This is a genomic window from Streptomyces sp. bgisy159, assembly GCF_965341775.1.
Taxonomy (GTDB): domain Bacteria; phylum Actinomycetota; class Actinomycetes; order Streptomycetales; family Streptomycetaceae; genus Streptomyces.
This window is the reverse complement of the sequence record NZ_CBDQZH010000009.1, coordinates 1-56,875: the sequence shown is the minus strand read 5'-3', so window position 1 is coordinate 56,875 and position 56,875 is coordinate 1. Positions and strand designations below refer to the sequence as shown.

Genomic DNA, 56,875 nt, shown 5'->3' with positions numbered 1-56,875 from the left:
CGGTGAGCTCGTGTTCGGCCCGGATGGTGTCGAAGACGTGCTTGAGCTCGTCGGGGACGAGGGTGTCGACGTAGTGCTGGGCGATGCGCAGGTCGGTCTTGGCGAGGGTCATCTCGACGTTGGAGACGAAGTTGCGGAAGAAGTGCCACTGCTCGTGCATCTCTTCCAGCACGGCGTCGAGACCGGCCTCGCGCAGCGCCTTCAGGCCGGAGCCGACGCCGAACCAGCCGGGGACGATCTGCCGGGACTGGGTCCAGCCGAACACCCACGGGATGGCGCGCAGGCCGTCGAGCGAGACGCCGGAGCCGGGGCGGCGGGAGGGTCGGGAGCCGAGGTGCAGGTCGGCGAGCTGGTCGACGGGGGTGGAGGCGAGGAAGTAGGTCGGCAGGTCGGGGTCCTCGACCAGGCGGCGGTAGGCGGCGTGGGCGGCGTCGGAGACGACGTCCATGGCCGCGTCCCAGCGGGCGAGTGCCTCGTCGGACTGGCGGGGCGCGGTGTGCAGGGCGGAGGCCTGCAGCGTGGCCGCGACCGTCAACTCCAGGTTCTCCCGGGCGAGTGACGGGATGAGGTACTTGTCGGAGATCACCTCACCCTGTTCGGTGACCTTGATCTCGCCCTCCAGGGTGCCCCAGGGCTGGGCGAGGATGGCGTCGTGGGAGGGGCCGCCGCCGCGGCCGACGGTGCCGCCGCGGCCGTGGAACAGGCGCAGGCGCACCCCGTAGCGGTGGGCGACGTCCCGCAGCCGGCGCTGGGCGCGGTGGATCTCCCACTGGCTGGTGGTGATGCCGCCGAACTTGGAGGAGTCGGAGTAGCCGAGCATGACCTCCTGGACGTCGCCGCGCAGCGCCACGAGGCGGCGGTACGACGGGTCGGAGAGCATGTCCTCCAGGATCGTGTCGGCGGCCTTGAGTTCGTCGGTGGTCTCCAGGAGGGGCACGATGCCGATCTTGGCCCAGCCGGCGTGGAGGTCGATCAGGCCGGCCTCGCGGGCGAGGACGACCGCGGCGAACACGTCGTCCGCGCCCTGACACATCGAAATGATGTACGACTCGATGACCTCGGGGCCGAAGACCTCCAGCGCGCGCCGGACGGTCTGGAAGACGCCGAGGGTCTTCTCGCCGGCCGCGTCCACGGGGGCCGGGCTGGGGGCGAGGGGTCTGCGGGAGCGCAGTTCCTTGGCGAGCAGCCGGGCGCGGTAGTCGCGCGGCATGTCGGCGTAGCGCCAGGACTCCTCGCCGAGGCGGTCGAAGAGCTGGCCGAGGGCGTGGTGGTGGGCGTCGGCGTGCTCGCGGACGTCCATGGTGGCCAGCTGCAGGCCGAACGCGGACAGGGTGCGGATGGTGCGGTTCATGCGGCCCTCGGCGATGAGGCCGCCGCGGTGGGCCCTGAGGGAGGTCTGGATCAGGGTGAGGTCGTGGAGCAGCTCGGTGGTGCCGAGGTAGTCGCGGCCCGGCTCGTGCGGGGTGCCCTTGGCGAGGCGCTGCTTGGTGTTCTCCAGCTTCTGCCGGACGCAGGTGGCCTTGAGCCGGTAGGGCTCCTCGGCGTTGAGCCGCTTGTAGCGGGGGCTGATGCCGGGGAGGTTGTCGAGGTCGGCCCGCAGCGACTCCAGCAGCTCCTCGGTGGCGCCGGTGTAGCGGATGGAGTTGGACAGGAAGCCGCGCAGCTCGTCGATCATCTCCAGGGCGTCGTTGATGCCGTGCTCGTGCTGGAGGATGAGGACGTCCCAGGTCACCTGGGGGGTGACGTTGGGGTTGCCGTCGCGGTCGCCGCCGATCCAGGTGCCGAAGGTGAGCGGGCGGGCGTCGTCGGGGAGGGTGAAGCCGACGCGTTCCAGCTCGGCGGTGAGGTCCTCCAGGACGTCGCCGACGGCGTTCGCGTGCAGTTCGTCGAGGTAGTAGATGGCGTTGCGGGCCTCGTCGGCGGGCTCGGGGCGGACGACGCGCAGTTCGTCGGTCTGCCACACGAGGTCGATGTTCTCGGCCAGCCGGGTGTCGTGGCGGCGCCGGTCGGAGTCGATGACCGGGGTCTCCAGGAGGGCGGCGATGCGGCGGAGCTTGTTGAGGACCGAGCGGCGGGCGGCCTCGGTGGGGTGCGCGGTGAAGACGGGGCGCACGTTGAGGTGGCGGACGGTCTCGCGGACGTGCTCGGTGTCGGCGTCCTTGAGCCGGTCGGCCGTACGGGAGAGGAGGCCGCCCTCGGCGGCGCGGCGGGCGCGCAGCTCGCGGCCGCGGTGGACCTGCTCGGTGACGTTGGCGAGGTGGAAGTAGGTGGAGAAGGCGCGGACCAGCTTGGCCGCGGTCTCCAGTTCGGTGCCGCGCAGCAGCTCGGCGGCGGCGTCGCCGTCCTCGCGGGTGAGGCGGCGGACCTTCTCGACCAGTTCCAGGAGCTCGGGACCCTCCTGCCGGACGAGGGTCTCCCCCAGGAGGTCACCCAGTCGGCGGATGTCGGCGCGCAGCTCTGCACTGGTCGTCATGGTCTGGTCGTCGGCACTGCTCACAGGTGCGGCTCCTTGCAGTGTTGAAGCTCATCTGGGAGGGGACCCGGACGGTGACCTCGCGGCGGGCGCCGCATTACGGGCAGGACATCCGGGAAGGAAACAGAGCGGACCGCGCTGTCCGACCGACACCAGGATAGGTGGCGGCTCGGACGCGCGGTCGGACGGGCTCTTGCCGCGGGGCAACGCACTGCGATACTTACGATGCCGTAGGTTACGGAACCGTAGGAAGTACGGGCGGTTCCGCCCGTTCGGCACCTGTCTCTACCCTCGAACCCCACAGGGGACGCCCATGACCACGAGTTCCGATGTGATCGATGACGCCCCGGAGGCGGCCGACGGCTCTCCAGCGGCTCCCGCCACGCTCGGCGGTGAGCAGAAGCGTTCGATCGAGCAGATCGCCCTTCTGCTCTTCATCACCGTTCCGTTCCTCGCGCTGCTGGCCGCCGTGCCGCTGGCGTGGGGCTGGGGGGTGAGCTGGCTGGACCTCGGCCTGCTGGTCTTCTTCTACTACCTCGGCTGCCACGGCATCACGATCGGTTTCCACCGCTACTTCACCCACGGTTCGTTCAAGGCCAAGCGGCCCCTGCGGATCGCGCTGGCGATCATGGGGTCGATGGCGGTGGAGGGACCCCTGGTGCGCTGGGTGGCCGACCACCGCAGGCACCACAAGTTCTCCGACGCGGAGGGCGACCCGCACTCGCCGTGGAAGTACGGCGAGACCATCCCGGCCCTGCTGAAGGGGCTGTGGTGGGCGCACATCGCCTGGATGTTCGACGAGGAGCAGACGCCGCAGGACAAGTTCGCGCCGGATCTGGTCAAGGACGGCGCGATCCGGGCCGTCTCCCGCCAGTTCGTGCTGTGGACGGCGGTGTCGCTGCTGCTGCCGCCGCTGATCGGCGGGCTGGTGACGATGTCCTGGTGGGGCGCGTTCACCGCGTTCTTCTGGGGTTCGATGGTGCGCGTGGCGCTGCTGCACCACGTCACCTGGTCGATCAACTCGATCTGTCACGCGGTCGGCAAGCGGCCGTTCAAGTCGCGGGACCGTTCGGGCAACGTGTGGTGGCTGGCCGTGCTGTCGTGCGGCGAGTCCTGGCACAACCTGCACCACGCCGACCCGACGTCCGCGCGCCACGGTGTGGAGCGGGGCCAGCTGGACTCCTCGGCGCGGCTGATCCGCTGGTTCGAGCGGCTGGGCTGGGCGTACGACGTGCGCTGGCCGTCACGCTCGCGTATCGATTCGCGCCGGACCGGCGGTGAGGACGGCTCCCGGCGCGGGAAGGTCGGCGCCGAAGCGGCATGATGGACGCCGTGGCGACCGATCCCAGCAGCACCCCGAGCAACGAGAAGCCGCGGCGTGCGCGCCGTACCCGGATGACCGGTGCGGAGCGGCGCCAGCAGCTGCTGGAGATCGGGCGCACCCTCTTCGCGGCGAAGGGTTTCGAGGGCACGTCGGTGGAGGAGATCGCGGCGAAGGCCGGGGTGTCCAAGCCGGTGGTGTACGAGCACTTCGGCGGCAAGGAGGGCCTGTACGCGGTCGTCGTGGACCGCGAGATGCGGCGGCTGCTGGACATGGTGACCGGTTCACTGACCGCCGGCCACCCGCGTGAGCTGCTCGAACAGGCGGCGTTCGCGCTGCTGGACTACATCGAGGAGTACACGGACGGGTTCCGCATCCTGGTGCGTGACTCGCCGATCCCCCAGTCGACGGGCTCCTTCGCCTCGCTGATCTCCGACATCGCCACCCAGGTGGAGGACATCCTCGGCAAGGAGTTCAAGAGCCGCGGCTTCGACCCGAAGCTGGCACCGCTGTACGCGCAGGCGCTGGTCGGGATGGTGGCGCTGACCGGACAGTGGTGGCTGGACGTGCGCCGGCCGAAGAAGGCGGAGGTGGCGGCGCATCTGGTGAACCTGGCGTGGCACGGGCTGGACGGGCTGGAGCCCAAGCCGCGTCTGATAGGACACCGCAAGAGCTGATCGAACACCGATCATGCGGCTGACACGGGCCCGGGAGGGCGCCGTGCCAGCCGGAGGGCAGCCGGTTCAGTGCCTGCCTGCGTCCTTGGCCTTCTCCTTGGCCTGGCGGGCGTCGCCCTTGACCTGCTCGGCGCGGCCCTTCGCCTCCATGGACTCGTTGCCCATGGCCCGTCCGGCCGCTTCCTTGACCCTGCCCTTGGCCTGTTCCTTCTTCGCCTTGGCCTTCTGTTCGTGCGCCATGGTGCTCACTCCCTGTGTTCTGCCGTTGCGCCGTCCCGCCGTCCTGCCCCGTCGGCGGCCCCCGTCGCACACCGCGGCGGGTGCCCGCTCCGGGGACGTTCATACGCCGGTGCCGTCCGGTTCCAGGAACTCCAGGCGGTTGCCGACCGGGTCCCAGGAGTAGAAGCGGCGGTGGCCGGGCAGGTTGTCGTCCCACTCGACCGTCGCTCCCCCGCCTTGCAGCCGGGCCGCGTAGGCGGCGATGCCGGTGACCCGCAGCCCCGGGTGGGCCTTCTTCGCGGGCCGGAAGTCGGCCTCGACGCCGAGGTGCAGCTGGACCGGGCCGGCCTGGAACCAGCAGCCGCCGCGGGCGGCGAGCACCGGGGGCTTGGGGATCTCCGTCATGCCGAGGACACCGGTGTAGTAGGCGCGCAGCTGGTCCTCCGAGCCGGGCGGGGCGGCGAGCTGGACGTGGTCGACGGCGCTGATCATGATCGGTTCTCCTGCGGGGCAGCGGTCTTGTGGGCCACCGCGAAGACGCGGCGGAACGGGAAGGGGGTGCCGTTCGGGCCGGCCGGGTAGGCCGCGCGCAGGGCGGCACGGTAGTCGGCGAGGAAGGCATCGCGGGCGGGCGGATCGTCGGCGAGAGCGGCGAGAACGGGCCGCAGTCCGGTGCCCCGCACCCAGTCCAGCACCGGGTCGTCACCGGGCAGCAGGTGGACGTACGTCGTCTCCCACGCGTCCACCGAGCAGCCCAGGCCGGTCAGGGCGGCCAGATAGGCCGCGGGGTCCAGGACGGCGTCGTCGTGACGCAGGACTTCGGCGACGCCGTACCGGCGGGCGAGGTCGCGCATCAGGCGGTGGCTCGGGGCGTCGAAGTTGCCGGGGACCTGGAAGGCGAGGGTGCCGCCGGGGGCGAGCGCCTCGATCCAGGCGGGGAAGCGTCCGGTGTGCCCGGGCACCCACTGCAGGGTGGCGTTGCTGACGATCAGGTCGTACGGCCGGTCGGGCACCCAGGTGCGGACGTCGGCGCGGGTGAACTCCAGGCGGCCGCCGCCGGTGGTGGGACCGGCATGTTCGACGTGGGCCCGGTCGAGCATCTCCGCGGAGTTGTCGTGACCGGTGATGTGCGCGGCGGGCCAGCGGACGGCGAGGAGTGCCGTGACGTTGCCGGGACCGCAGCCGAGGTCGGCGATGCGGGGCGGGGCACCGGGCAGGTCGGGGACCCGGGCGAGGAGGTCGGTGAAGGGGCGGGCACGGTGGCCGGCGTGACGGAGGTACTGGGCCGGGTCCCAGGCGGGTGTGGTCATGGGAGCAGCCTCACCCCGATTTAGCTTGATGTCAAGAGACTCGACATCAAGAGACTTCACGTCGACACAACCACTACACTGATCGCATGGAGGACGAGGTCGATCGGCTGGTCGCGGCGTGGCGCCGAGAGCGCCCGGACCTCGACGTGGAACCGCTGGAGGTGCTCAGCCGGGTGAGCCGGCTGGCCCGGCACCTCGACCGTGCGCGCCGCCTGGCGTTCTCCGAACACCAGCTGGAGCCGTGGGAGTTCGACGTCCTGACCGCGCTGCGGCGCGCCGGAGCGCCGTACCAGCTCTCCCCGGGCCAGCTGCTGACCCAGACGCTGGTCACGTCGGGCACGATGACGAACCGTATCGACCGGCTCGCCAAGAAGGGCCTGGTGGAGCGGCTGCCGGACCCGAGCGACCGGCGCGGGGTGCTGGTGCGGCTCACGGCGGAGGGCCGCGACCGCGCCGACCAGGCGCTGGCCGGCCTGCTGGACCAGGAGCGCGCCATCCTGGCCGAGCTGTCCCACGCCCAGCGCGCCGACCTGGCCGCGCTGCTGCGCCAGCTGACCGCCCCGTTCGACAACATCCCGGGCTAGGGCGGGCCCGTCCGGCGGATGTCCGTGGCACCGCGGCCCGTGGCCCCGTGGCCCCTCCGACGGAATCCGCCGCGTCGCCCGGCACCGCACTCTCACCGCACCGCGCGCGAGCCGTGCCACGCCGGGACGGTCAGGCGCTGTGGGTCTCCTTCTGCCGGAGCCGTCCGGCGGGTTCCAGGTCGACCGGCCCCACGCCCGCCCGGCGGGCCAGGGCGACGGCGGCGAGGGTGGAGTGGACGCCCAGCTTGCCGAGGACGTTCTGCATGTGGGTGCGGACGGTGTGCGGGGAGAGGAACAGCCGCTCGGCGACGGCCTTGCGGCCGAGGCCCGCGACCATGCAGCGCAGCACCTCCCGCTCGCGCGGGGTGAGGGACTCCACCAGCCGCTCGCTCTCCGTGCGGTGCTTGCGGGCGGCGGTGAGTTCGCGCAGCACGCCGGTGAGCAGCGCCGGCGGCAGGTGGGTCTCCTCGCGCAGCACCCCCCGGACGACGGTGAGCAGCCGCGACAGCGAGCAGTCCTTGGCCACCCAGCCGGACGCCCCCGCCTGCAGGGCGAGCGCCGCGCGCCGCGGATCGTCCCTCTCGGCGAGCACCACGAGCCGGACGTGGGGATGCGCGGCGCGCACCCCGGCGACGAGGGAGATCCCGTCGACCAGCCCGTCCTCGGCGGCCTCCCGCACGGCCACGGCGGGCCGCGGTCCCGGCACCTGGCCGCCCAGGTCGGCGTCGACCAGCACCACGTCGAACCGGCGCGCCTCGGCGGCCGCGCGCTCCAGGCTGCGCAGCGCGGCCGGGCCGCTGCCGGCGGCGCAGACCTCGACGTCGGGCTCGGCGGCCAGCGCGGCGGCGAGCGACTCGGCGAAGATACGGTGGTCGTCGACGACCAGGACTCGGATGCGAACCACGTAACCCCCTTCCCCGAGCTCCATCACGGAGCAGGGGATACCCAAGGTCCGGTGAGCGGGGACGACGACGGGCGCGGATACGGCGCCCGGGGACGGCGCGCGCCGCACGGCCGCCGCCGTACCGCAGTCGCCACCCCCGGCGCGGGCGCCGTATCCGACTGTCTCGCCCCCTGATCGGCACCGGCCCCCACCGGTGCTGTTCACAGGGTAGGGCCGCGGGCTCACGGGGGAAGGGGATTTGCAGAACTGGCCGTCCCGCGCGTTTATGGTGAGGCGCATGTTTCGTCTTGAGACAGAAGTCGACAGAGCCAGGCGTGATCTGCTGCGCTCCCGGCTCCGCGACACCAACACGGCGGCCTCCCCCGTCCTGCGTGCCCTGCGCGGCACCCCGACGGAACGGGAGGCCCCGCTGCACGTGTGGGTCCTGGACGAGACGGACGACCTGATCGGCGGTCTGGTGGGACACACCTGGACCACCTGGCTGCACGTCACCTACCTCTGGGTCGCCGACCGCCACCGCGGCCACGGCCTCGGCACCCGCCTGCTCACCGAGGCCGAGAACGTCGCCGCCGCCCGCGGCTGCCACCGGGCCCGCCTGGAGACCTGGGACTTCCAGGCCCCCGGCTTCTACACCCGTCTGGGCTACGAGGTGGTCTGCGTCATCGAGGACTACCCGCCGGGGCTGACGGAGTACACGCTGACGAAACGTCTTCAGCCGCGCCCGGCGGGGCCGTTCAGGCCAGCCGCCGGGCCCCCGGGGCCGGGACGGCCTCGAAGACGCGCGGGGCCGTGAAGCCGGCGTGGGCGAACGCCTCTTCGACCGCCTTGGTGAGGGTGTCGACGTCGGACGCCTCCGCCAGGACGATGGCCGAGCCGCCGAATCCGCCGCCGGTCATGCGGGCGCCGAGGGCGCCGGTCTTCAGGGCGGTGTCGACGACGAGGTCCAGCTCGGGGCAGGAGATGCGGAAGTCGTCGCGCAGCGAGGCGTGACCCTCGACGAGGACCGGACCGATGGCGCGGGTCTCGCCGGACTCCAGCAGGGAGACGATCCGCTCGACCCGTTCGTCCTCCGTGACCACGTGGCGCACCAGCCGGCGCACCTCGTCGTCGCCGAGGCGGGCGAGCGCCGAGTCCAGGTCGGCGTACGGGATGTCGCGCAGAGCGTCCACGCCGAGCAGGGCGGCGCCCTTCTCGCAGCCCGCGCGCCGCCTGCCGTACTCGCCCTCGCTGTGGGAGTGCTCGACCCGGGTGTCGACGACCAGCAGCCGCAGGCCCTCGGCGGCGAGGTCGAAGGGGATCTGCCGCTGGGACAGGTCGCGGGTGTCGAGGAAGAGCGCGTGGCCCTCCAGACAGCACGCCGAGGCGGTCTGGTCCATGATGCCGACCGGGGCGCCGACGTAGACGTTCTCCGCGCGCTGGCACAGCCGGGCCAGCTGCCAGCCCTTCAGGCCGAGGCCGAACAGGTCGTCCAGGGCGAGCGCCACCACGACCTCCAGCGCCGCCGACGAGGACAGTCCGGCGCCGGCCGGGACGGTCGACGCCAGGTGGATGTCGGCGCCGGTCACCGGGTGGCCCGCCTCGCGCAGCGCCCACACCACGCCCGCCGGGTACGCGGTCCAGTTCCGGTCCGACTCGGGGGCCAGGTCGTCCGCGTGCAGCTCGACGACACCGCCCTCGACGTCCGCGGAGTGCAGGCGCAGCCGCCCGTCCGTGCGCCGGGAGACGGCGGCGATCGCGGTGTGCGGCAGCGCGAAGGGCATCACGAAGCCGTCGTTGTAGTCGGTGTGCTCACCGATGAGGTTGACGCGTCCGGGCGCCGCCCAGACGCCCTCGGGCTCGGCCCCGTACAGCTCGACGAAGGCGTCCCGTACCTGCTGTGCCCCCACTACTGCTCCCTTGCGATGTGCTGCGCGAACTCCCAGGCGTCCGCGACGATACCGGCGAGATCCGCGCGGGACGGCTGCCAGCCCAGCTTCTCGCGGGCGGCTTCGGCGGAGGCCACCAGCACCGCCGGGTCGCCGCCGCGCCGGGGCGCGACCACCTCGGGGATCGGGTGGCCGGTGACCGTGCGGACGGTCTCGATGACCTCGCGCACGGAGAAGCCGTTGCCGTTGCCGAGGTTGCAGATCAGGTGCTCGCCCGGCCGCGCCGCCCGCAGCGCCAGCAGGTGGGCCTCGGCCAGGTCCGCGACGTGGATGTAGTCGCGCACACAGGTGCCGTCGGGGGTCGGGTAGTCGTCGCCGTAGACCGAGATGGCCTCGCGGCGGCCCTGGGCGACCTGGAGAACCAGCGGGATGAGGTGCGACTCGGGGTCGTGCCGTTCGCCCTGCGCCCCGTAGGCGCCGGCGACGTTGAAGTAGCGCAGGGAGACCGCGCCGAGGCCGTGGGCCTTCGCCTCACCGGTGATCATGTGGTCGACGGCGAGCTTGGAGGCGCCGTACGGGTTGGTCGGGGAGGTCGGCGCCGTCTCGACGATCGGGATCCGCTTGGGTTCGCCGTAGGTGGCCGCGGTGGAGGAGAACACGAGCGTGCGCACGCCCGACTCGCGCATGGCGGCGAGCAGGGCCATGGTGCCGCCGACGTTGTTGTCCCAGTACTTCTCGGGCTTCACGACCGACTCGCCGACCTGGGAGAAGGCGGCGAAGTGCAGGACGCCGTCGAAGGACGGGTCGAGCCATTTGGCGGCGTCGCGGATGTCGCCCTCGATGAAGGTGGCACCGGCGGGCACGCCCTCGCGGAAGCCGGTGGAGAGGTTGTCCAGGACGACGGCCTCGTGGCCCGCCTCCAGCAGATGCTGGGCCACGACGCTGCCGACATATCCGGCGCCGCCCGTCACCAGGTACTTCATCAACTCGCTACCTCTCGCAATCGCTCGGCCGCGGTTTCCGGCCGGATGTCGTTGATGAACACGCTCATGCCGGATTCGGAACCCGCGAGGAACTTCAGCTTGCCGGAAGTGCGGCGGACGGTGAAAAGCTCCAGATGCAGCGCGAAGTCGTCGCGGTTGACGCCCTCGAAGTGCTCCAGTTTGCCGAACGGCGCCTGGTGCCAGGCGGCGATGTACGGCGTCGGCGGTTCCCCCTCACCGAAGATACGGTCGAAGCGCCGCAAGAGTTCCAGGTAGACCCTGGGGAATTCGGCGCGCGCCGCCTCGTCGAGCCCCAGCAGGTCGGGCACGCGGCGCTTGGGGTACAGGTGGACCTCGTACGGCCAGTGCGCGGCGTACGGCACGAAGGCCACCCAGTGATCACCCTCCAGGACGACTCGTTCGTCCGCGAGTTCCCGCTTCACGACGGCGTCGAAGAGGTTCTCCCCGCCCGTGGCGTCCTTGTGCGCCGCCAGTTGGCTCAGCATCAAGGCGGTGCGGGGCGTGGTGAAGGGGTACGCGTAGATCTGCCCGTGCGGGTGACCCAAGGTCACGCCGATCTCGGCACCACGGTTCTCGAAGCAGAACACCTGTTCCACGGAGGGCAGATGCGACAGTTCGGAGGTCCGGTCGGTCCACGCGTCCAGGACCAGCCGCGCCTGCTCCTCGTCGAGGCCGGCGAAGGACGCGCTGTGGTCGGAGGTGAAGCACACCACCTCGCAGCGGCCGGAGTCGCCGGCCAGCGAGGGGAAACGGTTCTCGAAGACCACGACGTCGTACGAGGAGTCCGGGATCTCGCTCAGCCGCCCGCCCTGCGAGGGGCACAGCGGACACTCGTCCGCGGGCGGGTGGTAGGTGCGGCCCTGCCGGTGCGAGGCGATGGCAACCGCGTCGCCGAGCAGCGGGTCGTGGCGCACCTCGGCCGTGGTGACCGTGCGCTCCAGCGGGCGGCGGTCGACCGCGTCGCGCACCGTGTCGTCCCGCAGGTCGTAGTAGATGAGTTCTCGATCGTCGGCCAAGCGGGTCGAGGTTTTTTTCACCGCGACTCTCCATCCGTACACCAGGCAATGCTTCAAACAGAACCGAACACATCAAACCACATTCTCCCCCAAGGGCAACCATCACAATCGCACAAAGCACACCACCAGTAGGTGAGGTCTGGATGCACACCCCCTCAGCGACGGTTCCTCTCGCGGCCGAGCTGCGTCTCCCCACCAACGCACTCGACTACACGATCCTCGGCATCTACTTCGTCGTCGTCCTGGGCATCGGCTTCGCCGCCCGCAGATCGGTGAAGACCAGCCTCGACTTCTTCCTCTCCGGCCGTTCCCTGCCCGCCTGGATCACCGGTCTCGCCTTCATCTCGGCCAACCTGGCCGCCACCGAGATCCTCGGCATGGCCGCCAACAGCGCCCAGTACGGCGCGTACACCGTGCACTGGTACTGGATCGGTGCCATCCCGGCCATGGTCTTCCTCGGCCTGGTGATGATGCCCTTCTACTACGGCAGCAAGGTCCGCTCGGTGCCGGAGTTCCTGCTGCTGCGCTTCGACCGGGGCGCCCACCTGCTCAGCTCCCTGCTCTTCGCGTTCGCCGCGATCCTCATCGCCGGGGTGAACCTGTACGCCCTGGCCATCGTCGTGGAGGCGCTGCTCGGCTGGCCGCAGTGGGTGGCCATCGTGGTCGCCGGCTTCTTCGTCCTCGCGTACATCACGCTCGGCGGCCTGTCCTCGGCCATCTACAACGAGGTCCTGCAGTTCTTCGTGATCCTCGCGGCCCTCATCCCCATCGTCGCGCTCAGCCTGAAGCGGGTCGGCGGCTGGGGCGGCCTGACCGACCGGCTGACCGCGGAGCACGGCGACAACTTCGTCAGCGCCTGGGGCGGCACCGGCATCGGCAGCACCAACCCGCTCGGCGCCAACTGGCTGACGATCGTGCTCGGACTCGGCTTCGTGCTCTCCTTCGGCTACTGGACGACCAACTTCGCCGAGGTGCAGCGCGCCCTGTCGGCGAAGAACCTCTCGGCGGCCCAGCGCACCCCGCTCATCGCCGCCTACCCGAAGATCTTCATCGTCTTCCTGGTGATGATCCCCGGGCTGGTGGCCGCCGCCCTGATCCCCGGCTTCGGTACCGCCGACTCCGGCTACCAGTACAACGACGCGATCCCGTACCTCATGTCCCGGCTGTTGCCCAACGGTGTGCTCGGCATCGCCGTGACCGGCCTGCTGGCCGCCTTCATGGCGGGTATGGCGGCCAACGTGTCCTCCTTCAACACGGTGTTCACCAACGACATCTGGTCGCGCTACGTGGTCGTCGGCCGGGAGGACGGCTACTACGTGCGGTTCGGCCGGCTGATCACCGCGCTCGGCGTCCTCGCGTCCATCGGCACGGCCTTCCTGGCCTCGTCGTTCTCTAACATCATGAGCTACCTGCAGACGCTGTTCAGTTTCTTCAACGTGCCGATGTTCGTCGTCTTCATCATCGGCATGTTCTGGAGGCGGGCGTCCATGAAGTCGGGCTTCTGGGGGCTGCTGGCCGGCACCACGGCCGCGATGGTCAACTACTTCGTCCTCTACAAGCAGGACGTCATCTCCATCCCCACCGACCAGGGCGCCAACTTCGTGTCGGCCATCGCGGGCTTCGTCGCCGGCGCCGTGGTGATGGTGGCGGTGTCGCTGTTCACCGCCCCGAAGCCGGCCAAGGAACTCCAGGGGCTGGTCTACGGCACGCGCTCCCCCGGCATGGCCGAGCCGCCCGCCGAGGGCGACGACGCCTGGTACCGCCGGCCCGCGCTGCTCGGCTGGGGCGCGGTGATCCTGGCGGCCGCCTGCTACATCCCGTTCTCGTTCTGACGCCGACTGCGGCCTGGCCGCACCGGCCGCACCGGCCAGACGGCCAGACCAGCCACAACGGCCACAACGGCCACAACGGCCACAACGATGAAACGGACACACAGGCAGGAAAGCGAGCAGACGAGAAAACCGCGAAAACGGCGGTAAGAGCGGGAACAGCGGGAAGACAAGGCAGAGAAGAGGGACCACAGACATGACCGAACCCCGACACCCCCGCGGCCACTACTCCGACGACGACGTCCAACGCGAGGTCACCGACCTGGAGGGCAAGTCGGCGACCGCCGCCAGCATCTTCGACCTGCGGCGGATCATCGGCGGCCTGTTCGTCCTCTACGGCCTGATCGTGACCATCACCGGCCTCACGGACGACGACGCGGCCATCGACAAGGCCCAGGGCGTCAACATCAACCTCTGGACCGGCCTGGGCATGCTGGCTCTGGGCCTCTTCTTCCTGATCTGGCTCAAACTCCGCCCGACGGCTCCGCCCGCCCCGCCGCTGCCGGGCGAAGGTGAGGGAGAAGGAGAAGGTGAGGGCGAAGGAGGCCGGGGGGCGCCATTGGAGTAGGGGGCTCGCCCGGCCGGCGTGCGCCCGTCGTCGGCGCGGGGGGCGTGCGTCCGTCGCCGGGGGCGCGGGGGGCGTGCGTCCACGGTCGGCGGCGCGAGGGCGTGCGTCCGCCATCGGGGGCGCGGCGGGGGGCGTGCGTCCGATGTCCGCGCGGGTGCGGCGTGCGTGCGTCGCCGTCGGCCGCGAGGGCGGGTGCGGCGTGCCTTCGACCTCAGGGGGCGCGTTCCCCGGGCGTACGCCGGGTGCGCGGGGGATGCGCCCCGAGCTCACGGTTCCCGTTGCTGCGGTACGCGCGGGTAGGGCCCCGCGCGATCCAGGAGGCCCGTCCTGGCGGCCAGGGCAGCCGCCTCCAGGCGGGAACCGACGCCGAGCTTCATCAGGACACGCTGGACATGGGTGCGCGCGGTGGACGGGGCGATGCCCATCCCGGCGGCGATCAGCCGCGTGTCCTCACCGTCGGCCACCCGTACCAGTACCTCGACCTCGCGCGGGGTGAGCATCTGCAACAGCCGCTGCCCCTCGTCGTCGGGCTGGGCAGCGGGGTTGAGCAGTTCCGCGAAGGCACCCTGCAGAAGCTGCGGCGCCACGGCCGCCTCGCCCGCCCGCGCCTTCATGATCGCCCGCTCGACGCCCTCTATGCGCTCGTCGTGCCGCACGTACCCGGAGGCCCCCGCGGCGAACGCCGCCGCGATGCCGCGCGGGCTCGGCACCGGCCCCAGCACCAGCACCGCCACCTGCGGCCGCTCCCGCTTGATCCGCAGCACCGGATCAAAGACCCCCGGCTCGGCCGGTGTCGCCGTCCCCAGCAGACACACCTCCGGTGCCCGGGTGATCACCAGGTCCGCCGCGCCTGCGGCGGGCGCGGCGGCGGCGAGCACCCGGTGCCCCCGCAGCTTCAGCGCCGAGGCCAGTGCCTCCGCGAGCAACCGGTGGTCGTCGACCACCATGAGCCGCACTCCCATCGAGCAACCCCCCAGTCCCCCCATGGATGCCCACTACGGACACGGACACACAAGGGCGCGGGCTGCCCCCCAGGCACCCCGCCCTTTCATGACCCCGGAAGCTACACGCTTGTTCGACGTCGCGCTTCCCCTACTGGTGAGAACTGCCCCGGATCGACGGACTTTTTGGCATTCTTCGCATTCGCGGCCGAAACAACCACTTGAATCGGCCGCTTGAGGCATCTGTCTGAACGGTTGCCGATCACCGCAGATGCTCGGCAACCGCTCTGACAGTCACGTTCGCGATCGGCCGCAGTCGAGGATCAGCCGCTGCGGCCGAAGGCGAGTGCCAGGTACTTCTTGTCGCCCTCGCGCAGCGGCGCGTCCGCGTACACCTCGGCCAGGTACAGGCGACCGTCGGCGTACAGCACCTCGTCGTACTCGGGGGAGAAGTCCGACTCCATGTCCCGCACCGCCTCGGTGTCCGGGTTCTGCATCAGCGTGGTCGTCTTGAACGAGCCGCCGTCGATGCTGACCACCCGGCCGCCCTTGTCGTACGGCGGCTCCAGGTACGCGATCACGTTGCCGCCGTCCATCCGCAGCGGCGTGATGGTCCAGCCGTCGCCCGAGTCGGCCCGCTGGCCGGTCTGCTTGCCGGTGGCCAGGTCGAAGGCGATGACCTCGTTGCTGCGGCCGTGGTCGCCAGAGGAGTCGTGCTCCTCGGTCGGCAGGTACAGCCGGTCGCCGCCCACGGCGATACCGGTGCAGTCCTCGACCCGGCTGATGCTGTCGCAGTCGGCCGCGAACTGGTCGCCCGGTGCCGAGATCCGGGTGCGCAGCTGACCGGTCCTGTTGTCGATGGAGAAGAAGTCCGAGATGCCGCTGCCGTCACCGGCGCTGTCACCGACGTCGGCGGCCACGACCAGCGGGTCGGTCGAGACCACACTCGCGTACTCGATGTCCTGGGTCATCTTGTACTCGGACTGCACCTGCCCGGAGGCCGGGTCGATGGTCTGGATGTGCAGCTGGCGCGCGTCGTAGCTGCCGCACTTGCGCACCGCGACCAGCTTGGCGCCGCCGCCGTAGCCGGCGTCGTAGCAGGTGTCGGACGTCTTCGGCTGCCACAGCACCTTGCCGGAGGCGATGTCGAAGGCGGCGCCGCCGTCGGTGCTGCCGACCGCGACAGTGTTGGCGCTGACCGTCACATTGTCGAAGTTGATCGGGTAGTCGCCGGAGTTGACCGTCTTGTTCCACAGCTTCTTGCCCGCGGCGAGGTCGAGCGCCGCGACCTGGCTGCAGCCGGCCGAACGGTTCTTCGCGGGCATCGACGGCTCGTAGACGATCGCCGTCCTGAAGTCCTTGGTGATGTGCGGGGTGGCCTCGCACACCGGGCCGGGCAGCTTGATCGTCCACAGCTTGGCGCCGGTGTCGCGGTCGTAGGCGACGACCTCGGCGACCCCGCTCTTGACGTACGCCTTGTCGGTCAGCCAGGAGCCGTCCACGGCGATGGTGTCGTCCTTGCCGACGGCCGGCATCGGCAGCTGGAAGAGGACCTTGGACGCCGGGTCGGACGGCACCTTCTCGGAGCCCGAGGTGCCCGCGCTGCCCGACGTGCCGCCGTCGCCCTTGCCGTTGTCGCCGCCCGTGCCACCGGAGCTCTGGTTCTTCTTTCCGTCGTCGCCGGTGGACGAGGAGTACCAGATGCCGCCGCCGATGATCAACGCGATGGCGACGACCGCCGCCACGATGATGTACAGCGGCGCCCTGGAACTGCCGCCGCCCCCTGGGGCGGACCCGGCCGGCGGCTGAGCCTGGAAGGGGACGGTCGGCTGACCCGGCTGACCCGGCTGACCCGGATAGCCGTAGCCCGGCTGGGGGGACGGCGTGGGGTGGGCGCCGGGCGAAACCGGGTAGCCGTAGCCGGGCTGGGCGGCCGGGTAGCCGTAGCCGTGGCCGGGCTGGGCGGCGTACGGGCCGCTCGGGGCGGGCGGCTGCTGCGGGAACGGGGAGTACGGATCCGGCTGCTGCGGGGGCCGGCCCTGCTGGCCTTGCTGGGGCTGGCTCTGTGCGGGGTGGGGTGGCTGGGGTGCTTGGGATGGCTGGGGTGCCTGGGGGTAGCCGTAGCCCGGGTCGGGGGCCTTGGTGAGGTCAGGAGCGCCCGGGGCGGCGGGGGCCGACGGGGGCATCGGGGGCGCCGGAGGAGTCTGCGGCGGGTTCTGCGGGGGCTGGTCCTCGGGCGTGCCGGGGCCGGAGCCCTGCGGAGGCTGGTGGGGCGGCGGGGACGTGGTCATCGTGTGGGTACCTCGGAAGGGTGCTGAGCCAGGAGCTCGTACGAACGGTGCGTCGACGGACGGCGGCGGTACGGGGCGAGCGGACGCGGTACGGGGCGACCCGGCTCGGCCGCCCCGGTTCGCCCCGGCTCACTTGCCGTAGGCGAGCATCAGCTTCTCCTTCTCGTCGTCGTCGCCGTCCAGCGAGCCGGTGGAGATGTAGAACCGTCCGTCGGCCCAGTCGAGGTCCCGGCGGAAGAAGTCCCGCTCGATCTCGCTCGTGCTCTCGGGGAGTTGCAGCAGCTTGGCGGGCGTGTGGCCACTCCCGGCGATCGGAACCGACACCACCTGGCCTGGCGCTTCGTAGGTCGCCTCCACGTACGACACGAGGTTGCCGCCCTCGACCTTCAGCGGCAGCATCGTCGCGTCCCCCGGGGAGTCCACCCGCCACTTCTCCTTGCCGTTGGCGAGGTCGATCGCGACGACCTCGTTCGGGCCGGTGGTCGCCTTGGTCGGCAGGTACAGGGTGCCGGCGTCGGCCACCGCGCCCGTGCAACCCGTCAGGTCGCGCTGCAGGAAGGACCCCCAGCCGCCGCAGTCGGGCGCGAACTGCTCGTTGACACCGACCTGCGAGCGGATCGTGCCGTTGGGGTTCAGGGTGGAGATGTTCCAGCTGTTCTTCTCGTCGTTGGTGCTGAGGACGACCAGCGGGTCGACGGAGAAGGTGTGCTGGACCTCCCACCCCTTGTCGATCTTCCAGGTCCACTTGACCTTGCCGCTGGCCGGGTCGAGCTCCTGCATCTCGTCGTGTTCGGTGGCCTTGGTCGCATCACAGGACGACACGACGATCAGCCGGCTGCCCCCCGCGAACCCGTCCGGGAAGCACGCCGAGCCGTACCTCTTCTTGTCGTACAACTTCTTCCCGGTGCGCACGTCGTACGCCGTCCCGGACTGGGAACGGCCCACCATCAGCGTGTTGCCGGTCACGGAGAGGGAGATGCTGCTGGTGCTGTCGAACAGCGCGCCGTCCGCCACCTCGGCGGTCCAGCCCTTGGCACCGGTGTTGAGATCGACCTGCTGGAGCTTGTTGCACTCGGCACGACTGCTGGTGCCGCTCATGTAGGCGATGACGATCTTGTCGTCGGCTGTCTTCTGCGGGGTGACCGCGCAGATCTCCTGCGGGAAGGTGAGGGTTTCCCAGGTCGGCTTGCCGTCAGCGACGTTGTAGCCGACGAGCTCCTTGTAGGCCGCCTTGACCGCGGTCTTGTCCGTGACCCACATGCCGGGGGCCTCGGCGCCGGAACCCGGCGCGTCGGGGGCCTCCTTGTACCAGAGCACCCGGGCCTCACCGGCCTTGCGGCCGTCGTTGAAGTTCTCCGGGTCGCCGCCGTCGCCGCTGCCGTCGCCGGGGTTGACCGGCAGGTCGGAAGCGGAGGGCTTGCCGTCGTCGCTCTTCTCGGCGACGGGCTTCTTGCCGTCGTCATCGCCGCCGCGCGTCACCGCGAACACCGTGCCGCCGACCAGGACCAGGCCCACCACGGCCGCCGCGACGACCAGCGCCGGCCGGCCCTTGAAGGGGTTGCGCGAGCCGCCGGGCGCGCTCCCCGGCGCACCGGGCATCCCAGGCGCCCCCGGTCCGCCGGGGTACTGGGCTGCCTGCGGGTATCCGTAGCCGGGCTGCTGCCCGTACGGCCCCGGCTGCTGGGGCGGGCCGTAGGGGCCGGCCTGCTGGGGGGCGGCATAGGGGCCGGGCGCGGGAGGTGTGGGCGGCGCGTTGTAGGGGCCGGGCGCCGGCGGGGTGCCGTACGGGCCGGCGGGCGCGGGGCCTCCGGGCGCCGGCGCGCCCGGCTGCTGCGGGTAGCCGTAGCCGGCGGCGGGGCCGGGGCCGGGCGGGGGCTGGGGTGCCTGAGGGGGCTGGGCCGGCGGCTCGGGCGGCCCGAAGCCCGGCGCTCGGGGCGGTTGGTCCTGTGGTGCTCCGAAACCGTCCTGGTGCGGCGGCTGGTCGGGCGGCTGAGTCATCAGCGTCTTCCCCCTCGTTCACTGATTTTTAGCCACGCCCTGAGGTTCGCAAAGGACCCAGAGTCGTTTTCAGACAGTTCTCAGACGGCTCTTTCTATCACCCGTGAGCGGGCGGGGACGGGACTGCGTCCGCCCCTGTACCCAAGGGAGAACCGGGCCGTGATGCCCTCGTTACGCGCCTCCACGCCCTCTTCACACGGCGCACGCGCCGCCCACCGCGCGCGGGCGTGGCCGGGGAAGTGCGGTGGTGCGCACGGCCCTTCACGCCGTTGCGCGAAGAGCTGTGCGCGCCGCTTGGCGCGCGTGTACCCGTGCCCGTTGCGCGGCACAGGCGCTCACGCCGTTGCGCACGCGACCGAACGCGCGGTGGCGTACGGGGCTGTTTGCGCGGTCGGGTGCGTAGGGTCGCCGGCGTGGTTGCGCGTACGGGCACCGCGCGGGTACGGCGGGGGCGTGCGCGGGTGCGTCAGCGGTGGTGCGCACGCGGGCGTGGGGTGAGGTCGTACACGCCCGCGCGGCCCGCGATCCTCAGGCGTCCTCGGCCAGTTCCAGCCAGCGCATCTCCAGCTCCTCGCGCTCCCCCGCCAACTCACGCAACTCGGCGTCGAGTCGCGCGACCTTCTCGAAGTCGGTGGCGTTCTCGGCGATCTGCGCGTGCAGCTTGGACTCCTTGTCGGAGACGCGGTCCAACTGGCGCTCGATCTTCTGGAGTTCCTTCTTGGCGGCGCGCTGGTCGGCGGCGCTCTTCTCGGGGCGCTCGGTCGCGGGCTTGACGGCGGCGGGAGCGGTCGCCGCCGCCGCTTCCTCCATGCGTTGCCGGCGCTCCAGGTACTCGTCGATCCCGCGCGGCAGCATCCGCAGCGTGCCGTCGCCGAGAAGGGCGTGGACCCGGTCGGTGGTGCGCTCGACGAAGAACCGGTCGTGCGAAATCACGATCATCGAGCCGGGCCAGCCGTCGAGGAGGTCCTCCAGCTGGGTGAGGGTCTCGATGTCGAGGTCGTTGGTGGGCTCGTCGAGGAAGAGCACGTTGGGCTCGTCCATCAGCAGTCGCAGCAGTTGCAGCCGCCGGCGCTCACCGCCGGAGAGGTCACCCACCGGCGTCCACTGCTTCTCCTTGGTGAAGCCGAAGGTCTCGCACAGCTGACCGGCGGTCATCTCGCGCCCCTTGCCGAGGTCGACGCGCTCCCGCACCCGCTGAACGGCTTCCAGGACCCGCCATGTGGGGTCGAGTTCGGCGACCTCCTGGGAGAGGTAGGCGAGCTTGACGGTCCTGCCGACGACGACGCGCCCGGCGGCGGGCTGCACCTCGCCCTCGGTGCGCGCCGCCTCCGCCATGGCGCGCAGCAGGGAGGTCTTGCCGGCGCCGTTCACGCCGACCAGGCCGATGCGGTCGCCGGGGCCGAGGTGCCAGGTCACGTGCTTGAGCAGCACCTTCGGTCCGGCCTGGACGGTGATGTCCTCCAGGTCGAAGACGGTCCGGCCGAGCCGGGAGGACGCGAACTTCATCAGCTCACTGCTGTCCCGGGGCGGCGGCACGTCCTTGATGAGCTCGTTGGCGGCCTCCACCCGGAAGCGCGGCTTGGACGTGCGCGCGGGAGCGCCGCGGCGCAGCCAGGCCAGTTCCTTGCGGACCAGGTTCTGCCGCTTGGCCTCCTCGGTCGCGGCGATCCGCTCACGCTCGGCGCGCGCGAAGACGTAGTCGGAGTAGCCGCCCTCGTATTCGTGGACGTGACCGCGCTGGACGTCCCACATGCGCGTGCAGACCTGGTCGAGGAACCACCGGTCGTGGGTGACGCACACCAGCGCCGAGCGCCGTGCCCGCAGGTGCTGGGCGAGCCAGGAGATGCCCTCGACGTCGAGGTGGTTGGTCGGCTCGTCGAGGATGATGAGGTCCTGGTCCTCGATGAGCAGCTTGGCGAGCGCGATCCGGCGCCGCTCACCGCCGGACAGCGGTCCGATGACGGTGTCCAGCCCCTTGGGGAACCCGGGCAGGTCGAGCCCGCCGAACAGCCCCGTCAGCACGTCGCGGATCTTGGCGTTGCCCGCCCACTCGTGGTCGGCCAGGTCGCGGATGACCTCGTGGCGCACGGTCACCGCCGGGTCGAGGGAGTCGTGCTGCGTGAGCACGCCCAGCCGCACTCCGCCGGAGTGCGTGACCCGCCCGGAGTCGGCCTCCTCCAGTTTCGCGAGCATCCGGATCAGTGTCGTCTTGCCGTCGCCGTTGCGGCCGACGACCCCGATCCGGTCCCCTTCGGACACGCCGAGCGACACGCCGTCCAGGAGCGCACGGGTGCCGTACACCTTGCTGACGTTCTCGACATTGACCAGGTTGACGGCCATTTCACTCCTGCGCAGGGGGATCGATCAGCCTTCAAGCGTAGGCCCTTGGGGTGGCGGGCGGTGCGCGAGGGTGCGGTCACTCTGCGTAAGGGTGTGGGCCGTGCGCCGACGGACTCCGGGCCCGGCGGTCAGCCGACCGTGGCCCCCTGGGCGGGTCCCGTCGCCGTGCGTACGCTGCGGCAGGTGCCGGACACGTGCAGTGCCGCGGCGACCTGGGTCGCCGAATCGGCGTCGCGGGTGAGGAAGGCGGTCGTGGGGCCCGATCCCGACACGAGCGCCGCGAGCGCCCCGGCCGCGCGGCCCGCGGCGAGGGTGTCGGCGAGTTCGGGGAAGAGGGAGAGCGCGGCGGGCTGGAGGTCGTTGGTGACGGTGGCCGCCAGGGCGTCCGGGTCGCCCTTGGCCAAGGCGTCGATGAGGGGCTGGGAGGCGACGGGCTCGGGGATGTCGGTGTCCTCGCCGAGCCGGTCGAACTCGCGGAAGACGGCCGGCGTCGACAGCCCGCGCTGGGCGAACGCGAAGACCCAGTGGAAGGTGCCGCCCACGTCCAGCGCGGTCAGTTTCTCGCCTCGGCCGGTGCCGAGCGCGGCCCCGCCGACGAGGCTGAACGGCACGTCGCTGCCGAGTTCGGCGCAGATGTCGAGGAGTTCGTCACGGGACGCGCGTGTGCCCCACAGCGCGTCGCAGGCGAGGAGCGCGCCCGCGCCGTCCGCGCTGCCGCCCGCCATGCCGCCGGCGACGGGGATGTCCTTGGCGATGTGGATGTGCACGTCGGGTGCGCGGCCGTACCGTTCGGCGAGTGCGAGGGCCGCTCGCGCGGCGAGGTTCGTCCGGTCCAGGGGGACCTTGTCGGCGTCCGGGCCGGCGCACGTGACGCGCAGGGTGTCGGCCGGGGTGACGGTGACCTCGTCGTAGAGGCCGACCGCGAGGAAGACGTTCGCCAGGTCGTGGAAGCCGTCCGCGCGGGCGGCGCCCACGGCGAGTTGGACATTGACCTTGGCTGGCACGCGCACGGTGACGGTCACTCGGTCTCCTTGTGTTCCGCGATCCTCGCGAACTCCTCCACGGTGAGGGCTTCCCCGCGTGCCTGCGGGGACACCCCGGCGGCGACCAGCGCCGCCTCGGCGGCGGCCGCGGAACCCGCCCATCCGGCGAGCGCGGCCCGCAGCGTCTTGCGCCGCTGGGCGAACGCCGCGTCGATGACGGCGAACACCTCCTGCTTGGACGCCGTGGTCTTGAGCGGCTCCCTGCGGCGGACCAGGGACACCAGTCCGCTGTCCACGTTCGGGGCGGGCCAGAAGACGTTGCGGCCGATGGCACCGGCACGCTTGACCTCGGCGTACCAGTTGGCCTTCACCGAGGGCACGCCGTAGACCTTGGAGCCGGGGGCGGCGGCGAGGCGGTCGGCGACCTCCGCCTGCACCATCACCAGGGTGCGCTCGATACCGGGGAAGGTGTCGAGCATGTGCAGCAGGACCGGTACGGCCACGTTGTAGGGCAGGTTGGCGACCAGGGCGGTCGGTGCGGGGCCGGGCAGCTCCGTGACGTGCATGGCGTCGGAGTGCACGAGCGCGAAGCGGTCGGCCCTGTGCGGCATCCGCGCGGCGACCGTGGCGGGCAGCGCGGCGGCCAGTACGTCGTCGATCTCGACGGCGGTGACCCGGTCGGCGACCTCCAGCAGGGCGAGCGTGAGGGAGCCGAGCCCCGGCCCGACCTCGACGACCACGTCGTCGGGCCGGACCTCCGCGGTCCGGACGATCCGGCGGACCGTGTTCGCGTCGATCACGAAGTTCTGACCGCGCTGCTTGGTGGGACGCACGCCGAGGGCCGCCGCCAGTTCGCGGACGTCGGCGGGGCCCAGGAGGGCGTCGTGGGTGGGGCTGGTGCTCACGGGACAAGACTACGGGGGCCGACCGACAGTTCCGGACGCCGCCGAGGCCGGCCGGACGCAGGCGGGTGTCAGCGCATGTGTTCCGGGCCGCTACGGGAGCCGCCGGGACCTTCCGGCGGCTCCCGCAGGGTGCCGGGCCAGAAGGGCCTCAGCCGTGCAGGCGCTGCCCGCAGTGCGGCCAGGGGCTCGCGCCGCGCCGGATGTAGAGCTTCTTCGCGCGGTACGTCTGCTCGGCCGCCGGGGCGTCCTGCGGTCGTCCGCTGCCGCCCAGGCTGTGCCAGGTGTGGGTGTCGAGCTGGTAGAGCCCGCCGTGCGCGCCCGACGCGTCGACCGCGTCGGGCCGTCCGCCCGACTCGCAGGCGGCCAGGCCCCGCCAGTCGAGGTGGTCGGCGTCATGTACGGATGGCGGGTGCGGCCTGGTGCCCACCTTCACCACCCGCGCGCGCGGTGCGCGCACCACCTCGGTCTTCACCCGCCGGGGCTTCTGCCGGACACCGTTGACGGTGCGCACCGCGTAGGTCTCCCTTCTGAGCCCCGGCTGTCCGGCCCGCTCGACGACCTCCGTTCCCTTGAACAGCGACGGGTCCTCGATGCGCCGTACCTCGAAGGGGATCGGCTCTTCCCGCACCTCCTTGCTGCCGGTGATCCGCAGTACGGTCACCGTCTGCCCGTCGCGGGGGAAGCTGCCGGGCGCGACCGACGTGGTGTCCTGGCCGCGCAGGATGATTCCGGCCTCCTCGACCGCCTCGCGGACCGTCGCCGCGTTGGTGCGCACCGTGCGGGCGCGGCCGTCCGCCATGATCGTCAGGGAACGCTCGGTCCGGACGTCCAGCGCGAGGCCCTCGCGTCCGATCCGCCGGGAGCGCGACGTCGACAGGTACGCGCCCGCCGTGCGCACACCGAGCTGTTCGAGCGCCGCCTCCACGGTGTGCGCCGTCGTCCACAGCTCGCGCCGGTGTCCGTCGAGGGTGAGGCGCACGGGGCGTCCGTAGTGGACGGCGACCTCGTCCCCGTTGCTGAGGTCGGCGCCGGGGGCGGGCGCCACCACGTCGTGCGCCCCCACCTTCACGTCTTCCTGCGCCAGCAGTTCGGTGACGTCGTCCGCGAAGGTGTGCAGTGTGCGCGGCTTGCCGTCGACGGTCAGCTCGATCGCCTTGTCCTCGGCGACGAAGGCGGTGGTGCCGCCGGCGAGGAAGGCGACCACCAGCGCCTGCGGAAGCAGGCGGCGCACGGTCGAGTCAGGGCGCTCCGCGTAGCGTGCCTTGCGCCGTCGCGCGGCCCGCCGCCCCGTACTGGCGGGCGCGCTGCCCTGCGGTGCGCCGCCGGTCACCGCCCGCCCCGCGGCCCCCGGTCCGCCCGGAGCCACAACCGTCTCCGCGCGCCGGACGTGCGCGGCGCCCGCCTGCACCCCTTCCCCCCATGCGCCCCCGGTGCCCCCGGCGTCCCTGGCGCCCCCGGCGTCCCCCGGATGCTCCGGGCCCCCGACGGGCGCCTCGTCCGCCACTTGGCGTGGCAGCGCCGAGCCGGCGGACTCGGGCGACCCGTGCGCCGGGTGCGTGCCGTAGGGGGCGTACGCCGCGAACGCCTCGTAAGCCGGCCGGTAGGTGTCCTCGTACGCCCCGCGCATCCCGTAGGTGCCGGGCGCACCGCCGTCGTCGTACGCGCCCTGCAGTCCCTGCCGGCCCTGTAGCCCCTGCCCGACCGTCTGCGCGCTGTGCAGGTCGACGTAGGTCTCGGCGCCGCCGTAGGGCTCGTACTCCGGGTGGTGGGCGTAGTACGCGCTGCGCGCGTGGGAGGGGTTGCTCACGCCGACACGCTCCAGGGGTCCGCGGGGTCCAGAGGTCGGTCCGGATCGGGCCCCCAGAACCTAGCGGCTCGACGGTCACTCTCCAAAGCGGCACGGCTACGCACTGTTGTGCAGGGACGGCCGGCGGGCGGCGGGCGGCGGTGCGTCAGTAGGCGAACGCCCGGGCGGTGTTGGCTCCGAGGGCGGCCGCGAGGGTGTCCTCGTCGAGGCCGCGCACGGCGGCCATGGCGCGCACGGTGACGGGGACGAGATACGGGGCGTTGGGCCGCCCGCGGTGGGGGGCGGGGGTGAGGAAGGGGGCGTCGGTCTCCACCAGGAGAAGCTCCAGGGGGGCCACGGCGACGGCGTCGCGCAGGTGCTGCGCGTTCTTGAAGGTGACGTTCCCGGCGAAGGACATGAAATAGCCGGCGCGGGCGCAGATCTCGGCCATGTCGGCGTCGCCGGAGTAGCAGTGGAAGACGGTGCGTTCGGGTGCGCCTTCCTCCTTGAGGATGCGCAGGACGTCGGCGTGGGCGTCGCGGTCGTGGATGACGAGCGCCTTGCCGTGCCGCTTGGCGATCTCGATGTGGGCGCGGAATGACGCCTCCTGCGCCTCCTTGCCCTCCGGGCCGGTGCGGAAGTAGTCCAGGCCGGTCTCGCCGACGCCCTTCACCTGGGGGAGCGCGGCCAGGCTGTCGATCTCGGCGAGCGCCTCGTCGAGCGCCTTCGCGCCCCCCGGTTCCCGTGCGCCCTGCCGGGACCAGCCGTCGGGGTCGCCGTGGACGATGCGCGGCGCCTCGTTGGGGTGCAGGGCGACTGCCGCGTGGACGGCGGCGTGGGCGGCCGCCGTCTCGGCCGCCCATCGCGAGCCGCGCACGTCGCAGCCCACCTGCACCACGGTCGTCACCCCCACCGACGCCGCCTTCGCCAGGCTCTCCTCGACCGTCCCGGACTGCATGTCGAGGTGGGTGTGGGAATCGGCGACCGGCACCCGCAGCGGCTCCGGGAGCGGTGGGGCCGCGTTCTTGTCGGCGTTCGAAGGCATGTCCCGATCCTACGGAAGGTGCCCGCGCGGCCTGCGGGGACGGGGTCCGCGACCGTCCCAGGGCCGGGACGCCGTCATGCGGGTCCCGCTAGCTGGCCCGGCGCTGGAAGGGGTGCAGGAGATCGGACAGATGCCAGTGGTGACGTTCCTTCGAATCGGCCGCGGCGGCCTCCGGCACCTCGGGCACCTCGACCGGACCGGCCGGGGGCACCCGGTGCGACCGGTGCTTGACGCCGCGCACCGACGCGACCTGGCCCGCGCGCATGATGCGTACGACGTCGCCGTCGCAGTTCCCGCACGCCGGCCGGCTCAGCGGGGACGGCACGATGCGGCCGTTCGCCACGTACAGCACGAACTCGTGGTCGTCGGCGTCCATGTGGTGCTCTATCTCGTACGACTGCTCCCAGCCGTAGCCGCAGCGCATGCACGCGAAGGAATAGGACTCGTGGACGACGGCCGTCGCGCCGCTGCGCAGGTCCGTCCGGTCTGCGATCTCGCTCATGCCAGCTCCTCTTGTCCGCTGGACGAGGGACGGTGCGTCCCTGCGTTCCAGTGGACGCCCTCAGCGGCGTGAACGCAGCAGGTCTGTCGACTGTTGGACCCGATTTGGGTGTTCCTTGCCCCAAGGGCACGAGCGGCTGTCAGGCCGCTTTGCCTTCCACGCCGCCCCTTTGCCCCGGCATGGGGCGCAAGGCGCCCGAGAGGGGCGCGCAGACCTCCTTCAGCGCCGTCCGGCGCTCCCTGGCGCCGCGGGGTGCGCCTTCGGGCCGGCTCCGCGCCGTCACCTCGCGGCGCCTCCGTCACGCCGGGCGCCCAGCGCGCCGCGCTTCCGACCCGCCGCGCACCCTTCACCCCGCCGCGTGCTTGGCCGCCCCGCCCCTCACCCCGCCGCGTGCTTCGCCGCCACCACCGCGTCGAACACCTCGCGCTTCGGCAGACCGGCGTCCGCCGCCACCGCGGCGATCGCCTCCTTGCGGCGCTCACCCGCCTCCTCACGCGCGCGTACCCGGCGGACGAGCTCCTGCGCGTCGAGGTGCTCCGGGCCGCGCTCGGGAGCACCGGAGACGACGACGGTGATCTCACCGCGCACGCCCTCGGCCGCCCACTCGGCGAGTTCGCCGAGCGGGCCGCGCCGTACTTCCTCGTAGGTCTTGGTCAGCTCGCGACAGACGGCGGCCGGGCGGTCGGCGCCGAAGACCTCGGCCATGGCCGCGAGGGTGTCGTCCAGCCGGTGCGGGGCCTCGAAGTACACGAGGGTCCGGCGCTCGCCGGCGACCTCACGCAGCCGTGAGAGCCGCTCACCCGCCTTCCGCGGCAGGAACCCCTCGAAGCAGAACCGGTCGACGGGCAGCCCGGACAGCGCGAGCGCGGTCAGGACGGCGGACGGACCCGGAACCGCGGTCACCCGGACGTCGCGCTCCACGGCGGCGGCGACCAGCCGGTAGCCGGGATCGGAGACCGACGGCATGCCGGCGTCGGTGACGAGCAGCACGCGCGCGCCGCCGATCAGTTCCTCGACGAGTTCGGGGGTGCGGGCGGCCTCGTTGCCCTCGAAGTAGGAGACCACGCGCCCCTTGGGCGTCACTCCCAGGGCCTGGGTGAGGCGGCGCAGGCGCCGGGTGTCCTCCGCGGCGACGACGTCGGCGCCCGCCAGCTCCTCGGCGAGCCGGGGCGGGGCGTCGGCGACGTCCCCGATGGGCGTGCCGGCGAGGATGAGGATTCCGGGCGTGCTTGCGGGCGTAACTGTCACGTTTCCATCCTCGCAGGGGCGAGGCACGGGACTCACACAGACGGGTTCCCTACGATGGCGCGGTGACCAGTACCGCGTCCTCCTTGGATTCCACGGACCACCGGCAGGGCCGGGCGCCCGACGACCGGCGGCCGACGTGGCAGCAGCGGCTGCGCCGTTTCGGGCCCCCCGCGCGGCGTCTCCCGGTGGCCGACGCGCGGGAGCGGCTGGTACCGCCGTACGCGGAGCCCAGTCCGCGGCTGTGGCACACCCTGGGGGTGCCCCCGGCGCTGGCCGACCGGTTCACGCGCTGGTCGGGCTGGGGCGGCCCGCTGCTGGTCACGCTGATGGCGGGCGTCATCCGGTTCTGGAACCTGGGCAGCCCCGAGAAGGTGATATTCGACGAGACGTACTACGCCAAGGACGCCTGGGCGCTGGTCCACCGCGGGTTCGAGGTCAACTGGGACAAGAACGCCAACGATGCCGTCCTCAGCAGCGGCGGGCACATCGCCATCCCGTCGGACGCGTCCTATGTCGTACATCCGCCGGTCGGCAAGTACGTCATCGGGCTGGGTGAGCTGATCTTCGGTTTCGACCCGTTCGGCTGGCGGTTCATGACGGCGCTGCTCGGCACGCTGTCGGTGCTGATGCTGTGCCGCATCGGACGCCGGCTGTTCCGGTCGACGTTCCTGGGATGTCTGGCCGGTGGGCTAATGGCGGTCGACGGCCTGCACTTCGTGATGAGCCGCACCTCGCTGCTCGACGGTGTGCTGATGTTCTTCGTGCTCGCCGCGTTCGGCTGCCTGATCCTCGATCGCGACCACGCGCGCGTGAAGCTCGCCGCCGCGCTGCGATCCGGCACGGACGGCCGGTACCGCCCGGACCCCGCCGTCGGCGACTTCCTGCGGCTGGGGTGGCGGCCGTGGCGCTGGGCGGCGGGCGTGATGTTCGGCCTGGCGATCGGCACCAAGTGGAACGCCCTGTTCATCATGGCGGCGTTCTGCGTGATGGCGCTCGCGTGGGACGTCGGTTCGCGCAAGGTGGCCGGCGCGCGCCACCCGTACCTGGCCGTCCTCAAGTACGACCTCGGCTTCGCCTTCCTGGCGACGGTCCCGGTCGCGCTCGCCACCTACGTCGTGTCGTGGACGGGCTGGATCCTCTCCCCCGCGGACGGCTCGGGCGGCTACTACCGCAACTGGGCGGCGACGGACGGCAAGGGCGGCTCCTGGGCGTGGTTGTTCCCCGACTGGTGGCGCAGCCTGTGGCACTACGAGCACGAGGTGTACGAGTTCCACACCCATCTGACCTCGCCGCACACGTACCAGTCGAACCCGTGGAGCTGGCTCGTCCTGGGCCGCCCGGTGTCGTACTTCTACGAGTCGCCCGCGCCGGGTGTCGACGGCTGTCCGGCGGACGCGGGCGATAAGTGCGCGCGCGAGGTGCTGGCGCTGGGCACGCCGCTGCTGTGGTGGGCGGCCTGCTTCGCGCTGCTGTACGTGCTGTGGCGCTGGGCGTTCCGCCGTGACTGGCGCGCGGGTGCCATCGCGGGCGCCGTGGTGGCGGGCTACCTGCCGTGGTTCATGTACCAGGAGCGCACGATCTTCCTGTTCTACGCCGTGGTCTTCGTGCCGTTCCTGTGCCTGGCGGTGGCCATGATGATCGGGGCGATCGTCGGGGCGCCGGGGTCGAGCGACACCCGGCGCGTGGCCGGGGCGACGGGGACGGGCGTCCTGGTGCTCCTGATCACGTGGAACTTCATCTTCTTCTGGCCCCTCTACACCGGGACGGCGATCCCCATCGACGATTGGCGTTCACGTATGTGGCTGGACACGTGGGTCTGATTCAGCTGGTTGATCCCCGTTCCGGACACGCCCCCGGTCTCCGTCGGACAACTTCCCGGTAACTGTGTCCTTCGCGCCCCCGCCGTCCGCATACAGTGCGAGACGCGCCCCTCTTCCTGAACGCGTTCAGAAACGCCGGACGGGGGGCGCCGACCACGGGGACGAAGGGGGAAGGACCACAGATGCGCAAGGGAGCCAAGGCGGCCGTCATCGGATCGGTGTTCGCCGTCATGGTCGGCGGCGCGGGATACGGCACGTACAACGTGGTGTCCGCGCTCAGCGACTCCGGCGGCGGCTCGGGCGCGAACGGGCCGGCGCCACTGAAGAGCGGGCCGCCCAGCGGCGAGGAGGTGAAGGAGACCACCTCGCGGTTCTTCGCGGCCTGGGAGAAGGGCGAGTCGGTGGTGGCCGCCTCGCTCACCGACAACGCTGCCAAGGCCGAGCCGCTGCTCACCTCGTACGCCCAGGAAGCGCACATCACCGGACTGAAGATCACACCGGGCGCGGCGAGCGGTACGACCGTGCCTTTCACCGTCAACGCGACGGTGTCCTACGACGGCAAGTCGAAACCGCTCGCCTACGAGAGCCGGCTGACGATCGTGCGCGGGGTCACCACGGGGAAGGCACTGGTCGACTGGCGGCCGTCCGTGGTCCATCCGCAGCTGACGGGCATGGACGACACCCTCGCCACCGGCGAGTCCTCGGCCCCGCCGATCGAGGCGGTGGACCGCGACGGCAAGGTCCTCACGAAGGCCAAGTACCCCTCCCTGGGCCCGATCCTGGACGCACTGCGCCAGAAGTACGGCGACGCGGCGGGCGGCGAGCCGGGGGTCGAGCTCGTGGTCAAGCACGGCACCGCGGGCGCGGCGGACACCCCGCTGCTCACTCTCGCCGAGGGCCGGCCGGGCAGGCTGCGGACCACTCTGAAAGCGGGAGTGCAGGCGGCGGCGGAGAAGGCCGTGCTGCGGTACGGCCAGTCGTCCGTGGTGGCCGTCCAGCCCAGCACCGGGGATGTGCTCGCGGTCGCCAATCACCGCAACGACGCCTTCAACGCCGCGTTCCAGGGGCAGGTCGCCCCCGGCTCCACCATGAAGATCATCACTGCGGCCACGCTCATCGACAACGGCATCACCACGGCCGACGGGCCGGCGCCGTGCACCCCGGACGCGATGTGGGAGGGCCAGACCTTCCACAACTACAAGGAGATGACCGATCCCGGCGCGACGCTGGCCCAGAGCTTCGCGCGCTCCTGCAACACGGCCTTCATCAAGTACACGGACGACCTGAAGGCCGACTCGCTGACCACGGAGGCCGTGGAGCGCTTCGGGCTGGGCCGGAACAACTGGAAGACCGGCGTCCAGTCCCATGACGGCTCGGTGCCGGCCGTCAGCGGGCCCGACATGGCCGCGGCCCTGATCGGCCAGGGTCAGCTGCTGATGAACCCGCTGAACATGGCCTCCGTCACGGCGACCGCCATGACGGGGACGTTCCGCCAGCCGGTCATCGTGCCGCAGAGCCTCGACGGCCGGGAACTGGCACGCGCGCGTGGGCTGTCGGACAGCACGGTGCGACAGCTGCGCGCCATGATGCACCGCACCGCGACCAGCGGCACCGCGGCCGGTGTCATGGCGGGCCTGGGAAGCGACATCGGCGCCAAGACCGGCACCGCCGAGGTGGCGGGGCAGGCCAAGTCCAACAGCTGGTTCACCGGTTACCGCCACGACGTCGCGGCCGCCGCGATGGTCCAGGACGCCGGCCACGGCAGTGACGCGGCCGGGCCGATCGTCGCCGCCGTCCTGCGTGCGGGCGGCTGAACCACGCGCGCGGGCCGTTGCGCGCCCTCACGGTCACAACCCCGCTACGGGAGAGGTGGTTGAGGTCACAGTGGCATCACCCGCCCGGGAGGGGACCCTAGGCTGGTCGCCGTCGTTGGGGTGGGCGGGGGCAACGAGGGCATCGGGGCGTGGGGGCCCCGCGGGATCCGGAGGATCGTAGGACGTGGGCAAGAGAAGACGCGTCGCCGAGCGACGAGGCAAGCGGCCCGCCGTGCTCGGCGGAATGGTCACCGTGGTCGTCGGCGGTGCCGCGTTCGGCGTCTACGCGCTGTACGGCGGTGGCGCCGCGGCCGAGGACCGTACGGCCACGACGGCCGCCGACCACGAGACTCCGCAGGTCAGGACCGGGCCGCTGACGGCGGCGGAGGTCACCGGCACCGCCAACGCCCTCCTCACTTCCTGGCAGCAGGGGCAGATCGCCCGCGCGGCCGCCGTCACCGACGACGCGGCGGCCGCCACCGCGCTGCTCACCGGCTACGCCGAGGACGCCCACATCACCGGCGTCACCCTCACCCCGGGCACCCCCGCCGGCGGCAGGGTGCCCTTCGCCGTGAAGGCCACGGTGACGTACAAGGACGTCACCAAGCCGCTGGCCTACGACAGTGCGCTGACCGTCGTCCGGCGAGCCGCGGACGGCAAGCCGGTCGTCGACTGGCATGCCTCCGTGGTCCATCCTGAGCTGGCCGACGGCGACACCCTGGTGACCGGCGAGTCGGGCACGCCGCCGGTCAAGGCGGTCGACCGCGAGGGCGGCGAACTGAGCGCCGCCGAGTACCCGTCGCTCGGCACGGTCCTGGACGGTCTGCGCGAGAAGTACGGCAAGAAGGCGGGCGGCACCGCAGGCGTCGAACTGCGTGCCGTACGCGGCGAGGCGTCCAAAAGGAAGAAGGTCTCCGACAAGACGCTGCTGGAGCTCAGCAAGGGCAAGCCCGGCACCGTACGGACGACGCTGAGCCCCACCCTCCAGGCAGCCGCCGAGCGGCAGGTCGCGAGCCGCCCCCGCGCCTCCGTCGTCGTCACGCGCGCGTCGACGGGCGAGATCCTCGCCGTCGCCAACAGCGGCAGCTTCAACGTCGCCTTCCAGGGCTCGCTCGCCCCGGGCTCCACGATGAAGATCGTCACGTCGTCGCTTCTCATCGAGAAGGGGCTGGCGTCCGCGGACAAGGTGCACCCCTGCCCGAAGTACTTCACGTACGGGGGCTGGAAGTTCCAGAACGACGACAAGTTCCACATCAACGGCGGCACCTTCAAGGCGAGCTTCGCGCGGTCCTGCAACACCGCCTTCATCAGTCAGGCTCCCCGGCTCGACAACGACAGCCTCACCAGGCAGGCACAGCAGGTGTTCGGCCTGGGGATGAACAACTGGTCGGTCGGCGTGCCCACCTTCGACGGGTCGGTGCCGGTCCAGTCGGCGGCCCCGATGGCGGCCTCGCTGATCGGGCAGGGCGGGGTGCGGATGAACCCGCTGAACATGGCGTCGGTCGCCGCGACGGTCAAATCGGGCACCTTCCACCAGCCCTACCTGGTCTCCTCCGAGGTCGACGGCCGCACCCTGGCGACGGCCTCGCGCGCCATGTCCGCCGGCACGCTGTCCCAGTTGCGGGAGATGATGAACTACACGGCCGCGTACGGCACCGCCGCCCAGGCGATGTCGGGCCTCGGCCCGGACTTCGGCGCCAAGACGGGCTCGGCCGAGGTCGACGGCCAGGAGAAGCCCAACGGCTGGTTCACCGCCTACCGCGGCGATCTCGCGGCCGCGGGCGTCGTCCAGGCGGGCGGCCACGGCGGCGACACGGCGGGGCCGATCGTGGCGGCGCTGCTGCGCATGGGCGGCTGACGCTCCCCCTGCGCCGGCTCGCCGCACCTCACGACCGGCGCACGACGCTGCTCGTGCGCCCCCGGCGGCCGCCAGGGGCGCGGGGCGGGGGCGCGGGGCGCGGGGCGCGGGGCGCACCTAGTGCAGGACAGGTTCCGTGGTGTACGTGCGGCGCAGGAAGCGGAGGAGCGTCTTCGACTCGAACTGCACCACCGAGCAGCCCTGGGCTGAGTGGAACTCGACCACGGCCTGCACGCGACCGCAGGGCCACACCCGCACCTGACCGCTCTCCGCGGGGGCACGCAGGCCCTGCTCGAGCAGTGAGCGGGAGAAGATCCACTCGTGGGTGCCGGGGAGCCCGACACGTATCGTGCGCGGGTCGTCGTCCGGGTCGTATCTGAGGACGACGGGGACGGCCGTCCGTTCCTCCTCGATCAGGTCCCCGTCCGTGACGATACGGGCTCGTGCGTACTGTTCGACTACGGACATCGGACGGCCCCTTACGTTCAGTGACCTAAGTGGAAGCCGCGCATCCACTTCCCTTTAACTGTCCCATATCTCCCGAATTATGCCTTCCGGCGAGCACCTCGCTCTTGCAAGAGGTTTGCAACAAGCCTCTATCATCGAACGGTGCACGTACCCGACGGATTCATCAACGCCCCGACCTCCGCGGTGACCGGTGTCGTCGCCGCGGGAGCGATCGCCGTGAGCCTGCGCGGCGCGCGCCGGGAACTCGACGAACGGACCGCGCCGCTGGCCGGTCTGGTGGCGGCGTTCATCTTCGCCGTCCAGATGCTCAACTTCCCCGTCGCCGCGGGCACCAGCGGACATCTGCTCGGCGGCGCGCTCGCCGCGATACTCGTGGGGCCCTGCACGGGGATCCTGTGCGTGTCCGTGGTCCTCCTTATGCAGGGCATCCTCTTCGCCGACGGCGGGCTGACCGCGCTCGGTGTGAACATCACCGACATGGCGATCGTCACGACCGTCGTGTCCTACGCCGTCTTCCGCCTCCTGGTGAAGGTGCTGCCGCGCAAACGTCGCTCGGTCACCGTGGCCTCCTTCGCGGCCGCCCTGGTGTCCGTGCCGGCCGCGGCGATCGCCTTCACCTCGCTGTACGCGATCGGTGGGACCGCCGACGTGTCGATCGGCAAGGTCGCCACCGCGATGGTCGGCGTCCATGTGCTGATCGGACTGGGCGAAGCCGCCATCACCGCGCTGACCGTGAGCGCCGTGATCGCCGTGCGCCCGGATCTCGTGCACGGCGCGCGCGGCCTGCAGCAGCGCCTGAAGCTGCGCGTGAACGGCGCCCTCGTGGACGCGCCCGCTCCTGAAGGGGCGCGCGAGGCGCCTGCGGCGCCCCTCGCGGCGCGCACCTCGCGGCGCGCGCTCTGGGTGACGGGTCTGGTGACCTCCCTCGTCCTCGCCGGCTTCGTCAGCTACTACGCCTCCTCCAGCCCGGACGGCCTGGAGAAGGTCGCCGCCGACCAGGGCATCGACCAGAAGGCCGAAGAGCACGCGAACGCCGACTCGCCGCTCGCCGACTACGGTGTCAAGGACGTCGACGACGCCCGCCTGTCCGGTGGGCTGGCAGGCGTCATCGGCGTCGGGACGACCGTCGTCGCCGGGAGCGCGGTGTTCTGGGCCGTGCGCCGGCGTCGCGCGCAGGACGGCGCGTCGCCCGGGGCCACGCCGGTGGAGAACGTCTGACATGGGCGCCGGGCACGCGCACAAGCTCTATCGGCACGGGCACTCCCGGGTCCACGCCCTCCCGCCGCACACCAAGCTCGCCGCCGCCTTCGCCTTCGTGGTCGTCGTGGTCTCGACGCCGCGGGAGGCGATGTGGGCGTTCGGTCTGTACGCCGGGTTGCTGGCGTTCGTCGCGTACCACGCGCGCGTACCGGCCGGCTTTCTGCTCAAGCGGCTGCTGATCGAGGTGCCGTTCGTGGCGTTCGCCGTGCTGATGCCGTTCGTGGCGGAGGGCGAGCGGGTGGAGGTGCTGGGGGCGTCGCTCAGTGTGAGTGGTCTGTGGGGGGCGTGGAACGTGCTCGCCAAAGGCACCCTGGGCGTCGCCGCCTCGGTGCTGCTGGCCGCCACCACCGAACTGCGCGAACTGCTGCTCGGCCTGCAGCGCCTGAAGCTGCCACCGCTGCTGGTGCAGATCGCCTCCTTCATGATCCGTTACGGGGACGTCATCACCGACGAGATGCGGCGCATGCGGATCGCGCGCGAGTCACGCGGTTTCGAAGCCCGGGGCGTACGGCACTGGGGGGTGCTCGCCAAGTCGGCGGGCGCCCTGTTCATCCGCTCCTACGAGCGCGGGGAACGGGTCCACCTGGCGATGATCAGCCGAGGGTACGCCGGATCCATGCCGGTGATCGACGAGGTGACCGCGTCGCGCGCCCAGTGGTCGCACGCCCTGGCCCTCCCGTTCGCGGCACTCGTCGTCTGTCTGCTGGGATGGACCCTGTGACTGCCGTGACGCCCGTCCCCGAGACGCCCGCCGCCGACACGCCCTCGCTGGACGTGGCCGGACTCGCCTTCGCCTACCCGGACGGCCACCAGGCGCTGTTCGGCGTCGACTTCTCCCTCGCGCGCGGGGAGCGCGTCGCGCTGCTCGGCCCGAACGGCGCCGGGAAGACGACCCTCGTGCTGCATCTGAACGGCATCCTCACCGGCGGCGCCGGCACGGTGAAGGTCGCCGGCCTGCCCGTCGGCAAGCGGCACCTGGCCGAGATCCGGCGCAGGGTCGGCATCGTCTTCCAGGACCCCGACGACCAGTTGTTCATGCCGACCGTGCGCGAGGACGTGGCGTTCGGGCCGGCGGCGGCCGGGATCAAGGGCACGGAGCTGGAGGAGCGCGTGGACCGGGCGCTGGCCCGGGTCGGCATGGACGGCTTCAAAGACCGTCCGCCGCACCACCTTTCCTTCGGCCAGCGCCGCCGGGTCGCGGTGGCGACCGTCCTCGCGATGGAACCGGAGATCCTCGTCCTGGACGAGCCGTCGTCCAACCTGGACCCGGCCTCACGCCGCGAACTCGCCGACATCCTGCGCGCCCTGGACGTCACCGTGCTGATGGTCACGCACGACCTGCCGTACGCCCTGGAGCTGTGCCCCCGTTCCCTCGTCCTCAGCGACGGCGTGATCGCCGCCGACGGGCCGACAGCCGACCTGCTCGCGGACGACGAGCTGATGCGGGCCCACCGGCTGGAGCTCCCGTTCGGCTTCGACCCGCGCTCGGTGTCCGCGCGCGGCTGACCCGCCGACCTGTGCGGCAACGTCGGCGTAACGATCGTTCCCTCCCCGCGGCACGAAGGAATCGCAGGCCCGGGCGGGGCGTTGCCCAGGAGTCGAAGGCGAGCCGAAAGGACGTACGGGCGTGGATGTGCACGGCACGGTGACCGGGGGTTTCGAGCCGGTCAGGGAGGCGTTCGTCCGCAACTTCGAGGCGCTCGGGGAGCGCGGAGCGGCGGTGACCGTCTACCGCGACGGGCACAAGGTGGTCGACCTGTGGGGCGGCGCACGAGACGTGGACGGCACCGTGCCCTGGGAGTCGCGCACGGCGCAGATCGTGCGCTCGGCGACCAAGGGTGTCGCCGCCGCCGTCCTTCTGCTGCTGCACCAGCGCGGTGAGCTGGACCTGGACGCGCCGGTGGGGGCGTACTGGCCGGAGTACAAGACGGCGGGCAAGGAGCGCACGCCGGTGCGCGATCTGCTCGCGCACCGGGCCGGTGTTCCCGCGCTGGACCGGCCTCTCACGCCTGCCGAGGCCGCCGACCCGGACCTGGGCGCGGCGGCCGTCGCCGCGCAGGCGCCCGCCTGGGAGCCGGGGAGCGCGCACGGCTATCACGCACAGACGTACAGCTGGCTCACCGGTGAGGTGGTGCGACGGGTGACCGGGCGGTCGATCGGCGCGTGGATCGCCGACGAGATCGCCGGACCGGTCGGCGCCGACCTCTGGCTCGGACTGCCGTCGGCGCTCGCCCACCGGGTGGGGCGCGTGGGGCAGGTGGACACGCCGGCGCACGCCGGTGCGCTGCGTACCCGTCCCAAGCGTTCCGTCGCCGACGCCTACGCCGACCCCGCTTCCCTCACCCGCCGCGCCTTCGCCGCCATCACACCGCTGCCCGACGAGAACGGCCCCGCCTACCGGGCGGCGGTCCTGCCCGCCTCCAACGGCATCGCGACCGCGGACGGTCTCGCCCGGTTCTACGCGGCGCTGATCGGCGAGGTGGACGGCGGGAGGCGGCTGTTCGCGCCGGAAACGGTCGAACTGGCTCGCGGTGAGCGGTCGGTCGGGGCGGACCGGGTCCTGGTCGTGAACACACGGTTCGGCCTCGGGTACATGCTGCACGGTGCCGCGTCCCCACTGCTGTCCCCGGCCTCCTTCGGGCATCCAGGACGCGGCGGGGCGCTGGGCCTGGCCGATCCCGACTCGGGCATCGCCTTCGGGTACGTCACCAATGGCTTCCGCACCAGCGTGACGGCGGATCCGCGGGCGCAGGCGCTTCTGCGCGCGCTGCGCACAGCGCTCACGGCGGCCTGACGCACAGCGCCCAGAGTGGGACGCACCACGGCGCGTACGTCACGCGCGGGGCGTGCTCGGCGCACGCACGCCCCCGCCGCGCCGCGCACGCCACCGACCGCACGCCGTCGACCGCACGCGACCGCCGCACGTACGCAGCCCGCAGCGCGCCGCACGCAGTCCCGCGGGCGCCGGGCTCGCTTGCCCGTCCACCGGGCGGGCGGCATTCGCCGCGCGCCGTGAAGCCCACAGCGCGCGCCGCGCGCCCGGGCATCCGCCCGCCCAGGCAGCCGCGCGACGGTTTCCCCGCCCTCACACGTTGATCGGGTGCGACGTCCGCCCGGACGCGTCGTCGATCTCCCGGTGCGCCTTCGTCAGCAGTTGCATGGCGATCTCGTTGAGCGCGCGGGCGCCGGCTATCTCCTCGCCGACTCGGGGCTGATTGGTGTCGGAGTGGTGGCGGCTGGCGTGTCCGTGGGCACGGACCTCGGTGCCGTCGGGCAGCCGTACCAGCGCCACCGCGGTCGTGCGGTGTTCGTCCTCCTTGAACTCGAGCTCGACGTGCCACCCCACTGCGGTGTGCATCATGACGATCACCTCCGGAACTTCTGATTCCAGGGTGCGCCTCCGAACGGGCGGACGCACACACGAACCACGCGCGTCCCACCCGCCGGCCACGGCCCGCTATGTTGATCCGACCATGTACGAGACAGAGGTGGCCCCGAACGACCTCGGCACCCCCGCCACCCCACCGCGCGCGTGGCCCCGACGCTGGCCGTTGCTGCTGCTGGCGGCGGCCGTGCTTCCGGGGGCTCTGCTCGTGGTCGCGGGACGTGGCCTGGAAGAGCCGGCGGTGCGGGCGTGGCAGACGGTGGCGCTGGCGGTGACCGTGCAGGCGCTGCCGTTCCTGCTGCTGGGGACGGCGCTGTCGGGGGCGATCAACGCGTTCGTGCCGACTTCGGTGTTCCACCGGATGCTGCCGAAGCGGCCCGCGCTGGCCGTGCCGGTGGCCGGGGTGGCGGGGGTGGTCCTGCCGGGGTGCGAGTGCGCCTCGGTGCCGGTCGCGAAGAGTCTGATCGGGCGCGGGGTCACGCCGGCCGCCGCGTTCGCGTTCCTGCTCTCCGCGCCCGCGGTGAACCCGATCGTGCTGACGGCCACCGCGGTTGCCTTCCCCGGGAACCCCGAGATGGTGCTGGCCCGGCTGCTCGCCTCCCTGGCCGCCGCCTTCGTCATGGGCTGGCTCTGGCTGTGGCGCGGCCGGTCCGAGTGGCTGCGGCCGACGGTGCGGCACACCGGTCACCGGCCCGGAGGAAGCCGGTGGCGGGAGTTCCGGGACGGTTTCCGGCACGACTTCCTGCACGCGGGCGGCTTCCTGGTCGTCGGGGCGATGGCGGCGGCGACCTTCAACGTGGCCGTGCCGCGCTCCGTTCTCGACACCTTCGCCGGGTCGCCCTGGCTGTCGGTGCTGTTCCTGGCGGCGCTGGCGGTGCTCCTCGCGGTGTGCTCGGAGGCGGACGCGTTCCTCGCGGCGTCGCTGTCCGGTTTCTCGCCGGTCGCGCGGCTGGCGTTCATGGTGGTCGGGCCGATGGTCGATCTGAAGCTGATCGCGCTGCAGGCGGGCACGTTCGGGCGGGCGTTCGCGGTCCGGTTCTCCGCCGCGACGGCCGTCGTGGCCGTCGTGTGCAGCGTGGTCGTGGGAGGGGTCCTGCTGTGAAACGCCCCGTGCAGGCGCTCCTGCTCGTCCTCAGTGGCCTCGGCCTGCTGCATGTGACCGTGCTCTCCGACGTGTATCTGCGCTACGTGAAGGAGGGCATGCACCCGCTGCTGGTGGCCTCCGGACTCGTCCTGCTGCTCCTGGGCTCGGCGGAGGGCTGGTCGGCGTACCGGAGCTGGGCCCTCTGCACCTCGGACAGCCCTGGCGACCACGGCAACCACGACGACCACGACAGCGAGGACACCGCCGGGGACGACGACCGCGACGCCGGCGGAGGCCACGGCGCCGGGAGCCGGCAAGGCCACGGGCACGACCACTCCCGCCCGCCCCGCGCCGCCTGGCTCCTCTTCCTCCCCGCGCTCAGCCTTCTGCTCTACGCTCCGCCCGCCCTCGGCGCGTACACCGCGGCCCGGGAGGCGCCGAAGCCGCTCGGGGTGCAGAAGGAGTTCGACCCGCTGCCCGCGACGTCCCCGCTGCCCATCACCCTCGGCGACTTCACGCGCCGCGTGCGCCAGGACGAGGAGCGGGCCGTCGAGGGACGAACGGTGCTGATGGCCGGGTTCGTGACGCCGGACGGCGACGGGTGGTACCTGACCCGGCTGATCCTCAACTGCTGTGCCGCGGACGCACAGTCGGTGCGGGTGCGGATGTACGGGGTGCCCGCGCCCAAGGCCGACACATGGGTGGCGGTGACGGGCACCTGGCACCACGCGGGAACGCTGGGCACCGACTCGGCGGAGGTCGCGCTGGACGCCCGCACGGTGCGGGAGATCGCCAAGCCGTCCAACGGCTACACGGACGCCGTCCCGCTCCTCCCCGCCCCCTGACCGACCGCTTGCGCCGTCCGCCGCGTACGGTGTCCCGCCCACGGCGTCAGCCCGCGTGCAGCATCAGCCCGATGCCCACGACGAGCAGCCCCGCGGCGGCGATCCGCGGCGCGCCGAAGCGCTCTTTGAAGAAGACCGCGCCGATGGCAGCGCCGACCAGGATGGACGATTCGCGCAGCGCCGCGATCGGGGCGAGCGCGGCGCGCGTCTGCGCCCACAGAACCAGCGCGTACGCCCCTACGGACAGCGCGGCGCCAAGGAGCCCGAGCCGGGCGTACGGCCGCAGGCGCGCGCCGGTCCGGCCACGCCGGCGCAGCCATGCGTACGCCGGGAGCAGGCCGCCCTGGACGGCCATCAGCCAGGCGATGTAGCCGAGGGAGGAGCCGGAGGCGCGGACGCCGAGGCCGTCCACGACGGTGTACGCGGCGATGGCCAGGCCGGTGGCGAGCGCGGCTGTGACGGCGGCCCAGTCGGGCCGGTGCCCGCGCAGGCCCCACAGCGCGACCCCGGTCAGGCCGGCGCAGGACAGGGCGATGCCGGCGGCGGCCCAGCCGTCCGGGACCTCGTGCGCGAGGAGCGCGGCGAGGACGGTGACGACGAGGGGTGCGGAGCCCCGGGCGATCGGGTAGGCCTGGCCGAAATCGCCGAGCCGGAAGGAGCGCATGAGCAGCGCGTAGTACGCCATGTGGAGCGCTGCCGAACCGAACAGATACGGCCAGGCGCCGGCCGCCGGGAACGCCGTGAAGGGCGCCATCGCGAGGCCGATGATCATGCCGCCGCCCGAGATGAGCGTGAAGCCGACGAGTTTGTCGGGGATACGGTGGGCCACCGCGTTCCAGCTGGCGTGGGCGACCGCGGCGAGCAGGACGGCCGAGGTGACCCGTGGTGTCACGCGGTGCGCTCGCGAACGTCGACGACGGTGGCGCCCGCGTGCCGGACCAAGGCCGCCGGTGCCATGGGGAAGACGGCGTGCGGGGTGCCGGCGGCCGCCCAGACGACCTCGTGGCCGAGCAGCGCGCGGTCGGCGAGCACCCGGGTCCGCGTGCGGTGCCCGAAGGGCGGTACGCCGCCGATGGCGTACCCGGTGGTCTCGCGTACGACGGCGGCGTCGGCCCGGGTGACCGCGTCGGCGCCGAGTTCCTTGCGCACGAGTTCCACGTCCACCCGGGACGCGCCGTCCATGAGGACGAGAACGGGCTCGCCGTCGGCGGCGAAGATCAGCGATTTGCAGATCTGGCTCAGTACGCAGCCGATCGCGGCGGCAGCCTCGGCGGCGGTCCGGGTGCCGGCTGGAAAGCGGCGCACTCGCGCCGCCACCTCCCCCAGCTCCAGGGCGTGCAGGGCTTCAACGAATCGTGGGTGGGCTCCGGGCGACGTCATGGCCGCACGCTAGCGGGGGGCGCATGAGCCGGGCGAGCGGGTTTCGGGGCAGACGGGTTCTGGCACGGGCGGGTTCGGGGGCGTACGCGCGAGCGGGCGCGCCGGGGGCGCGTGGGTGTGCCGGCGGAAAGGGCGCACGTCAGGCTGCGCGCGGCACGCGCCGCGCACGCCTGCGCGTGAACCGCCCACACGCCCACCGGCTCTCTCCCCAGCGCGCACGCCCCGCGTGCACCCCCGCTCGCACGCCCCGCTCGCCTTACGCGGGGGCGGCTCAGGAGGACGGCTGTGGCTCAGGTGCACCAGGCAGGAGACGACGAAGCCGGTGAGGGCACCCCGTCCCCACGGAGCCCTCACCGGCCGTCTCTGGGTGGCGCGGTCAGGCGCGGACCAGTTCCTTGTCGTCGTCCTGCGCGCGGTCGGCCGCCGTGCGCAGCCCCTCGCCCTCGACGTCGACGTTGGGCAGGACGCGGTCCAGCCACTTGGGCAGCCACCAGGCGCGCTTGCCCAGGAGGGCGAGCACGGCCGGGACGACGGCCATGCGGACGATGAACGCGTCGAAGAAGACGGCGATCGCGAGGCCGAAGCCGATCATCTTCACCATCGACTCGGACGAGCCGATGAAGCCCGAGAAGACCGCGATCATGATCACCGCAGCGGCGGTGACGACCCGCGCGCCGTGCCGGAAGCCGGTGACCACGGCCTGGCCGGGCGTCTCCCCGTGGACGTGGGCCTCACGCATCCGCGTGACGAGGAATACCTCGTAGTCCATGGCGAGTCCGAAGACGACGCCCACCATGAAGATCGGCATCATCGACATCACCGGACCGGTCTCCTCCACGCCCATCAGGCCCGCGAGCCAGCCCCACTGGAAGACGGCCACCACCGCGCCCAGCGCCGCCATCACGGAGAGCAGGAAGCCGAGCGCCGCCTTCAGCGGGACCAGGATCGAGCGGAAGACCACGATCAGGAGGAGGAAGGCGAGGCCGACGACGAGGACGAGGTACGGGACCAGCGCGTCGTTGAGCTTCTGCGAGACGTCGATGTTCATCGCCGTCGCGCCGGTGACGAGCACCTCGGCGTCGGTGTCGGCCTTGATCCGTGCGCCCTGGTCACGGATGGAGTGGACCAGTTCCTCGGTCGTCACGGAGGACGGCTTGGAGTCGGGGACGACGGTGATGGTGGCGGTGTCGCCCGCCTTGTTCGGAGCCGGCGCGGTCACGTTCACCACGTTGTCGAGGCCCTTGATCGTGTCGCCGACCTGCTGGAACACGGCCTGGGGGTCGTCCTTGCCCTGGGCGTCGACGACGACCATGAGCGGTCCGTTGAAGCCGGGCCCGAAGCCCTCCGAGAGCAGGTCGTAGGCGCGGCGCTGGGTGGTCGAGGTCGGCTGGGAGCCGTCGTCGGGCAGGCCGAGCTCCAGCGAGGCCGCGGGGATCGCCGCCGCACCGAGACCGAGGATGCCGAGGAGCAGGACGGTCACCGGGCGCCGTACGACGAAGCTCGCCCAGCGGGTGCCCATGTTCGGCTTGGCGTCCTGGCCCGCCTTCTTCTCGCGGCCGCCGCCGAGCAGCTTGCTCTTGGTGCCGGCGGGCATCACCTTGCGGCCGGCGTAGCCGAGCAGCGCCGGGATCATCGTCAGGGCGATGAGGACCGCGATGGCGACGGTACCCGCGGCTGCGATACCCATCTTCGTCAGCATGGGGATGTTGACGACGGACAGGCCGACCAGGGCGATGACGACGGTCAGGCCCGCGAAGACGACCGCCGAGCCGGCCGTGCCGACGGCGCGCCCGACGGCTTCCTCACGCTCGCGTCCCTGCGCGAGTTCGGCACGGTAGCGGGAGACGATGAACAGGGCGTAGTCGATGCCCACCGCGAGGCCGATCATCGACGCGAGGGTGGAGGTGGTGGAGCCGAGGTCCAGGGTGCTGGCCAGGGCGGTGATCGAGGAGACGCCGATGCCCACGCCGATGAGCGCGGTGAGCAGGGGCAGACCGGCCGCGAGCAGCGAGCCGAAGGTGATCACCAGGACGACCGCGGCGACCGCGATGCCGATGATCTCCGTACTGCCCGTCTCGGGTGTGGCCTGGAGGGCGTCACCGCCGATCTCCACGGTCAGGCCGGCGTCCCGGGCCTGCTGGGCGGCGTCCTTCAGCGCGTCGCGCGAGGAGTCCTCCAGCTCCATGCCGGAGACGTCGTACTTCACGGACGCGTACGCGATCGTGCCGTCGTCGCTGACGGCGTTGCCGGTGTAGGGGTCGGCGACGGAGGCGACCTCGGAGCCGTCGGACAGCTCCTTGACCGTCTTCTCGACGGTGGCCTTGTTGTCGGCGTCCGTCATCTTCTCGCCGGCCGGCGCCTTGAACACGACCCGCGCGGTGGCGCCGTCGGCGCTCATCCCGGGGAAGCGCTCCTCCAGCAGGTCGAAGGCCTTCTGGGCCTCGGTGCCGGGGATCGAGAAGGAGGTGTTGCCGGCCGTGGGCGCGCTGGCGGCGCCGACGCCCGCGAGGGTCAGCAGCGCCACCCATATGAGGGCGACGAAGTGCCGTCGCCGGAAGGCGAACCGGCCGAGGCGATAGAGGAACGTGGCCACAAGGGCTCCCGGTCAGGTCGTGGTTTCTCTTCAGGGCAGGGGTGATCAGGCCTTGGGGCAGGACTGATCGGCCCGACGACGTGAGCGGTCGCGTCAGGTGCGGTGAGTGGGTGGTGTCAGGCCGTACGAATGCCGAGGGCGGGGAGGACCACGGCGTCGAGGTACGACCGGATGTACGCCTGGGTGGGCGGCTGGTCGTCGAGCAGCGCCCGGGTGGCCCAGCCGCCGACCATCATGGGCAGCAGGAACTCCAGCGCGGGACAGTCGGGGGCGACCTCGCCCCGGTCGACGGCCCTCCGGACCACCTGCCGGAACCCGGACATCTCCGGCTCGACGAGCTGCTCCCGGAACGCTCTGCGCAGGTCGGGGTTGTTGTGCATCGCCATGGCGACGCCCCGCATCAGCGCCGAGTTCTGCTCCATGGTGCAGTCGTCCTCCAGCGCCACCAGGGCGTGCAGGTCGCTGCGGAGCGAGCCGGTGTCGATCTCCTTGAACTTGGCCGGGACGCTGTGCCGGATGGCCCGGACGACCAGCTCGGCCTTGCCGCCCCACTGGCGGTAGAGCGTGGCCTTGCTGGACCGGGTGCGGGCGGCGACGGCGTCCATGGTCAGGGCGTCGTAGCCGACCTCGCGGAGCAGGTCGACCACGGCGGCGTACAGTTCGCCCTCGCGTTCGGGGGTGAGCCGGCTGCGGCGTGCTGTCGCGACATCGGTCATCCCACTCACCCCTCTCCTCCGCCAAGTCCGCATGGTTGGAAGGTTCCTCAAGGTCCCTACGAGACGAAGATACCCCCAGCGCCAACGAAACGAAACGGTTTCGTACGTGCGCTGGGTCACGTCCGTGAGGGCCGCATAAGGTCCGTCCCACGAGTTGCCCGGCCCACCCTGCCGGAAAAGCATGGGGAGGTGAGCTATCTGCGCCTGCCGCACCTCAGCGGCGACCTGCTGTGCTTCGTGGCCGAGGACGACCTCTGGCTGGCCCCGCTCGACGGACCCGGCCGGGCCTGGCGGCTCACCGTGGACCGCACCAAGCTCGGCCACCCGCGCTTCTCCCCCGACGGCCGCACCATCGCGTACACGAGCTGGCGCAGCCTCGTCCCGGAGATCCATCTGGTGCCGGTGGACGGAGGGGAGGCCCGGCAGCTGACGTACTGGGGAAGTTCCGACACGCGCGTGTGCGGCTGGACCCCGGCCGAGGGCGACGACGGCCGCGGTGACGGTGGGAGCGGCGGGGACGGGGGGAGCGGCGGGGACGGGGGCGATCGGGGCGATGGAGGCGATCGGAGTGACGGTGGCCACCGGGGTGACGGTGGCGATCGCGGTGACGGCGGCGATCAGGGTGGCGGGCACAGCGACATCCTCGCCGTCGCCTCCCACGGGGAGCCCTTCTCGTACTTCACGTGGGCCTACAAGGTGGGCACCGGGGGCGAGCCGGGCCGCAAACTGCCCTGGGGGCCGGTCAGCGACATCCAGGTCGCCGATCTCGCGGGCGAACGCCGCACCCTGCTGCTCACCGGCACTCCACCGCACGAACCCGCCGCCTGGAAGCGCTACCGGGGCGGTGCCACCGGCCGGCTCTGGCTGCACGGGCAGCGGCTCCTGCCCGACCTCGGCGGGCACGTCGAGTGCCCGCTGTTCGTCGGCGACCGCATCGCCTTCCTCTCCGACCACGAGGGCGTCGGGAACCTCTACTCCTGCGCCCACGACGGCACCGACCTGCGCCGCCACACCGACCACGACGCCTTCTACGCCCGGCACGCCGCCGGCGACGGCACCCGGGTGGTCTACCAGTGCGCCGGTGACCTTTGGATCGTCGACGACCTCGCCGCCGACTCCAAGCCCCGCCGGCTCGACGTCCGGCTGGGCGGGCCCCGCGCGGGGCGGCGGCCGTACCGGATCCCGGCCGCGCAGCACGTGGACGGGCTGTCGGTGGACGAGACGGGGCGGGCCAGCGCCGTCGTCGTCCGCGGCAGCCTGTACTGGCTGACCCACCGGGACGGACCGGCCCGCACCATCACCGACCCGCCCGGCGTGCGGGTACGGCTCCCCGAGATGCTCGGCTCCAGCGGGCAGGTCGCGTACATCACCGACGCGGAGGGCGAGGACGCCGTCGAGGTGGCCCACCTGCCGCGGGCCACCGGCGGCCGGGCGCCGCGCCGGCTGGCCTCCGGGAAGCTGGGGCGGGTGCTGGAGATGGTGTGCGACCCGGACGGGGAGAGACTGGCGATCGCCTCGCACGACGGACGTCTGCTGCTCATCACGGTGAACGACGAGACGGGAGTGACCGGGGAGGCCCTCGGGGAAGGGGACGTCGGGGAAGGGGACGTCGCAGGAGAGGACGTCATGGGAGAGGCGGGGGTCACGGGGGAGGCGGCGGACGCCACCGGAGCGGCGGACGTCACGGGGAAGGCGGCGGCGCCGGGGGTGGACGGGCTGCCGACGGGGTGCGAGGGCGAGGTCGTCGAGCTGATCCGGTCCGACAACGGGCCCGTGCGCGACCTCGCGTTCTCCCCGGACGGCGCCTGGCTGACGTGGTCGCACCCGGGGATCGGTCGATCTCTGCGGCAGATCAAGATGGCCCGGATCTCCGGGGCGGCGGAAGGCGACGGCCCGTTCGTCGTGGACGTCACCAACGGCCGCTTCGAGGACGAGAACCCCGTGTTCACCCGGGACGGCCGCTATCTGGCGTTCCTGTCCTGGCGCGGCTTCGACCCGGTGTACGACGTGCACACCGGGGACCTGTCCTTCCCGCTCGGCTGCCGGCCCTACCTGGTGCCGCTGTCGTCCGCGACGCCCTCGCCCTTCGCGCTGAACCCGGAGGGCCGGCCGGCCGCCGGGGGGCTGGACCCGCTCGCGGACCGGGGCGCCGACGGCGCGGTCACCGTCGAGGCGGAGGGGCTGGAGAGCCGGGTGACACCGTTCCCGGTGAGTGCCTCGAAGTACTCGGCGCTGTACCCGGTGGCCGGCGGCGGACTGGTCTGGCTGCGCTGGCCGATCTCCGGGGCGCTCGGCGAGACCTTCGCCAACCCGGACGACACCAGTGGACGGCCCACCCTGGAGCACTTCAGCCTCACCAAGGCCAAGAAGTCCGAACTCGTCGGCGATCTGGACTGGTTCGCGGTGAGCGGGGACGGCACCCGGCTGGTCGTCGTCGACGAGGGCGAGCTGCGCGCCGTACCGGCGACCGAGGCCGGCGACGGGGACACCACCGTCTGGATCGACCTGCGGCGCATCCTGCACGAGGTGGACCCGGGCGCGGAGTGGCGCCAGTCCTACGCGGAGGCCGGGCGGCTGATCCGGGCGTACTTCTGGGAGCCGGGCATGTGCGGGATCGACTGGGACGCCGTACTGGAGCAGTACCGGCCGCTGGTCGAACGGGTGGCCTCCCCGGACGAGTTCGCCGATCTGCTGCGCGAAGTGCTGGGCGAACTGGGGACCTCGCACGCCTACGTCAGCGCCGCGCGGCGCAACGAGGGCCCGGCCCACTACCAGCGGTGGCAGGGCCTGCTCGGTGCCAACCTCGTCCGCCGCGACGGACGCTGGATGGTCAAGCGGATCCTGGCCGGCGACTCCTCCGACTCCCGGGCACGGTCCCCGCTGGCCGGCACCGGTATCCGCGAGGGCGCCGTCCTCACCCATGTGGACGGCCGTCCGGTGGACCCGGTCAGCGGACCGTACCCGCTGCTGGCGGGCGCGGGCGGTACGACGGTGGAGCTCACGTTCACCCCGGCGGAGGGCACCGGCCCGGCTCGCCGGGTCGCGGTCGTGCCGCTGATCGACGAACGTCCGCTGCGCTACCAGGACTGGGTCGCCAAACGCCGTGAAGTGGTCCGCCAGTTGAGCGGAGGCCGGTGCGGCTACCTGCACATCCCGGACATGGGCGGCTCGGGGTGGGCGCAGTTCAACCGGGACCTGCGCATGGAGGTGTCCCGGCCTGCGCTGATCGTCGACGTGCGCGGCAACGCGGGCGGCCACATCAGCGAGCTGGTCGTGGAGAAGCTGACCCGCACCATCCTGGGCTGGGACCTCACCCGCAACGCCCAGCCGATCTCCTACGCCTCGAACGCCCCGCGCGGTCCCGTGGTGGCCCTGGCGGACGAGGCGACCTCGTCCGACGGTGACATGATCACGGCCGCCTTCAAGCTGCTGAAGCTGGGGCCGGTCGTGGGGCAGCGGACGTGGGGCGGTGTCGTCGGCATGACCGGGCGGCACCGGCTCGGCGACGGCACGGTGATCACGGTGCCGATGAACGCCGCCTGGTTCGACACCTACGGCTGGTCCGTCGAGAACCACGGCGTGGCTCCCGATCTGGAGGCCCTGCGCACCCCGCTGGACTGGGCCGAGGGCCGCCACGCCCAACTCGACGACGCCGTGCGCCTCGCCCTCGACCTGCTGGAGACCAGCCCGCCCGCCACGCCGCCCGACTACGGCGGCGTACCGGACCGGTCCCGGCCGGCCTTGCCGCCCCGGGGGAGGCGGGGGGTGGGTTCTTAGCGGGTGGCTTTTTCGTAGCGGGTGGGTTCGTAGCAGGGGTCACAGCAGGGTTCACAGCAGGGGGTGGGCGTGCGGGCTGCCTGGGGGCTCGTGGTCGTCCGAGGGTCCGTCCGCGATCGGCCTGAGGGTCCGCGGTCGGCCTGAGGGTGGTCCTTGGTCGGCGTGAGGGTCCTTGGTCGCCCGGGGAGTTGCCGGCCTGAGGGCCGGCTCTCGGCCTGGGGCTCCTCGCCGAGCTGTGGGGGTGGACGCAGGACGAGGGGCGCCCTCCCGTCGGGGGCGCCCCTCGCCATGGTGTGCGCCGCGGTTCAGCCGTGGCGCGGCAGGCCGGCGAACTTCACGTCAGACATCGTAGTCCTGGTCGAAGCGGTCCTGCTCCTCGCGCTCGCGCGACTCGCGCGGCTCGCGGGTCTCGCGCGGCTCGCGGGGCTCACGGGTCTCGCGCGGCTCGCGCGGCTCACGGCCTCGCGTCATGTCCTCGTCCTCGGGGCGACGGCCACGGCGGTGGGTCTGCTCCTTGGCGTCGCTCATCTTGTCCTTGGCCTGCTGCTGCCACTGCTCGGCCTGGTCCTGGAACTTGTCCTTCATACCCATGTGGGTTCACTCCAGTGGGGGTGAGGGGGATGGGCCCCTTGTCGGGGCCTCGACCAGATTCACATGGGCGGTTACGCAACGCATGTCGATCATTCACGCACCGTAGTCGTCCCCGGTGGCGGGCGGCTCGCCGTCCACGGCGCGGGAGACGGCGCGCGGCCTCGCGACGCGCCCCTCAGGGAGTGCGGCGCGCGGCGCGCGCCTCCTCGTCGGCCTCCCCTCCGGCCCCGACCAGGCCGGTGCGCATGCCGTCCAGTCGGGGCGCGAAGCGCCTCATCTCGCGCTGTCCGACGGTCGCGATGAGCCCGGGCAGACCGCCCCGCACCCCCTGCATCCCCCGCAGCCACCACTGCCCGTACACATGGGCGGAACGCCGCTCTATCCCGGCGACGATCCGGTCGACGGCCGGACCCAGCGGATACGTCTTGTTGGCCGGCCACGGCAGCCGCTGCCTCAACTCCCGCATGACGTCGTCCTGGTCGGCTCCGCGGACCATGTCGGTGTCGGTCCAGGAGAGGTAGCCCACGCCGACCTTCACGCCCTGGTGGCCGACCTCGGCGCGCAGGCTGTGCGCGTACGCCTCCACACCCGACTTGGACGCGCAGTACGCCGACATCATCGGTGCGGGCGTGATCGCCGCGAGGGAGGCGATCTGCAGCAGGTAGCCGCGGCTCTCGCGCAGGACCGGCAGGAAGGCGCGCGCGGTGACCGCGGAGCCGATGAGGTTCACCTCGATCACCCGGCGCCAGGCGTCCGGGTCCGAGTCGGCGAAGGGGCCGCCGGCGGCCACGCCCGCGTTGGCGACGACGATGTCGACCTTGCCGAACCGCTCCTTGACCTCCCGCGCCACCCGGGCCATCGCCTCGTGGTCGGTGACGTCGGCGCGCCAGTGGTCGCTGTCGCTGTGCAGCCGTTCGGAGACCTGCTTGAGCGCGTCCGGCTCCAGGCCGACCAACGCGACCTGCGCGCCGCGCGCGGAGAGCTTGCGGGCCAGCAACTCCCCCACGCCCCGCGCCGCCCCGGTCACCACGGCGACCTGCCCCTCCAGGCTGACCCTGCTCATGCACCCTCCTTGACCTGTGTGTCGGCCGTGCGGTCCGCGTCCGCGGTGACGTACGTGGCGACGAGTTCCCGGATCTGCCGGGTCACCTTTTCGGGCGCCTCGACGGGGGTCATGTGCCCCAGCCCGGGCAACTCCGTGAGCCCTGTGCACTGCGGCAGCTCGGCGGCGAGCCGGCGGGCGTGCACCGGGGGCGTCAACCGGTCCGCCGTGCCGACCAGGACGGCCGTCGGTACGGCCAGCTCGCGCACCCCGTGGTCGAGGTCCAGTCCGGCGAGCACCTGCGACCACGCGTGGCGCACCCGGCGCGGACAGGCGTGCACGATCCGCGCGCACGCCTCCACCATGTCGGGCGCCGAACCGGCGCCCATCGTCCCGAACCTCAGGACGGCGCGCGCCAGGGGCGTGACCGGGCCGAGGGGGGCGCGCGAGCCGAGTACGCGCCGGGTCAGCCACGTCCTGGGCCGTCCCGGCCCGAGCGGGAGCAGCGTCGACTCCGCCACCAGCCGCGCACTCCCCGTACTGCACAGCAGCACCGCCGCCACCCGCGCCCGGAACGCCGGCCGCGGCGCCGCCGCCATCACGGTCATCCCGCCCATCGAGTGCCCGGCGACCACCGCCTTCTCGCCCGGCTCCAGCGTCGCCGACAGCACCGCCTCCAGGTCGTCCGCCAGCGCTTCGGTGGTGCAGGCCGCGCTCGCGGGGCTCCGGCCGTGGCCTCGCTGGTCGTAGGCGATCACCCGGTGGTCGGCGGCCAGCGCCCGTATCTGCGCCGCCCAGAACGCGGTCGAGCAGGTCCAGCCGTGCGCCAGGACGACGGGGGGCGCGTCCTGCGGCCCGTGCACCTCGACATGCAGCCGGGCGCCGTCGGCCGATGCGACGGTCAGGTCGCGGCGGGCGGCGGGCGGGGCGTAAGGTCCGGACACCACGTGCGGTGGACGGGGGCTCACGGGGCGACCTCCGTGTCGAGGGGAGCGCGCTCCTGTGTGCGGGCCTGCGCGCCGTCGTGGACGTCGGTGCGTGCGCCGTTGCGCGCGTCGCCGTTGCGCGCGTCGCCGGTCCGGGCCGCGCTGGGTGCGCCGTCGTGCGCGCCGGTCCGCACGTCGCTCTGCGCGGGGGTGCGGGCGCTGTTGCGCGCGGCGCGCGAGCCACCGGAGGGGGCGTCCGAGTCGATACGGGCGCCGGCGCGCACCGCCTCGCCCGCGCCACCGCCCCCACCGGTCCCCCCGGCGGGTTCATCGGCTTCCGCGCCGGCGGCCGTCTCAGGGCTCACGCCCCCGCGCGACGCGACGGCGCCCGCCCCGGCGCGCACTCCCGCGTCCCCGCCGTCCCCCGCGCTTCCCCGCTCCGGCGCTCTCACGACCTGGTACTCCGCGAGGTCCACCCGCCGCGTCGCCCGGCGGAACTCGCTCGTCGTACCGGGCCAGATGGTGGTGTTGCGGCCGCTCGCGTCGAGGTACCAGCTGGTGCAGCCGCCGGTGTTCCAGACCGTGCGCCGCATCCGTTCCTGCACGTGCCGGTTCCAGGCGCCCACGGCGCTCGGGCGGGCGTCGAGGGCGGCGCGGCCGCCGAGGACGTCGAGTTGGCGGAGGTAGTCGGCCATGTAGTTCAGCTGGGACTCGATCATGAGGATCATGGAGGAGTTCCCGAGGCCGGTGTTGGGGCCGATGATGGTCATCCAGTTGGGGAAGCCGGCCGCGGAGGCGCCGCGCAGGGCCTGCATGCCGTCCTTCCAGGTGTCGGCGAGGGTCTGCCCGTCGGCGCCCACCACCCGTTCCGCGATCGGCATGTCGGTGACGTGGAAGCCGGTGCCGAAGATGATGGCGTCGACCTCGGTCTCGGTGCCGTCGGCGGCGACGACGGTGGACCCGCGGATCTCGCTGAGCCCGCCGTCGACGACGTCGACATTCGGCTGGGCGAGCGCCGGGTAGTACTCGCTGGACAGCAGGATCCGCTTGCAGCCGATGCGGTAGTCGGGGGTGAGCCTGGCGCGCAGGGCGGGGTCCTTGATGGCGCGGGCGATGTTGCGCTTGGCCAGCTGTTCGACGAAGCCGAGCTCGTCGGGATGCTTGGTGAAGGCCTGGACCTGCAGCTCGCGGATGCCCCACAGCAGGCCGCGCCGCAGCCGGGCGGTGGCGGGCAGCGCCCGGTGCAGGGAGCGTTCGAAGCCGGTGATGGCACGGTCCATGCGCGGCATCACCCAGGCAGGCGTGCGCTGAAGGAGCGTCAGGCGCCCGACGACGGGCTGGATGGCGGGCACGATCTGGATGGCGGAGGCGCCGGTGCCGACCATGGCGACGCGCTTGCCGGTGAGGTCGTAGTCGTGGTCCCAGCGGGCGGAGTGGAAGACCTTGCCGGGGAAGGAGTCGAGCCCGGGTATCTCGGGGATCTTGGGGTCGGACAGCGGTCCGGTGGCGGAGACGACGACGTCGGCGGAGAGGTCGCCGCTCGCCGTCTCGATGTCCCAGCACAGCCGTTCGGCGTTCCAGGTCATCCGGTGGACCTCGGAGTCGAAGCGGATGTGGCGCCGCAGCCCGAAGGTGTCGGTGACGTGTTCCAGGTAGGCGCGGATGTGGCGCTGCCCGGAGAAGGTGCGCGGCCAGTCGGGGTTGGGCGCGAAGGAGAACGAGTAGAGGTGGGAGGGCACGTCGCAGGCGCACCCCGGGTAGCTGTTGTCGCGCCAGGTGCCGCCGACGCCGCCGGCCCGTTCCAGGACGACGAAGTCGGTGATCCCCTCACGGCGCAGCCGCACGGCGGCTCCGAGCCCGCCGAATCCGGACCCGATCACCGCCACCCGCACATGCTCGTGTTCGTGCTCGGCCATCCCGAAGCCTCCACGCGTCGCATCGGACTCTGCCAGTGAACACTGGCGCAATGGGGAGAGTAGAGGAGCTCCGTACTCATGGGTAGGGGGCGGCGCGGGAAAGTTACCGACGGTACGAACTAGGGTGCGGGCGTGGCAGACAAGCGTGAGTACCGCATGGAGGAACTGGCCCGGCAGGCCGGCGTCACGGTGCGCACCGTGCGCTTCTACCGGGAACGGGGCCTCCTCCCGCCGCCGCGCCGCGAGGGCCGCATCGCCTGGTACGACGACCACCACCTGGCCCGGCTGCGGACGATCGCGGCGCTGCTGGAGCGCGGCCACACCCTGAGCGGTATCGCGGAGCTCGCGGAGGCGTTCGACAACGGCCGGGACGTCGCCGACCTGCTGGGGGTCGGCCCCCCGAGCGAGGAGGAGCCGGTCCGTCTCACTCCGGAGGAACTCGCCGCCCGCTTCGAGGGCGAGGTGACGCCGGAGAACCTCGCGGCCGCGATGGAGCTGGGCTATCTCGGCTCCGACGGCGACACGATCGTGCACATCAGCCGCCGCCTGCTGGACGTCTCCGCCGCCCTGGTCCGGGAGGGCATCCCGCTGTCGGAGGTACTGGCCGCGGCGGCGCGGGTACGGGAGCACGCCGACGCGCTCGCCGACCTCTTCGCCGACCTGGTGCTGCACCACGCCCCCGGCCAGGACGTCCACCGCCTGCGCCCGCTGGCCCGCAGCGTCGTGGAGGCGGAACTCTCCCTCGCCCTGGACCGCAGGCTGCACCGGCCGGCGTAGCCGACCCTCGGGGCACCGGTGGGCGGGCCGGGGCGTACAGTGGCCGGACCGTACGACGGGACGGCGGCAGGAGGGGGACGAGATGGCCGGGTCGACGAGACGGCGCGGGATGCGCGCGCTGTTCACCGCCGCGTGCGCGCTGGCGCTGTTCGCCGCGGGGTGCTGGTTCGTGAGCGACCTGACCGGCACGGACCTGCCGACCGAGCGCCCCGCCTGGGACCTGGGCGGCAGCGGCCCCTGGGTCGCCTCCTACGCCCGGGGGGCGGCCGTCGGCTCGTGGGGAGCGGCGCGGGTATGCCTCGCCGTCGCGCTTCTGCTGCTGGCCCTGGAGGCCGGGTCGCAGCTCCTGGCCGCCCTGCGCGGCTTCGCCGCCCGCTTCAGCCGCCAGGCGTCCTGAGGCCGCCGGACCCGCCCCGAAGCCGCCACGCCTGACCCGAGGCCGTCGGACCCGGCCCGAAGCGACCACACTTGACCCGAAGCGACCACGCCTGCGAAGCCGCCAGGCGCGACCGAGGCCGCCGGACCTCACCCGAGGCCGCCACACCCGCCCTTCCGGCGGCGCCGCCGGGCTCAGCCGTCGTAGACCACCGTCACCGGCGCGTGGTCCGACCAGCGCTCGGCGTGGGTGGCCGCGCGCTCCACGTACCCCTTGACCGCCCGGGCGGCGAGACCCGCCGTGGCGACGTGGTAGTCGATCCGCCAGCCGGTGTCGTTGTCGAAGGCCCGGCCGCGGTACGACCACCAGCTGTACGGTCCCTCCACACCGGGATGCAGGGCACGGACCACGTCGACGTAGCCGCCGTCCTGCGCGGTGAGCACCCGGGTGAGCCACTCGCGCTCCTCCGGCAGGAACCCGGAGTTCTTGACGTTGCCGCGCCAGTTCTTCAGGTCGGCCTGCTGGTGGGCGATGTTCCAGTCGCCGCAGACCAGGACCTCGCGCCCGTCGGCGGCGGCCCGCTCGCGCAGTTCCTTGAGGTACGCCAGGAACTCTCCAATGAAGCGGATCTTCTCGTCCTGCCGCTCGGTGCCGACCTCACCGGAGGGCAGGTAGAGCGAGGCGACCGTCAGCCCCGGCAGGTCGGCCTCGACGTACCGGCCGCTGCCGTCGAACTCGGCGGAGCCGAAGCCGATCCGGACGGCGTCGGGCTCGCGCCGGGTGTAGAGGGAGACACCGGCGCGGCCCTTGGCGGCGGCGGGCGCGTGGACCACGTGCCAGCCCTCCGGGTCCCGCACGGTCTCGGGGAGCTGCCCGGGCTCGGCGCGCACCTCCTGCAGGCACAGCACATCGGCGGAGGTCCCGGCGAGCCACTCCACGAAGCCCTTCTTCGCGGCGGCGCGCAGGCCATTGACGTTCACACTGGTCACGGTCAGCACGCGGGCACGATACCGGCACACTGGACAGCGTCCAGAAATGGCCACCCTACAGAGAGCTGCATAGAAGTACAGTGACCAGCATGAATATACGTCGCGTCGCCTTCGACCACCCCCACGCCGTCCAGCTCAACGACGAGGTCCAGGCCGAGTACCACGAGCGCTACGGCGACGGCGGCGACGCCACACACCTGCGGCCGGCGGACTTCGAGCCGCCGAGCGGCGTGTACCTCGTCGCGTACGACGAGGAGGACCGCCCGGTGGCCACCGGCGGATGGCGCAGCCAGGACCGCAACGGCGAGGGCAACGAGGACGGCGACGCCGAGCTGAAGCGCATGTTCGTGATCAAGGAGATGCGCGGTCGCGGGCTGGCCCGGCGCATCCTGGCCGCGCTGGAGGAGGACGCCCGCACGGCCGGCCGCCGTCGCATGGTCCTGGAGACCGGCACCGAGCAGCCCGAGGCCATCGCCCTGTACGTCTCCAGCGGGTACGAGCCGTGCACCAAGTTCGGCTACTACCGCTTCCACGAGGCGAGCCGCTGCTACGCCAAGCCGCTCTGAACCGGCGGCGGGCGCGCCTCGGCCCGGCTCGCCTCCCGGAACGAAAAGCGGACGATGCCTCCCGGATAGGGGCCCGGCCTAGCGTGATGGATCGAGCAATCACCATCAACGTGATCAACATGCGAAATGAGACGACATGTCAAGTGACGCGATGACCGAGGCCCGTGACTGGATCGCGGCGTACACGCCCCGGCCGCATCCCGAACTCGGGCGCAGCGGTGTGGTGTGCCCGTACATGGTGAAGGCGCTGCGCCGCCGCTATGTGGACATGGTCGAGTTCGACGCCAACCGGGGCGACGAGGCGCTGGCGGCGCTGGCCCGTGAGCGGCTGGCGGACCTGCGGCGGCGCGCGGAGGAGGCCGGCAAGGACCGGATCTACCTGGTGAACATGATCGTGCCGGTGGGGCTGCCGTCCGACGAGGCCAAGGCCATGGTGGGGCGGGTGCACAACGCGCTGAAACCGGAGTGGGTGGAGGCGGGCTACATGCTGGGCGACTTCTGGCCCGACCACGAGACGATCGGCCTGCACAACGACGACTTCCGGCCGTTCACCAGCCCGTTGCCGCTGCTCGGCATGCGGCACATCGTGCCCGCGGACCTGTTCTTCTTCGTCAAGCACGAGCGCGATCCCGAGCAGCGGCTCTGGTGCCTGCGGATGTTCCGCAAGAACTTCGCCCCCGAGCTGAACGAGTACTGGACCGGGGTCCTGGAGGACGCCGAGGCGGACGTCACGCGGGAACTGGGCGCGGTCCCGCTCGCCGGCTGAGCCGGCCCACCCGGATGGGCCGGGTTCACCCGGGTGGGCCGGGTTCACCACCCCCAACTGTCCCCACCACCGCCTGCACCACCACCCCCACCACCGTCCGCATCAACCGGTCGGTGT

47 protein-coding genes and 2 pseudogenes (1 of these 49 cut by a window edge) are annotated in these 56,875 nt (G+C 72.3%); 20 read left to right on the top strand and 29 right to left on the bottom strand.

Annotated elements, in window-relative coordinates:
* Positions 1-2,497: the 5' portion of a phosphoenolpyruvate carboxylase gene (gene ppc / locus ACSLTV_RS11750; protein WP_435612070.1), read on the bottom strand. The gene continues 236 nt to the left of window position 1, outside the view; the window shows 2,497 of its 2,733 coding nt (coding positions 1-2,497); the start codon lies at positions 2,495-2,497; the stop codon falls past the left edge of the window.
* A gap of 289 nt (positions 2,498-2,786) precedes the next feature.
* Between ppc and ACSLTV_RS11745 the strand changes: the two genes are divergently transcribed.
* Both ACSLTV_RS11745 and ACSLTV_RS11740 read left to right on the top strand, forming a co-directional pair.
* On the top strand, positions 2,787-3,797 hold the full coding sequence (locus ACSLTV_RS11745) for an acyl-CoA desaturase (protein WP_432135514.1): 1,011 nt from the start codon (positions 2,787-2,789) through the stop codon (positions 3,795-3,797).
* Entirely contained in the window at positions 3,794-4,471 is a 678-nt protein-coding gene (locus tag ACSLTV_RS11740; RefSeq protein ID WP_432135515.1) for a TetR/AcrR family transcriptional regulator, read from the top strand. Before ACSLTV_RS11745 ends, ACSLTV_RS11740 begins: the two co-directional genes overlap by 4 nt.
* A 66-nt stretch (positions 4,472-4,537) precedes the next feature.
* On the opposite strand, the gene ACSLTV_RS11735 is transcribed toward ACSLTV_RS11740, so the two are convergent.
* The 3 genes from ACSLTV_RS11735 to ACSLTV_RS11725 all read right to left on the bottom strand — a co-directional run bounded on the left by ACSLTV_RS11735 (position 4,538) and on the right by ACSLTV_RS11725 (position 6,000).
* Positions 4,538-4,711, bottom strand: coding sequence for a CsbD family protein (locus ACSLTV_RS11735; RefSeq protein ID WP_435612069.1), 174 nt, complete (start codon positions 4,709-4,711; stop codon positions 4,538-4,540).
* Between the two features lie 99 nt (positions 4,712-4,810).
* Positions 4,811-5,182 (bottom strand): glyoxalase, encoded by a 372-nt coding sequence (locus ACSLTV_RS11730; RefSeq protein WP_435612068.1) that lies wholly within the window; start codon positions 5,180-5,182, stop codon positions 4,811-4,813.
* Positions 5,179-6,000 carry a trans-aconitate 2-methyltransferase gene (locus ACSLTV_RS11725; RefSeq protein ID WP_432135518.1) on the bottom strand — a complete coding sequence of 274 codons (822 nt, stop codon included), beginning with the start codon at positions 5,998-6,000 and terminating at the stop codon, positions 5,179-5,181. The genes ACSLTV_RS11730 and ACSLTV_RS11725 overlap by 4 nt, the downstream gene beginning before the upstream one ends.
* Before the next feature lie 86 nt (positions 6,001-6,086).
* Between ACSLTV_RS11725 and tamR the strand changes: the two genes are divergently transcribed.
* On the top strand, positions 6,087-6,584 hold the full coding sequence (tamR, locus tag ACSLTV_RS11720) for a MarR family transcriptional regulator TamR (protein ID WP_432135519.1): 498 nt from the start codon (positions 6,087-6,089) through the stop codon (positions 6,582-6,584).
* A 130-nt stretch (positions 6,585-6,714) separates the two neighbouring features.
* Here the strand turns inward: tamR and ACSLTV_RS11715 are convergent, their stop codons facing one another.
* Positions 6,715-7,488, bottom strand: a complete 774-nt coding sequence (locus tag ACSLTV_RS11715; protein ID WP_432135520.1) for a LuxR C-terminal-related transcriptional regulator — start codon at positions 7,486-7,488, stop codon at positions 6,715-6,717.
* A 265-nt stretch (positions 7,489-7,753) separates the two neighbouring features.
* On the opposite strand from ACSLTV_RS11715, the pseudogene ACSLTV_RS11710 reads away from it, so the two are divergent.
* Positions 7,754-8,200: pseudogene (locus tag ACSLTV_RS11710) on the top strand (GNAT family N-acetyltransferase); the annotation flags it as partial.
* Positions 8,201-8,222: 22 nt separating this feature from the next.
* Here ACSLTV_RS11710 and galK read toward each other — a convergent pair.
* From galK to galT, 3 genes are read right to left on the bottom strand one after another with little or no spacing between them, the layout of a single operon-like run.
* Positions 8,223-9,374: a galactokinase gene (galK, locus tag ACSLTV_RS11705; protein WP_432135521.1), complete on the bottom strand. Its 1,152-nt coding sequence runs from the start codon at positions 9,372-9,374 to the stop codon at positions 8,223-8,225.
* The gene (gene galE, locus ACSLTV_RS11700; RefSeq protein WP_435612067.1) at positions 9,374-10,336 is read right to left on the bottom strand and encodes a UDP-glucose 4-epimerase GalE; all 963 of its coding nucleotides are present in this window, start codon (positions 10,334-10,336) and stop codon (positions 9,374-9,376) included. The genes galK and galE overlap by 1 nt, the downstream gene beginning before the upstream one ends.
* Positions 10,336-11,394, bottom strand: coding sequence for a galactose-1-phosphate uridylyltransferase (galT, locus tag ACSLTV_RS11695; RefSeq protein WP_432135523.1), 1,059 nt, complete (start codon positions 11,392-11,394; stop codon positions 10,336-10,338). Before galT ends, galE begins: the two co-directional genes overlap by 1 nt.
* A gap of 122 nt (positions 11,395-11,516) precedes the next feature.
* Between galT and ACSLTV_RS11690 the strand changes: the two genes are divergently transcribed.
* A complete protein-coding gene (locus ACSLTV_RS11690) occupies positions 11,517-13,205 on the top strand; it encodes a sodium:solute symporter family protein (protein WP_432135524.1) in 1,689 nt (562 codons plus the stop codon).
* 193 nt (positions 13,206-13,398) lie between these two features.
* Entirely contained in the window at positions 13,399-13,770 is a 372-nt protein-coding gene (locus tag ACSLTV_RS11685) for a hypothetical protein (RefSeq protein ID WP_432156940.1), read from the top strand.
* 266 nt (positions 13,771-14,036) lie between these two features.
* On the opposite strand, the gene ACSLTV_RS11680 is transcribed toward ACSLTV_RS11685, so the two are convergent.
* The 10 genes from ACSLTV_RS11680 to rsmI all read right to left on the bottom strand — a co-directional run bounded on the left by ACSLTV_RS11680 (position 14,037) and on the right by rsmI (position 27,809).
* Entirely contained in the window at positions 14,037-14,732 is a 696-nt protein-coding gene (locus ACSLTV_RS11680) for a helix-turn-helix transcriptional regulator (protein ID WP_432135526.1), read from the bottom strand.
* A 302-nt stretch (positions 14,733-15,034) separates the two neighbouring features.
* On the bottom strand, positions 15,035-17,002 hold the full coding sequence (locus ACSLTV_RS11675) for a PQQ-binding-like beta-propeller repeat protein (RefSeq protein ID WP_432135527.1): 1,968 nt from the start codon (positions 17,000-17,002) through the stop codon (positions 15,035-15,037).
* Between the two features lie 129 nt (positions 17,003-17,131).
* Complete coding sequence (locus ACSLTV_RS11670; protein WP_432135528.1) at positions 17,132-19,000, bottom strand: PQQ-binding-like beta-propeller repeat protein; 1,869 nt, start codon at positions 18,998-19,000, stop codon at positions 17,132-17,134.
* A 528-nt stretch (positions 19,001-19,528) separates the two neighbouring features.
* The gene (locus ACSLTV_RS11665; protein ID WP_435612066.1) at positions 19,529-21,340 is read right to left on the bottom strand and encodes an ABC-F family ATP-binding cassette domain-containing protein; all 1,812 of its coding nucleotides are present in this window, start codon (positions 21,338-21,340) and stop codon (positions 19,529-19,531) included.
* A 128-nt stretch (positions 21,341-21,468) separates the two neighbouring features.
* Positions 21,469-22,362, bottom strand: coding sequence for a 4-(cytidine 5'-diphospho)-2-C-methyl-D-erythritol kinase (locus ACSLTV_RS11660; RefSeq protein ID WP_435612065.1), 894 nt, complete (start codon positions 22,360-22,362; stop codon positions 21,469-21,471).
* Complete coding sequence (rsmA, locus tag ACSLTV_RS11655; protein WP_435612064.1) at positions 22,359-23,228, bottom strand: 16S rRNA (adenine(1518)-N(6)/adenine(1519)-N(6))-dimethyltransferase RsmA; 870 nt, start codon at positions 23,226-23,228, stop codon at positions 22,359-22,361. The genes ACSLTV_RS11660 and rsmA overlap by 4 nt, the downstream gene beginning before the upstream one ends.
* A gap of 148 nt (positions 23,229-23,376) precedes the next feature.
* On the bottom strand, positions 23,377-24,855 hold the full coding sequence (locus tag ACSLTV_RS11650) for a ubiquitin-like domain-containing protein (protein WP_432156973.1): 1,479 nt from the start codon (positions 24,853-24,855) through the stop codon (positions 23,377-23,379).
* Between the two features lie 325 nt (positions 24,856-25,180).
* Positions 25,181-26,059, bottom strand: coding sequence for a TatD family hydrolase (locus tag ACSLTV_RS11645; RefSeq protein ID WP_432135533.1), 879 nt, complete (start codon positions 26,057-26,059; stop codon positions 25,181-25,183).
* 88 nt (positions 26,060-26,147) lie between these two features.
* Positions 26,148-26,561 (bottom strand): hypothetical protein, encoded by a 414-nt coding sequence (locus tag ACSLTV_RS11640; RefSeq protein ID WP_432135534.1) that lies wholly within the window; start codon positions 26,559-26,561, stop codon positions 26,148-26,150.
* A gap of 378 nt (positions 26,562-26,939) precedes the next feature.
* A complete protein-coding gene (rsmI, locus tag ACSLTV_RS11635) occupies positions 26,940-27,809 on the bottom strand; it encodes a 16S rRNA (cytidine(1402)-2'-O)-methyltransferase (RefSeq protein WP_432135535.1) in 870 nt (289 codons plus the stop codon).
* A 62-nt stretch (positions 27,810-27,871) separates the two neighbouring features.
* On the opposite strand from rsmI, the gene ACSLTV_RS11630 reads away from it, so the two are divergent.
* The 3 genes from ACSLTV_RS11630 (at position 27,872) to ACSLTV_RS11620 (ending at position 33,301) form a co-directional block, all read left to right on the top strand.
* A complete protein-coding gene (locus tag ACSLTV_RS11630; RefSeq protein ID WP_435612063.1) occupies positions 27,872-29,629 on the top strand; it encodes a dolichyl-phosphate-mannose--protein mannosyltransferase in 1,758 nt (585 codons plus the stop codon).
* A 182-nt stretch (positions 29,630-29,811) separates the two neighbouring features.
* Positions 29,812-31,443 (top strand): penicillin-binding transpeptidase domain-containing protein, encoded by a 1,632-nt coding sequence (locus ACSLTV_RS11625; protein WP_435612062.1) that lies wholly within the window; start codon positions 29,812-29,814, stop codon positions 31,441-31,443.
* A 184-nt stretch (positions 31,444-31,627) separates the two neighbouring features.
* Positions 31,628-33,301: a penicillin-binding transpeptidase domain-containing protein gene (locus tag ACSLTV_RS11620; protein WP_435612061.1), complete on the top strand. Its 1,674-nt coding sequence runs from the start codon at positions 31,628-31,630 to the stop codon at positions 33,299-33,301.
* Between the two features lie 117 nt (positions 33,302-33,418).
* Here ACSLTV_RS11620 and ACSLTV_RS11615 read toward each other — a convergent pair whose 3' ends face one another.
* Positions 33,419-33,769 carry an SsgA family sporulation/cell division regulator gene (locus ACSLTV_RS11615; RefSeq protein WP_432135539.1) on the bottom strand — a complete coding sequence of 117 codons (351 nt, stop codon included), beginning with the start codon at positions 33,767-33,769 and terminating at the stop codon, positions 33,419-33,421.
* Positions 33,770-33,910: 141 nt separating this feature from the next.
* Here ACSLTV_RS11615 and ACSLTV_RS11610 point away from each other — a divergent pair, with 141 nt between their 5' ends.
* The 4 genes from ACSLTV_RS11610 (at position 33,911) to ACSLTV_RS11595 (ending at position 37,823) form a co-directional block, all read left to right on the top strand.
* Positions 33,911-34,987 carry an energy-coupling factor ABC transporter permease gene (locus ACSLTV_RS11610; RefSeq protein WP_432156945.1) on the top strand — a complete coding sequence of 359 codons (1,077 nt, stop codon included), beginning with the start codon at positions 33,911-33,913 and terminating at the stop codon, positions 34,985-34,987.
* Between the two features lies 1 nt (position 34,988).
* Positions 34,989-35,750, top strand: a complete 762-nt coding sequence (cbiQ, locus tag ACSLTV_RS11605) for a cobalt ECF transporter T component CbiQ (RefSeq protein ID WP_432135541.1) — start codon at positions 34,989-34,991, stop codon at positions 35,748-35,750.
* Positions 35,738-36,535, top strand: a complete 798-nt coding sequence (locus ACSLTV_RS11600) for an energy-coupling factor ABC transporter ATP-binding protein (protein WP_432135542.1) — start codon at positions 35,738-35,740, stop codon at positions 36,533-36,535. Before cbiQ ends, ACSLTV_RS11600 begins: the two co-directional genes overlap by 13 nt.
* A gap of 121 nt (positions 36,536-36,656) precedes the next feature.
* On the top strand, positions 36,657-37,823 hold the full coding sequence (locus tag ACSLTV_RS11595) for a serine hydrolase domain-containing protein (protein WP_435612060.1): 1,167 nt from the start codon (positions 36,657-36,659) through the stop codon (positions 37,821-37,823).
* A gap of 291 nt (positions 37,824-38,114) precedes the next feature.
* Here ACSLTV_RS11595 and ACSLTV_RS11590 read toward each other — a convergent pair whose 3' ends face one another.
* On the bottom strand, positions 38,115-38,390 hold the full coding sequence (locus ACSLTV_RS11590; RefSeq protein ID WP_432135544.1) for a DUF1876 domain-containing protein: 276 nt from the start codon (positions 38,388-38,390) through the stop codon (positions 38,115-38,117).
* A 112-nt stretch (positions 38,391-38,502) separates the two neighbouring features.
* Between ACSLTV_RS11590 and ACSLTV_RS11585 the strand changes: the two genes are divergently transcribed.
* Both ACSLTV_RS11585 and ACSLTV_RS11580 read left to right on the top strand, forming a co-directional pair.
* The gene (locus tag ACSLTV_RS11585; RefSeq protein ID WP_435612059.1) at positions 38,503-39,516 is read left to right on the top strand and encodes a permease; all 1,014 of its coding nucleotides are present in this window, start codon (positions 38,503-38,505) and stop codon (positions 39,514-39,516) included.
* Positions 39,513-40,343, top strand: a complete 831-nt coding sequence (locus tag ACSLTV_RS11580; protein WP_435612058.1) for a TIGR03943 family putative permease subunit — start codon at positions 39,513-39,515, stop codon at positions 40,341-40,343. The genes ACSLTV_RS11585 and ACSLTV_RS11580 overlap by 4 nt, the downstream gene beginning before the upstream one ends.
* A 46-nt stretch (positions 40,344-40,389) precedes the next feature.
* Here ACSLTV_RS11580 and ACSLTV_RS11575 read toward each other — a convergent pair whose 3' ends face one another.
* From ACSLTV_RS11575 to ACSLTV_RS11560, 4 genes are all read right to left on the bottom strand, one after another.
* Positions 40,390-41,235, bottom strand: a complete 846-nt coding sequence (locus ACSLTV_RS11575) for an EamA family transporter (protein ID WP_435612057.1) — start codon at positions 41,233-41,235, stop codon at positions 40,390-40,392.
* Positions 41,232-41,723 (bottom strand): YbaK/EbsC family protein, encoded by a 492-nt coding sequence (locus tag ACSLTV_RS11570; RefSeq protein WP_432156948.1) that lies wholly within the window; start codon positions 41,721-41,723, stop codon positions 41,232-41,234. The genes ACSLTV_RS11575 and ACSLTV_RS11570 overlap by 4 nt, the downstream gene beginning before the upstream one ends.
* A 376-nt stretch (positions 41,724-42,099) precedes the next feature.
* Complete coding sequence (locus ACSLTV_RS11565; protein WP_432135549.1) at positions 42,100-44,316, bottom strand: MMPL family transporter; 2,217 nt, start codon at positions 44,314-44,316, stop codon at positions 42,100-42,102.
* A gap of 116 nt (positions 44,317-44,432) precedes the next feature.
* A complete protein-coding gene (locus ACSLTV_RS11560) occupies positions 44,433-45,032 on the bottom strand; it encodes a TetR/AcrR family transcriptional regulator (protein WP_432135550.1) in 600 nt (199 codons plus the stop codon).
* Between the two features lie 189 nt (positions 45,033-45,221).
* On the opposite strand from ACSLTV_RS11560, the gene ACSLTV_RS11555 reads away from it, so the two are divergent.
* Positions 45,222-48,809: a S41 family peptidase gene (locus tag ACSLTV_RS11555; RefSeq protein ID WP_435612056.1), complete on the top strand. Its 3,588-nt coding sequence runs from the start codon at positions 45,222-45,224 to the stop codon at positions 48,807-48,809.
* A gap of 339 nt (positions 48,810-49,148) precedes the next feature.
* Here ACSLTV_RS11555 and ACSLTV_RS11550 read toward each other — a convergent pair whose 3' ends face one another.
* The 4 genes and pseudogenes from ACSLTV_RS11550 to ACSLTV_RS11535 form a co-directional block, all read right to left on the bottom strand.
* Positions 49,149-49,400, bottom strand: coding sequence for a hypothetical protein (locus ACSLTV_RS11550; RefSeq protein WP_435612055.1), 252 nt, complete (start codon positions 49,398-49,400; stop codon positions 49,149-49,151).
* 175 nt (positions 49,401-49,575) lie between these two features.
* Positions 49,576-50,463 carry an SDR family oxidoreductase gene (locus ACSLTV_RS11545; RefSeq protein WP_432156952.1) on the bottom strand — a complete coding sequence of 296 codons (888 nt, stop codon included), beginning with the start codon at positions 50,461-50,463 and terminating at the stop codon, positions 49,576-49,578.
* Positions 50,460-51,410 carry an alpha/beta fold hydrolase gene (locus ACSLTV_RS11540; protein WP_432156953.1) on the bottom strand — a complete coding sequence of 317 codons (951 nt, stop codon included), beginning with the start codon at positions 51,408-51,410 and terminating at the stop codon, positions 50,460-50,462. The genes ACSLTV_RS11545 and ACSLTV_RS11540 overlap by 4 nt, the downstream gene beginning before the upstream one ends.
* Positions 51,411-51,739: 329 nt before the next feature.
* Positions 51,740-53,284, bottom strand: a pseudogene (locus tag ACSLTV_RS11535) (flavin-containing monooxygenase); the annotation flags it as partial.
* A gap of 132 nt (positions 53,285-53,416) precedes the next feature.
* Between ACSLTV_RS11535 and ACSLTV_RS11530 the strand changes: the two are divergent.
* Together ACSLTV_RS11530 and ACSLTV_RS11525 are read left to right on the top strand one after the other, a co-directional pair.
* Positions 53,417-54,061: a MerR family transcriptional regulator gene (locus ACSLTV_RS11530; RefSeq protein ID WP_432156954.1), complete on the top strand. Its 645-nt coding sequence runs from the start codon at positions 53,417-53,419 to the stop codon at positions 54,059-54,061.
* Between the two features lie 82 nt (positions 54,062-54,143).
* A complete protein-coding gene (locus tag ACSLTV_RS11525) occupies positions 54,144-54,458 on the top strand; it encodes a hypothetical protein (RefSeq protein ID WP_432156955.1) in 315 nt (104 codons plus the stop codon).
* A gap of 173 nt (positions 54,459-54,631) precedes the next feature.
* On the opposite strand, the gene ACSLTV_RS11520 is transcribed toward ACSLTV_RS11525, so the two are convergent.
* A complete protein-coding gene (locus ACSLTV_RS11520) occupies positions 54,632-55,435 on the bottom strand; it encodes an exodeoxyribonuclease III (RefSeq protein WP_435612054.1) in 804 nt (267 codons plus the stop codon).
* 80 nt (positions 55,436-55,515) lie between these two features.
* On the opposite strand from ACSLTV_RS11520, the gene ACSLTV_RS11515 reads away from it, so the two are divergent.
* Together ACSLTV_RS11515 and ACSLTV_RS11510 are read left to right on the top strand one after the other, a co-directional pair.
* Positions 55,516-55,992 (top strand): GNAT family N-acetyltransferase, encoded by a 477-nt coding sequence (locus ACSLTV_RS11515; RefSeq protein WP_432135558.1) that lies wholly within the window; start codon positions 55,516-55,518, stop codon positions 55,990-55,992.
* Positions 55,993-56,128: 136 nt separating this feature from the next.
* Complete coding sequence (locus ACSLTV_RS11510; RefSeq protein ID WP_435612053.1) at positions 56,129-56,758, top strand: DUF6875 domain-containing protein; 630 nt, start codon at positions 56,129-56,131, stop codon at positions 56,756-56,758.
* Positions 56,759-56,875: the final 117 nt, after the last annotated feature.

Bases quoted from the DNA above. Each gene is read 5' to 3' on its own strand.
- ACSLTV_RS11745 (WP_432135514.1), top strand. From the start codon at position 2,787: ATGACCACGAGTTCCGATGTGATCGATGACGCCCCGGAGGCGGCCGAC.
- ACSLTV_RS11740 (WP_432135515.1), top strand. From the start codon at position 3,794: ATGATGGACGCCGTGGCGACCGATCCCAGCAGCACCCCGAGCAACGAG.
- ACSLTV_RS11735 (WP_435612069.1), bottom strand. From the start codon at position 4,711: ATGGCGCACGAACAGAAGGCCAAGGCGAAGAAGGAACAGGCCAAGGGC.
- ACSLTV_RS11730 (WP_435612068.1), bottom strand. From the start codon at position 5,182: ATGATCAGCGCCGTCGACCACGTCCAGCTCGCCGCCCCGCCCGGCTCG.
- ACSLTV_RS11725 (WP_432135518.1), bottom strand. From the start codon at position 6,000: ATGACCACACCCGCCTGGGACCCGGCCCAGTACCTCCGTCACGCCGGC.
- tamR (WP_432135519.1), top strand. From the start codon at position 6,087: ATGGAGGACGAGGTCGATCGGCTGGTCGCGGCGTGGCGCCGAGAGCGC.
- galE (WP_435612067.1), bottom strand. From the start codon at position 10,336: ATGAAGTACCTGGTGACGGGCGGCGCCGGATATGTCGGCAGCGTCGTG.
- ACSLTV_RS11690 (WP_432135524.1), top strand. From the start codon at position 11,517: ATGCACACCCCCTCAGCGACGGTTCCTCTCGCGGCCGAGCTGCGTCTC.
- ACSLTV_RS11685 (WP_432156940.1), top strand. From the start codon at position 13,399: ATGACCGAACCCCGACACCCCCGCGGCCACTACTCCGACGACGACGTC.
- ACSLTV_RS11680 (WP_432135526.1), bottom strand. From the start codon at position 14,732: ATGGGAGTGCGGCTCATGGTGGTCGACGACCACCGGTTGCTCGCGGAG.
- ACSLTV_RS11675 (WP_432135527.1), bottom strand. From the start codon at position 17,002: ATGACCACGTCCCCGCCGCCCCACCAGCCTCCGCAGGGCTCCGGCCCC.
- ACSLTV_RS11670 (WP_432135528.1), bottom strand. From the start codon at position 19,000: ATGACTCAGCCGCCCGACCAGCCGCCGCACCAGGACGGTTTCGGAGCA.
- ACSLTV_RS11665 (WP_435612066.1), bottom strand. From the start codon at position 21,340: ATGGCCGTCAACCTGGTCAATGTCGAGAACGTCAGCAAGGTGTACGGC.
- ACSLTV_RS11650 (WP_432156973.1), bottom strand. From the start codon at position 24,855: ATGCGCGGGGCGTACGAGGACACCTACCGGCCGGCTTACGAGGCGTTC.
- ACSLTV_RS11645 (WP_432135533.1), bottom strand. From the start codon at position 26,059: ATGCCTTCGAACGCCGACAAGAACGCGGCCCCACCGCTCCCGGAGCCG.
- ACSLTV_RS11640 (WP_432135534.1), bottom strand. From the start codon at position 26,561: ATGAGCGAGATCGCAGACCGGACGGACCTGCGCAGCGGCGCGACGGCC.
- ACSLTV_RS11625 (WP_435612062.1), top strand. From the start codon at position 29,812: ATGCGCAAGGGAGCCAAGGCGGCCGTCATCGGATCGGTGTTCGCCGTC.
- ACSLTV_RS11615 (WP_432135539.1), bottom strand. From the start codon at position 33,769: ATGTCCGTAGTCGAACAGTACGCACGAGCCCGTATCGTCACGGACGGG.
- cbiQ (WP_432135541.1), top strand. From the start codon at position 34,989: ATGGGCGCCGGGCACGCGCACAAGCTCTATCGGCACGGGCACTCCCGG.
- ACSLTV_RS11600 (WP_432135542.1), top strand. From the start codon at position 35,738: ATGGACCCTGTGACTGCCGTGACGCCCGTCCCCGAGACGCCCGCCGCC.
- ACSLTV_RS11590 (WP_432135544.1), bottom strand. From the start codon at position 38,390: ATGATGCACACCGCAGTGGGGTGGCACGTCGAGCTCGAGTTCAAGGAG.
- ACSLTV_RS11585 (WP_435612059.1), top strand. From the start codon at position 38,503: ATGTACGAGACAGAGGTGGCCCCGAACGACCTCGGCACCCCCGCCACC.
- ACSLTV_RS11570 (WP_432156948.1), bottom strand. From the start codon at position 41,723: ATGACGTCGCCCGGAGCCCACCCACGATTCGTTGAAGCCCTGCACGCC.
- ACSLTV_RS11560 (WP_432135550.1), bottom strand. From the start codon at position 45,032: ATGACCGATGTCGCGACAGCACGCCGCAGCCGGCTCACCCCCGAACGC.
- ACSLTV_RS11550 (WP_435612055.1), bottom strand. From the start codon at position 49,400: ATGGGTATGAAGGACAAGTTCCAGGACCAGGCCGAGCAGTGGCAGCAG.
- ACSLTV_RS11545 (WP_432156952.1), bottom strand. From the start codon at position 50,463: ATGAGCAGGGTCAGCCTGGAGGGGCAGGTCGCCGTGGTGACCGGGGCG.
- ACSLTV_RS11525 (WP_432156955.1), top strand. From the start codon at position 54,144: ATGGCCGGGTCGACGAGACGGCGCGGGATGCGCGCGCTGTTCACCGCC.
- ACSLTV_RS11515 (WP_432135558.1), top strand. From the start codon at position 55,516: ATGAATATACGTCGCGTCGCCTTCGACCACCCCCACGCCGTCCAGCTC.
- ACSLTV_RS11510 (WP_435612053.1), top strand. From the start codon at position 56,129: ATGTCAAGTGACGCGATGACCGAGGCCCGTGACTGGATCGCGGCGTAC.